Below are 57671 nucleotides of genomic sequence, written 5' to 3'. Positions count from 1 at the left end.
GCATCTGGGCAAAGTCATCCGCGATGATTATGCGATGAACCATCTGGATGAAGTCAATCAGACAGTAGGACTGGTCAATATCTTTGAAACCAATCCAGTAACGATTTACCGCCAGCATGCAAATCGCCTGAAGAATCAAGGACTGTAATTAGATCCGGACAAAATCAAACCCGATCAACGCTAATACAGCAGAAACAAATCATCACGATTTTTTTAAGAATGTCATGACTATCAAAAAACGTTCTGCAGTATTTGCAGGAATCATCGTGTTAGGCGCAGCGGTACTGGTTGCCGCTGCTTTTTTTGCCTTATCAGCCTCTCAACACAACGAGAATTCCGGCGATGCGCTATCCGGCAAGGATCCTTTTGCTTTCGTACGATCAATGGAGGGCACAGTACCAGACGGACAGATCAGACAAGCCGATGGCGATACATTGATTGTAGATAATGCCTTGCGTCGCTTATTTGACTATTACCTGGCCGCTGTAGGTGAAAAATCTCTCGATGCGATTCGCACGGAGATAGAAAAAGAACTGGATGCGAAACTGAGTCAACATGCCGCGACTCAGGCAAAAAATTTATTGGGCCGCTATCTCGATTACAAACGGGAATTAGCCGACATAGAAAAAAAACCTCCGTCAACCAGCCCTACGCCAGGAACGAACTCTGCAACTAGCGCCATCAAAGCGCGGCTGGCGATCATGCAGCAAACCCGTCAGCGCTATTTTAGCGAGAAGGAAAATCAGGCTTTTTTTGCGTTCGATGATGCTTACGATACCGACGCGATTGCACGTATGGACATTAGCGACGACCAGCGTTTGAGCGATGCACAAAAAAAGCAAAAATTGCAAACTCTTGATGCTGCCATGCCAGCCAGTTTACGTGCCGAAAAAGAAGCGCCATATCAGGTAATCCGCTTAGAGGAAAACGTCGCAAAGATGCGCGCACAAGGTGCCAGCGACGACGAGGTTTACCGCATGCGCGCCGCAGCCACGACACCGGAGGCGGCTGCCCGGCTGGCAGAACTGGACAGGGAAGATGCACAATGGAAAACCCGTATTGCCAACTATCTGAATGAACGCAGCAAGATCTTAAGCGACGCTGCGAATAAACCTGCAACAGAACAAATCGCAGCGCTCCAGCAAATCAGAAACCAAATGTTTGATAGCAATGAACAAAAGCGTCTAGCCGCTTACGAGTGAATATTGGTATCATCGTATGGCATGGTGCCAGCGTAATCCGTGTGACAGGGATGCTGGTCCATACAAAAAATGGAGTATCCGTCTTTTACTCAATCCAGTCGCTTTGGAGGACGCATGCAAGACCAGCGGCCTCATTATAAGTGCCGCACCTTTCGGTACAGAGCATATGGTTTCGCCAAACTGATCACGCGCTGAGCTTGCTGCCGCGCCAGACAAGCGCCCAAGCCGATGAGAATGCGGCACCACTTTCAAGGCACCGTCTCCCTCCCCGCAATCGTCAATATGCAGCCGCACTGCCACCAATTGCTCCAGCACGGCTATAGGTGGCTGGACAAAATAACGGCCCTCCTTCTCGGACCATCCTGTCAATTCTGGATGATCAACTTTTTCTGCAACGGGAATACTCAGATCCTGATGTAATGGCACCAACCAATTCTGGTCCAGAGATTTTTCAAAGTAGGTACATTGAACAGCAACCGGGTCAAGCGGCAGTAACGGCGCAAGCTGTTCATGTTGTGCCATACGTTTTGCCAGGTCCGCACACCATGGCATTTCAAGTAGTTGGCGAGTTCCAGCACCTTGATAACGCAGGCGGGCTACTTGATGTTCAATGTCATCAATCGCACCTGCAGCAAACAAAACTTCAGACAAGCAGTATCCCTGATCAAGCAATGATTTTGATAACATAAAAAAGGAAAATTTGAGCTGGCATGACCAACAGAACGAACTGATTGTTCATGGAAATTGGAAGCTTATTAAGAGAGGGAAGGAGGGGAAATGGATAACTACAGACTCTTAGACGTCTGCTTTATTCGCTCAACGCTGTCTCTGGCTCAGGCGTCTGCTCAAGCGCTTCCATCAAGGCACGATCAACGACCTTATCCAGCATCAGAATTTGAGCGCGCTGCTCACGGAAGGTTTGCTCCAGCTCCTGAGCAGACACTGAGAATGATTTTTCTTTTTGGTTGGTAGTGAAGATGAACAAACTGCGCATAGGACTAACCCATGCGAGTCTTACCCTGTTGGTGTTGCCATCTTTTTTGGTCAGCTGTAACCAGACACCTCTTTCGAGATTGGCGACCACCTCAGCATAATCATCTTCACCCGGCTCGGTATTAGGAATGCCATCGATCTCTGCTACCTCGGCAGCATTTGCCTCTGCTTGAGCTTGGGCCTCAGCTTGGGCACGTTTTTCGAGCCGGCGTTCAGCTGCCAATTGCGCTGCTTCTACCGCGATTTCAATCTGACGTTCTGGTGACAATTCCAGAGGTGCCCTGACAATCGAGGCATGACACTCGGCTAATTCGGCAAAAAATTGTGCCCGGTCTGCATCGTCCCATTTGATCAGGCTCAACCATTTATTCAATCGGGCCAAAATTGCCGGTAACCGGTTCAACAATTCCTGACGCTGAGGCAAGGTGATTTTTGGCTGGCAACTCCAGATCAAATCATCCATCGTCTTGATCGCATCAGCGACTGCATGCGGCTTTTGTTCTTGGACGCTATAGGCAAGCGTCAGTACTTTGGTCCAGCGATTTTCAAGGAAGGTTTCGACAAAAGCGACCACTTCGCCCGTGCCAACACGCATGGCAACCTCGTTAGTCGCAGCGATGTTCGCTTGCTTGATCCGTTCTTTTTGGAGCGCACGCTGAATCGGCTCTTGCAATGCCTTAGTACTGGCCTCTTCTTCTTTTGCGACAAAACTTTCGAGATCTGACACAACCTCGTCAAACAGCGTCATCTGCTGATCGAATTCGTTTTGCACACGACTGACATTACGTTGCATCGTCTGGAACAAAGGATCTTCCTGACCTTTGCTCTGATCTACCGCGACGCTGTATTGCGTCAGCAAGTCAATCAGGCGACGCGCCGGATGAGCTTCCTGGAAAAAGAACTCCTTATCCATCAAGGCCGCTTTTAATACCGGGATTTGCAGCACACCGATCAGTTCCTTGATCTGCGTCGGAATAGTCTGATTATGAAAAACGGTATCAAATATTTTTGACAGTAAATCGAGTGTCGTTTTCTCTACACTGCTATTCGCCAACTCCGGCATCTGCTCGCGCATTTGCGATAAGCGCATTACATCCTGCGCGCCTGCGACAAACTGACGCAACGCCATGCCTTTTTGCAAATCAGCTAAATAATGGAACAGGCGGGTATCGGTTACCTGAGAAGGAGCATCGGCATACTCTGGCTGGTGGAATTGAGAATGACTAAAGCGACCATATTGCTCATTACCGTCTTGCGGATCAGATGCGTCATTGGCAGCACGTCCAGATGGTGATCCGTTGGGATTCTTTCGGGAGAAAATGTCTTTCAGCTTTTGTTTGACGTCAGTTTTCTCGACGGGATTGCTCTCGTTATTTTGCGTCTTTTTAATACGATACGATTCATGCAGATCCGGCAATACACCCTGACGCACCAGAAACTCATTCAGCGATTGCAGGATCGGCGACAGATCAAATAAAATTTCTGCGCGCAACAACGGCAAAATCAGCGGATGAGCTTCAGCATCGGGATTGAATTCACACCAGGCAGCATGCAGGGAGCGTAAAAAAATCTCGGGCCGGAAAGGATTCTGTGCAGTGCTCAGGCTATCGACTTCCAGCACACTGGCAAGACGCATATTCAGCGCTGCCAGTTGCTCGGCGCTCGCCAGTTCCAGGCTGCGGCTAGCACGACCCATTGCCAGCTTATTGTCCATTTCTTCATATGACACCAAGGTCAGGGCAACATCTGCGGTCTGGGCACTCGGCGTCTTTGGCTTGCTCGATAACTGAAGTGCTTGTAATTCTTTACGAAACGCCGCTTCTATACCAGCGGAGCTCAGATAATAGAAAGCATACCCATTATTTTTCAGTAACTGAGCGGAGTTGAAACTCAGATTAGCTTCACGCGCATCACTGACCTGTTCGGAAGCCGCAAAAAATGCATTCGACAAACGCGCAGAAAACGCGTCTAGCTGCGCTACTACCAGATGAGTCGCCTGCGGAATCAGCGCACGTAACATCTCCGCACGCGCTAGGGGTGCTTTCTGAGCTGGGCGGTGATCGGGCGACTGGGCAGACATGATGGTTTTAGGTCAATTGGCTTGGTTTGGCTTAACTTAAGGTAACGCTTATTGCTAATGCTTTCTGCGATGTTGATGACAAGACAATAAGAAGCGAATAGTGCTTAAAATAAAGTTTACCGAGTTTAATGCTTTATTAAAATGTAACCAACAAAAATGCGCAAAAGAAACCAACTTGTTTGCACTATAGGCGATTAATTTCCATGTGGAAATGTTTGAAACGCAATTTACGTCACTTTTTTGCACAAATTTTGTTACCAGATGCGACAAAAAAGGCAGTTCTCGTCAGCTCACATTTTAAATCAGCTCATCAGCTCAATAGTAAGGACGGGATTAAGCACATGAGTAAGTAAAAATTAAATACAAAACAGCATCACCAGATACTTCCGGCTCTTAGCAACAGAAGCTTAGTAACGAGAGCTTAACAACAAAAATATTGCCAAAATCCCTGGCAAAAAATAGTAATCCTCATTTATCGGCAAGCTTTGCACTAAAATGCAGGGTTAATCTTAATTTGCATCTGCTATTTATATGCCAAAAAAATCGTCAGGCACCGGTCAGCCAGAATCATTTGAAGCCGCCATGTCAGAACTCTCTGAACTGGTCGCGCAAATGGAAGCTGGCGAATTGCCGCTAGAAGCTTCTGTAAGTGCTTACCAACGTGGTTCGGAGCTGATTAAATACTGCGCCAGCCAGCTGGACAAAGTCGAGCAGCAAGTCAAAGTCTTAGAAGCCGGTATGCTGAAACCTTTTTCCGCTGACAGCAACGACGAGGCCAACTCATGAGCCATGCGGATCTGAATCAGGATTTTCGCCATTGGATGACATCCACCCAGCAGCAATGTGAAGAGGCATTAGCATTCTTCCTGCCAGCCGGCGATGTCATTCCGGCCAAACTGCATGAGGCAATGCGGTATGCGGCGCTGGACGGTGGCAAACGCGTGCGACCACTGCTGGTATTTGCCGCAGGCCGCTTGTTCGATGCCCCTGCTGAGGTATTGGCAAGAGCGGCATGCGCGTTAGAGATGATTCACGCTTACTCGCTAGTACATGACGACATGCCCTGCATGGATGATGATGCCCTGCGCCGCGGCAAACCTACAGTCCATGTTAAATACGACGAAGCAACCGCCCTGCTGGTAGGCGATGCATTGCAAGCCCAGGCATTTCTAGTACTCTCGGAAGGCGAAGGCGATCCTGCAGCACGTTTAGCAATGCTACGTTTGTTAGCACAGGCAGCAGGATCAACCGGCATGTGCGGCGGTCAGGCAATCGATCTGGCCAGCGTCGGCTTAGCGCTGACGATAGAGCAATTAGAGCAGATGCATCGTTTAAAAACCGGCGCCTTATTGCGTGCCTCGGTCTTGCTCGGTGCGATGAGTGGCAAAACTTTGGATGACGATGAGATCGCGGCACTGGATGCGTATGCGAGTGCCATCGGCCTGGCGTTTCAGGTCGTGGATGATGTGCTCGATGCCACCGCAGACTCGGCAACACTCGGCAAAACCGCAGGCAAAGATGCAGCAGACAACAAACCGACGTATGTATCACTGCTTGGCTTAAGCGCCTCACAGGAACTCGCACAAAAATTATGCAAAGACGCCCACGCAGCGTTATTGCCCTTTGGAGAAAAAGCTCACATGCTGCGCAGCCTCGCAGATCTGATTGTGCAGCGGAAAGCGTAATATGAATTTACTCGATACCATCAATTCCCCGGACGACTTACGCAAACTCTCGCGCTCCCAGCTGAAGCCGCTGGCAGATGAGCTACGACATTTTGTGATTGATTCCGTTTCCAAAACCGGCGGTCACTTGTCATCCAATCTGGGTACCGTAGAACTGACGATTGCTCTGCACTATGTATTCCAGACGCCGGAAGATCGCCTGGTCTGGGACGTCGGCCATCAGACTTATCCACATAAAATCTTGACCGGTCGCCGCGATCGCATGCACACCTTGCGTCAGCTCGACGGTATTTCCGGCTTCCCGCGTCGTGTGGAAAGTGAATACGACACCTTTGGCACGGCCCATTCGTCGACATCGATTTCGGCAGCGCTCGGCATGGCACTCGCAGCAAAAACCAAGGGCGAAGACCGTCATTCGGTAGCGATTATCGGCGATGGTTCGATGACGGCTGGCATGGCGTTTGAGGCTCTCAACAATGCCGGTGTGTACGACGATATTAATTTGCTAGTCATCCTGAACGACAACGACATGTCGATCTCACCGCCGGTCGGTGCGCTGAACCGTTATCTAGCGCGGTTGATGTCAGGTAAATTCTATGCAGCAGCGCGCAACGTGGGTAAATCTGTCCTGCCACCGCCGATGCTGGAGCTAGCAAAACGCTTTGAAGAACATGCAAAAGGCATGATCGTTCCGGCGACGATGTTTGAGGAATTCGGTTTCAATTACATCGGCCCTATCGACGGCCACGACCTCGATTCACTCGTACCAACGTTGCAAAATCTGAAGAACCTCAAAGGTCCGCAATTTCTGCATGTGGTGACCAAAAAAGGCCAGGGTTATAAACTTGCCGAAGCCGATCCGATTCTGTATCACGGCCCGGGCAAGTTCAATCCGGCCGAGGGCATCAAGCCGTCAACCGCTCCGGCCAAACAAACGTATACCCAGGTATTCGGCAACTGGTTATGCGATATGGCCGCCGCCGATCCGCGGCTGGTTGGCATTACACCGGCGATGCGTGAAGGCTCGGGCATGGTTGAGTTCGAACAAAAATTTCCCTCCCGCTATTACGATGTCGGCATCGCCGAACAGCACTCGGTAACGTTCGCCGGTGGTATGGCGTGTGAGGGTTTGAAGCCCGTCGTCGCGATCTATTCGACCTTCTTGCAACGAGCTTATGATCAATTAATCCATGACGTCGCATTACAAAATCTCGACGTCACCTTTGCGCTGGACCGCGCCGGGCTGGTTGGTGCCGACGGGGCGACTCACGCAGGCAATTATGATCTGGCCTATTTGCGGTGTATTCCGAATATGGTGGTCATGGCCGCCTCCGATGAAAACGAATGCCGCCAGATGCTGTCAACTGGCTTCCATTATCCCGGTCCGGCAGCGATCCGCTACCCGCGCGGCGCAGGCGTTGGCGCAGCGATGTCGTCGGAATTGACGACCCTGCCGATCGGCAAAGCGGAGTTACGTCGCCAGGGACAGCGCATCGCGATTCTGGCATTCGGTTCCATGGTTCAGCCTAGCCTGAAAGCAGCGGACAAGCTCGACGCTACGGTCGTCAATATGCGCTTCGTCAAACCATTGGATACAGAGATGCTGGCAAGCATCGCGGCAAGTCATGAGTTCATCGTGACAGTCGAAGAAGGTACCGTGATGGGCGGCGCTGGCTCAGCAGTAGCAGAGGCGATGGCCGAGGCAGGCATCAACAAACCGCTGTTAATTCTTGGCTTGCCTGATCAGTTTGTCGATCACGGTGATCCGGTAATTCTGCTCGCGCAATGTGGCCTGGATGCTCCCGGCATTGAAGCGTCCATCCGCAAAAAATTTGCCCCCGACACACCAAAACTTGTCGTGAACAATTAAAGAGGAAATCCAGCTCGCCAGCAACTTCAGTTCACGCAGACATGCCGCCACACAGGCGCTGTGAAATCTGAAGTTTGAACCGGACATCCACAAAAAAGCCACGCTGCGCTGTTGCAGACGTGGCTTTTTATTTTGATCAGATGCCGTGCCAGCAGTGTATGGACTTAACGGACACTGTAGTGGATTGTCCATATACTCCTCATAAGTATATTGACACACACCTTGAAAACAAAGCGGATCAAGCCAGATTTCAATAAAATAATGGGGAGTATCTTATTAAACGATATTTCAACATTCGTTTAAACATTCATTTAAACAGACATTACCGCATACATCCCGACACCTGTCTCAGCCGCTGACGCAGTAATCCGGCATCTACAATATGCCTTCACGCACGCTCCGCCTACACAGCGATCAGCGCTGCCTTTCCTTTTCCCAGAGGACATCACTCCCACCGGCATAGCGATTCAGGACACGCGACAAAACGAATAAGAGATCTGATAAGCGATTCATGTATTGACGCGGATGCTCATTGATTTGCTCCGCCTTACCGACGCTCACAATCGCACGCTCCGCACGACGGCAAACGGTGCGGCAAACATGCGCAATCGCCGCTGCACGCGAACCACCCGGCAAAATAAAATCCCGCAGCGGCTCCAGATCCGCGTTGTAATGCGCCAGCAAGGCATCCAGACGTTCGACCTGGGCTTCGGTGATCATGGTGTAACCCGGAATGCAGAGCTCACCACCCATATCGAACAAATCATGCTGAATCGATACCAGCGCATGGTGCATTTTTTCTGGCAAATCTTCACATAGCAATACACCAATCTGTGAATTCAGTTCATCCACATCACCCATCGCATGCACACGCAAAGCATCTTTATCAATACGGCTGCCGTCACCTAAGCCGGTAGTACCTGCATCACCGGTGCGGGTGGCAATTTTTGAAAGTCGGTTACCCATGATTACCTATAGCAAGAAGTTTATTCGTTGTTTGATGTCCGCAGGATACGGCATTTTTTTGAGGAACGCATCATAATGGACGACTGAATCCTTTCGGGACCATCGCTATGAACCAGTCCGCCAAACTCGCATCGATTAAAAAACCGCTGCCTGATGCATTATTGCAAGCGCTCAAGGTTCTGCTTGAGGATCGCTGCACTACCTCGCTGGCTGTGCGTGAGCATCATGGACGAGACGAATCTTCCTACGATCCGATGCCGCCCGACGTCGTGGTATATGCCCAGACGACAGACGAAGTCGCAGCAATTGCCCGGCTCTGCCATTATTATCAGATCCCGATGATTCCGTATGGTGCCGGCTCATCACTGGAAGGACATGTCCTCGCCTTGCGCGGCGGCGTCACGATTGATCTGTCGCAAATGAACCGGATGGTTGCCGTCCATGCCGGAGATTTAACCGCAACGGTTCAGGCCGGTGTGACCCGCAAACAACTCAACACCGAGATCAAAGACACCGGTTTATTTTTTCCTATCGACCCTGGTGCCGATGCATCAATCGGCGGAATGGCAGCGACACGCGCCTCCGGTACGAACGCCGTGCGCTATGGCACCATGCGAGAAAACGTGCTGGCGCTGACAGTCGTCACCGCCGATGGCCGCATCATTCAAACCGGCTCACGCGCTAAAAAATCCTCCGCAGGCTACGATCTGACCAGACTGTTCGTCGGTAGCGAGGGAACCTTAGGCATCATCACCGAAGTCACCGTCAGGCTCTACCCTTTGCCGGAGGCGATTTCAGCAGCGGTATGCAGCTTTACCAGCGCTGCCGATGCGGTCAACACCGTGATCCAGACAATACAGATGGGAGTGCCGGTAGCGCGCGTCGAGTTTCTTGATGAAAACGGTGTGCGTGCCATCAATGCATACGACAAACTCAGTTTGCCGGAAAAACCTTTACTGCTTTTTGAATTTCATGGCAGCCAGCACAGCGTGCAGGAACAGGCTGAACTCGTACAAGAGATCGCGGCGAATCACGGTGCAGGTGGCTTTGAATGGGCCACGCATCCGGAAGATCGTTCGCGTCTTTGGGCTGCGCGGCATAATGCCTATTTCGCGCTGCTGCAGCTGCGTCCGGGCGCACGTGCCATCTCGACCGATTGTTGCGTACCGATTTCGCGCCTTGCAGAATGCATACTCGACACCCAGACCGATTGCGAACGCCACGACATCATTTACTCGATTATCGGTCACGTCGGAGATGGTAATTTTCACGTCCTGATGATGATTGACCCACATGATTCGGCCGATGTCGCCAAAGCGGAAGGCATCAACAGCCGCATGGTGACACGCGCTCTTGCCATGGACGGCACATGTACAGGTGAGCACGGCGTGGGCATGCATAAAATGGCATTTCTGATTGAAGAGCATGGTCAGGATGCGATCGACATGATGCGCGCCTTAAAGCAGGCTTTTGATCCGTACAACATCATGAATCCCGGCAAAATCATCCAATGGGACGCAGATATGTCATGCCCGGCAAAAACGCAATGATGAACTCAGATATCAGGCCGAATATGCGTATACCTGTCGTTATAAAGACCAGCGCAAACGGCACCACTAATTTAACCAAAAAACACTAAAACACTAACGACCTACGGACACCAATAATGGCAACACGCTTACCGCCAGTACACGCCTTATCCGCCTTTGAAGCCGCTGCCCGCCACGCCTCATTCGCGGTAGCAGCAGAAGAGCTTTGCATCACTCCCTCTGCCTTATCTCATCGCATCCGTCTGCTGGAAGAACACTTATGTGAGCGTGTGTTTGTCCGAGAAGGTCGCAGCGTCACACTGACCGAATTCGGCCGCCGCTATCTTGATGTGGTACGTACGGCTTTACGAACCTTGTCAGATTTTCCGTTGCCACACAAAGCAATGCAAAAACAGTTGCGCGTCAAAGTCACCTTGCCGCCAACTTTTGCGCGCTATATGTTTATGCCGCGTCTGGCGAGTTTTACTGCATTGCATCCAGACATAGAAATTGAAATTTTTTTGTTCGTCCCGTTATACGATCTGAGCCTGTCAGAAAGCGATGTCGAGATTCGTTTTGGTGCAGGAGAATATCCTAATCTGGTGACAGAAAAATTATTTGTAGAGCCGTCTTTTGCCGTCGCCAGTCCGGCATATTTAAACACGATTCCGGCGATTCAACATCCAGCAGACCTGCAGCATGCCAAGCTATTACGCTCAGCACTAGAACCCTGGCAACCCTGGTTTGAAGTCGCCGGACTGGAATGGCCAGAACCGACCACTGGCTTACGTGTCGACGACCTAGGCTTGCTATTGGAAGCGGTCAAGCACGGCCACGGCATCGGCCTGACGCGCCAGCATTTCGCTCAGGAAATGATAGAACGAGGCGACGTCGTGCGCCTATTCGATACACAACTCGCCACCCCGCCTCATGCCTATTATCTGGTGCACGAAGCTCAGGCGATTATCCGACCTGAAGTCCAGTTATTTATTAACTGGATGCGTCAGACATATCAATCCCCGATGTAGACATGCATGTCGACTGAGGGATTTTTTTCTAGCCATCCGTTGATCGATATTGGCCGGCAATACAAGTATCCCTGCAAACTGGCACAGCCACTCTCGATCAGGAAATCTGCCTGCTGCTGCGTCTCTACGCCCTCCGCAACCACACGCAATCCTAGGTGGCTGGCCATCGATAAAATCGACTGCACAATCGCCGTATCATTCGGATCGCCGGGTGTGTCGTCGACAAAACTTTTATCGATTTTCAGTTCATAGATCGGTAGCTTTTTCAGATAGGCGAGACTCGAATATCCCGTGCCAAAATCATCAATCGAGAACCGCACACCCAATGCCGCCAGAGCATGCATGCGCTCTACGGTTTCTTGCAGATTATGGATCAATAATCCCTCAGTGACTTCCAGCACCAGACGTGCTGCCGGGGCGCCGGTTTCGTTCAATACGGCGATGACTTTATCCACAAAATCGGCTTGTCTGAATTGTTTTGGACTGACATTAATCGATAAGGTCAGCAGCCACCCGGCCTGTTCCAGATGCAGCAATGCCAGGCAACCCTGCAATAACGCCCAGTCACCCAACTGGACAATCATGCCGGATTCTTCTGCAATCGGAATAAACAGAGCCGGAGAAACCGGACCACGTTCGGGATGAACCCAGCGCATCAGTAATTCGGCACCTTCGGGCTTTCCTTCATGATTGACCTGAGCCTGCATCACCATATGCAGTTGCCCCTCATGCAGTGCCTTTGCCAGGTCTCTGGTGAGAATCAGACGCTGCTCGACTTCAGACTGCATGGTCGCCTCAAAGAAGGCAATTTGATTCCGTCCTGCAGCCTTAGCGCGATTCATTGCGGTATCGGCTTCACGCAATAAGTCATCCGTATTTTGTTCTGCCTTTGGTAACAAAGTGACGCCGATACTACAGCCTGAGTTGTATACCTGTCCGTCAATGTCGAAGGGATCCGCGATCGCGGCTCTGATTTTTTCAGCCACCGCCAATGCACTTAATGCGCCCGCACTGATATCACTGGCGATATTCGAAATGACGACCACAAACTCATCGCCGCCAATCCGCGCTACTGTATCAACTTCTCGTAATAAGGACTTTAATCGTTGAGTGACGTGTACCAGCAAAGAATCACCGACGGCATGGCCGCGGGCATCATTGATGTATTTAAAATGATCGAGATCAATAAACAAGACGGCACTGACCAGTCCCGTACGTCGTGCAGTGGCAAGCAAGATATCGAGCCTGTCCATCAGCAGGCGCCGGTTTGGCAAGCCCGTCAGCACGTCAAAATAAGCCAGCTGATATAACTGCTGCTCGGCTTTTTTTCGTTCCGTAATATCACGCTCTACGGCAACCCAATGGCTTGCAGAACCTTTATCGTCTTCCAGTGGAACAACATCCATTTCAACCCAGAATTCTTCGCCAAACTTGGTATATTTGATCAACTCGGCATGCACTGATGCACCGGACTTAAATGCCTCTGCAATTCTGCTCAGCTCCGCCGTCTGTGTGTTCGGCCCGTGCAAGATGCTGGTGGTTTGGCCCAGCACTTCACTTAGGGTATAACCGGTTTTGCGTTCGAACGCATCGTTCACAAAAACAATCTGATGCTCTGCGCCGGATCCCACATCCATAATCAAGACGATGTCATTAAGACGCGCAAGTGCGACCGCGTTTAAGCGCAGCGCCGTATTTGCTGCACGCAAATTCGATTGCTCGACCTTCAGCGAAGTAGCGATTGCCAGTTGCTCCTTCAGTGAGCGCTCAAGACGTTGCAGCAAAACACCGCAAGAAATCGTAATCACCGAACTGATAAAAGTAAAATTCAGTGTGATAACAATCCACTGAATAAATGGCTGGTCATCGTATTTTTCAATATGCAAATTCGCGTTAAAAAAATAACCAATACACAGCATGGATATTGCATTCCAGAACAAGGCGATGACCGCAGGACGAAAACCCACCAATAACGCCGCCATCACAGGAAATGCCATCAAATAGATCTGACTGACCGAGCCGACCGTAAGTAAAAACCAGACGCCTAACAGGTACAGCAGTATCAGTAAATTCCAGGCACGGAAAAGAAATGGCAATTGTGGCTTGAGCCACAACATCCCGACCCAGGCAAGGGCAAACAGATCAATCGCAACGATGGAAAGTAAGCCTTGTTTTAAGGCAAGCAGAATACTGGGAATCGCCGTGACAGCGCCCAAGGCAAATGCGACAAATAGAACGGCGGATAAAACTTGCGCACGCCATTGCTGCATGTCAGTCACGCCTGACTGACCGATCAGGAAGTGATTGCGTATCCATTGCAAGAGAATCGCCAAACTATCCCTCCATCAATCAGGTGAGAGGTGTTTCTGCGCAAAAAAAAAGTGATCCGATCAAGCGTCTGTCGCCAATATGATGACGCTTACTGCGACAAAGAAATTACGACTTACTGGAAAGCATCACTTGGCCGGTACCAACAAAAATATGATCAATATAGTATGCAATAACATTAACAGCGACATTTGGGAAATGCCAGCACTATCTGTCGGATACCGTCTTGCGTTGCCGTGTTTCAGAGACAGCGGAGCTACAAAGAAAAAACAGGGGTAAGCGTTTCCATGAAATACCGATTAATCGATTACAGGATTTTTAGGAATTCTCGCGATTGAATCCGCAAGCAGGATGAGCCTTTCCAAGGCATTTCATGCCAGAAGGCGCGTCCCGCTTACGGTTTCGTATCAATATTCACTCTATGAAGCCTGTTTTTCGCCTGAGCCTTTATGGTTCTGTGCTGAGAGCATTGTTTCTCTATAAAGCCTGTGCATCGCCAAAGCGACAGCAATCCGAATCCACGCATCTCATTGCTTATTTACATAAGTCTAAGCAATTTCCAGCACGCTCCAACGATTCTTCGTTATTTCTAATCAATTCCTAATCAACACTCTTGCCTGCGGATGCACACCACAAGGTGAACCATTGTTCGCGCGTCAGATGAATGCTGGTCGCCTGCGCTGCCTCTTTGATTGCGGCAATACGTCCTGAGCCAGTGAGTACCACGGGCCTGGAAGGATGCTGCAATATCCAGGCAATCGCGACCGTTGACGGCGATACGTGCAACTGCTCTGCAACAGATTGCAAAGCCTGACGTACGCGTACACCGCGCTCACTCTCATCACCAAATAAGCGACCGCCCGCCAGTGCAGACCAGATCATCGGTGCAATGCCCAGACGCTGACACTGGTCGAGTGTGCCGTCATGCAAAGGCGGCAAATGCATCAGGGATAGTTCCACTTGATTCGTCACAAGCGGGAAACGGGATGCCAATAATTCAAACTGCGCCGGGGTAAAATTCGATACGCCAAAATGTCTGACCTTGCCGCTCTTTTGCAAATAATGGAAAGCTTCTGCCATTTCATCTGCATGCATTAATGGATCGGGGCGATGTATCAGCAACAAATCCAGTGTATCAATCTGCATCTGGCGCAAAGAATTTTCCGCAGAAGAAATGATATGTGTACGACTGGTATCGTAGTGCTGTATACGGTGTGCAGGCCGCTGATCTGACACCAGTTTGATACCGCATTTGCTGACGATTTCTATTTTATTGCGCAGATGCGGGGCGATCGCCAGCGCTTCGCCAAACAGCCGCTCGCACTGGTAATTGCCATAGATATCCGCATGGTCCGTCGTGGTGATACCCAACTCCAGTGCCTGCTCAATCAGCGTCACGCGCTGCTGCGGCGTCATATTCCAGTCAGCCAGACGCCATAAGCCCAGTGCAATGCGGGAGAACTGGGAACCTCCGAGAGAAATATTAATCCGTTGCATGTCGTTATCGATCAAAATGTGAATAAAATCCAGGCGCCGTACTACACATATGACTCATATCACGTGTAGGCGCATGTCATCCGGGTCGCCTGGACTACCCTGCGATCTGGCTATACCGTCAGACCGTCTTCCGCAAACATCTTCTTCAGACCACGTAATGCCTGCCGTATTCGCGCCTCATTTTCAATCAGGGCAAAGCGTACGTACTCATCACCATATTCTCCAAAACCGATGCCAGGAGAAACACAGAGACGTGCTTTTTCTAATACCTGCTTTGCAAATTCCAGTGAACCAAGCTGACGATACTGTTCAGGGATATGCGCCCAGATATACATCGAGGCTTTTGGTGTATCGACCATCCAGCCCAGCTCATGCAAGCCCTTCACCAGCACATCACGACGGCGCTGATACTTGTCGCGAATCTCGTTCACGCAGGTCTGATCGCCCTCCAGAGCAGCAATCGCGGCGACCTGTACCGGCGTAAAACTACCATAGTCATGATAGCTCTTAATACGTGCCAGAGCAGCGACCAGTTCTTTGTTCCCGACCATAAAACCAATACGCCAGCCAGCCATGTTATAGCTCTTAGACAGCGTAAAAAATTCAACTGCGACATCACGCGCACCCGGTACCTGCATGATGGATGGCGCTTTCCAGCCATCAAACACGATGTCTGCATAAGCGAGATCGTGGACCACTAAAATACTGTGTTCTTTCGCCAGTTTCACCACACGTTCAAAGAATTCCAGCTCGACACATTGCGCCGTCGGATTCGATGGAAAACCGAAGATCATCATTTTCGGCTTAGGGTAACTTTCACGTATCGCTCGTTCCAGTTCCGCAAAAAAATCGACACCCGGACTCATGCGGATGGAACGGATATCCGCGCCGGCAATGACAGCACCATAAATATGAATCGGGTAGCTGGGATTCGGGACGAGTACCGTATCGCCTTTATCCAGCGTCGCCAGCATGAGATGCGCGAGCCCTTCTTTAGAACCTATCGTGACGATTGCTTCTGAATCAGGATTCAAATCGACGTCATAGCGCGCCTTGTACCAGTGCGCAATCGCACGACGTAAGCGCGGTATGCCTTTGGATGCCGAATAGCCATGCGTATCAGGCCGCTGCGCCACTTCAACCAGTTTGGCAACAATGTGCGCTGGCGTAGCACCATCGGGGTTACCCATCGACATATCGATAATATCCTCGCCACGGCGACGTGCAGCCATCTTGAGTTCGGCAGTGATATTAAAGACGTAAGGGGGAAGACGATTGATACGGGAAAAGGAATAAGCTTGGGAATAACCCCGTCCCGGCGGAGTAACTGTATTTGTCATGATCTCAATTGTACGTAAGCGCCCGGATCCGTCCGAGCGACGTTGAAGCGATTGCTTCGCTGATAATCATAACTAGCGAGATCGATTCCTGCAATGATTTTATGCAGGGTACAAAGCGCCCAAGATACGCTGTGCTTTGGCTCCGGTCACGTCAGGCAAATTCCCTGGCAAACCCAGCATAAACTGCTGCGCCAGCCAGGCAAATGCAAGCGCCTCAACATGATGCGGTGAAACACCCAAATCCTCCGTTGTAGCAAGTGCAGCCGACGACTGGCGAAGGTGTAGTTGCGCCGCGATACGTTGCATTAAATACCGGTTATACGCACCGCCACCGCAGATATAAACGCTGCTGACATCCGGCGCATACGTCAGGATCGCATCGGCTAAGGTCTGCGCAGTGAACTCGCATAAAGTCGCTTGTACATCGACCGCCGGCACCTCAGGGAACGCATGTAATTTTGCATTCATCCATTCCATGCGGAACAGATCACGGCCAGTGCTTTTCGGTGGCATCTGACGTAAAAAATCCTCATCACACAAGGCAGCAAACAAGGCCTCATGTACCTGTCCCTGGCTAGCCCAGTCACCATGGGCGTCGTAGGTTTTTGCCTGATGCTGTGCAATCCAGGCGTCCATCAGAACATTACCCGGGCCGGTATCAAAACCTGTGGTTGAACCATCCGCATGCAGGATACTGATATTGCTAATACCACCGATATTGGCAACCACACGACAATGACCGGAGAGCCCAAAAATAGCCCGGTGAAACGCCGGTACCAGCGGTGCACCCTGCCCTCCTGCGGCAATATCACGGCTACGAAAATCTGCAATCACATCAACCCCGCTCAACTCGGCAAGTAAGGCAGGATTATTCGTCTGCCACGTGTAGCCTAATTCTGGACGATGCCGTATGGTCTGACCGTGCACACCGATTGCACGTACAGCCACCGATTTAGTTACTGATTCAGTTGCTAATTCAGTTGCTAATTCAGTTGCTGCATCAGCTACAAGAGTGAACGTCATCGGATCGCCTGAGAGTTGCTGCTGCAAGTCAGCAACACAGGCCGCGTAGCGTTCTACCAAAGCATTGGCAACCATTGCCTCGCGATGAATTTCGTTTTCACCGGATTGCTGCAAGGCCATCACCTCAGCTCGCAGCGTATCGGAAAACGGCACATAAGAACTTGCCAGCAAGCGCATCGCAGAGTGTTCTCCCGTCGCTGGCAAAATGACCGCAACGCCATCCACACCATCCAGGCTGGTGCCCGACATCAGGCCGATATATAGATTGTTGACTGCGCTGTCTAATTTATTCATTGCTGGCATCTGAAATAGGATTTACGCAACATTGTCCCGGTGCGGCGTAACGACGAAGACCGCAACTTTAGGACGGCGAGGAGCTGGGTGGCTTCGCGTAATTCCGTGAAAAAGAAAAAGGCCGAACATGCAGTTCGGCCCTGTATTGTAATCGCACTGTCACCGCAGACACACTATCTGGATGCGAGCTTCACGGTTTCCGCCATGCGTTCAGGACGTAATAAAGCGAAACGATGGGACATCTCATCGGCCACCGTTTTAAACCGTGGCAAATCCGCACCAGCCAGCGGCGGAGCGCTCGGTACGCTGATCGACATGGGATCACGTGCCTCATTATTGACGCGGAACTCATAGTGTAAATGTGGCCCGGTTGACCAGCCTGTCGTACCGACATAACCGATCACTTCGCCCTGCGCTACCTTGCTGCCTTTGTGAATGCCCGGTGCAAAGCGGCTCATGTGTGCATAGGCTGTGCTGTAATTATTCCAGTGTTTAATCACAACCAGATTACCGTAGCCGCCGCTTGGCCCTGCCGTATCGACAACACCATCACCGGAAGCACGAATAGGCGTGCCCGTTACTGCGGCAAAGTCCACACCTTTATGCGCTTTCCATTGACCGGAAATCGGATGTACGCGCATCGAAAATCCCGATGAGACGCGAGTGAATTCCAATGGCGATTTGAGGAAGGCTTTTTTCAGCGACTTGCCATCAAAGCTATAGTAGCCGCCACTGTTAGGGGACTCGTCAAACCAGACGGATTGAAATATTTTACCGGCATTGCTGAACTCACCGGCCAAGACGCGGCCAGTTTTAACGAACTCGCCGTTTTGCCAGAAAGTCTCATACACCACATTAAAATGATCGCCGCGTTGGAGGTAGCGAAAATCAACATTCGTTTCAAACATGCTGACGATCTGGGTCGCAATATTGTCCGGAATCTGCGCATCATCCGTCGCAGCGAACAAAGAAGAACGGATGTCGCCGGAACGCATCTCCACGCGCTTTTCCAGTTTCGCATTCGTGTCGGACGCGATCAATTTGCCGTTCGCATCGCGGGTAACCGTGATACTGCGCGCTGGTTTGTCATTGTTATCCAGCAAAGTCGCCTGCAGCCACTCCAGTTCGCCCTCGTCGTTCGTCTGGGCTCGTACAGATTTACCGGCGCGCAATTGCATCAGGCTACGGGCCGTCGTATCGGATTTCATGAAATCACTGGCTTCGCTGTCATCAACACCGAGACGCAATAACAAGGCACTCAAGGTATCGCCGCGCAAGACTTTTTCTTCGCGGATGAAATGCTGCTCGTGCTCTTCCAGAGCGGCGATCTGCTCATCGAGCTGAGGCAAAGCGAGTTGTTGGGTAATCTTCTTGACCGGCAGATCAGAAGCGTCAGGTGCCATCGGTGCCACACCGACTGCACCAAAAGCGCACACGGCAAAAAACAATCCGCACACCGAAACGATACGTGAGGTGCGCGTGGTGCCGAACAACAGCCTGCTGCCAGAAGTTAAATGATGGAAATTATCTGATAGACGCATGCAATAAGTTAAAATTAACTGTTTTTACCGACAAAATTCTGATGAATAGCGTTTTGTCGAAGTGATTAATCAGTAAATAATTGCTGCTCATTTAGATCTTCACTTAGTTGTTCATTGAGTGTGAACCAGCGTGTGAACCATCTTTAGCGAAACACAATTATTTATTTGCTATTTTTTAGCTATTTCTGTCTGTACTACTGAATTCTGATGCACTGAAAAGGTCGCGTGATTATATAGCAAAACCCTGGCAATACCTTAGCGAAACCTTTTAAAACGAAACGCCGATTATGGGCTTGCGGTACTCATTCGACTAGCAGTGTTACAAAAAATCGATGTATAAAAAATCAACATGACTTCTACACAAACTAACGCCAACAATCTCAAATCTACTCCGGTCACTCTGCCTTTATCCGATGCGGTACAACATGCGCTGGCCGTGACTAAACGCGGGGTCGATGAACTCCTGATCGAGTCCGAATTCGCCCAGAAACTCGCTCGCAGTGAACAATCTGGCAAGCCTTTGCGCATCAAGCTCGGTCTCGATCCGACTGCACCAGATTTGCACCTTGGCCACACGGTTGTATTGAACAAGATGCGTCAGTTGCAAGATCTGGGCCATAACGTGATTTTTTTGATCGGTGACTTTACCTCCATGATCGGCGATCCATCAGGGCGTAATGCAACTCGTCCGCCGCTGACGCGCGAACAGATCGAAGAAAACGCACAAACCTATTTCAAACAAGCGAGTCTGGTACTCGATCCGGCAAAAACCGAGATTCGCTACAACTCAGAATGGTGCGATCCGCTTGGTGCACGCGGCATGATTCAGTTGTCATCAAAATACACCGTAGCACGCATGATGGAACGCGATGATTTCACCAAGCGTTTTAAAGCAGGCACGCCGATCTCTATTCATGAATTCTTGTATCCTCTAATGCAAGGCTACGATTCCGTTGCGCTGCATTCGGATCTGGAGCTGGGTGGAACGGATCAAAAATTCAACCTCCTGGTTGGCCGCGAATTACAAAAAGATTACGGGCAAGAGCCGCAATGTATCTTGACCATGCCTTTGTTGGAAGGTCTGGACGGTGTCGAAAAAATGTCCAAATCCAAGAACAACTACATCGCGATTACTGAACCGGCCAACACCATGTTCGCCAAAATCATGAGCATCTCCGATACCATGATGTGGCGTTATTACGAGTTGCTATCGTTCTGCTCTCTGGAACAAATTGCCTCCTATAAAAAAGCCGTCGCAGAAGGTCAGAATCCGCGCGATATCAAGGTCGCCATTGCACAAGAAATCGTGACACGCTTCCATTCCCGGCAAGCGGCAGAAGATGCACTGGCCGATTTCGTCAATCGCTCCAAAGGCGGGATTCCCGACGACGTGCCAGAGATCAGCCTGAGTGGCGCACCTATCGCTATCGCGCAGTTACTGAAGCAAGCGAATCTCTGCCCTTCTACCTCTGATGCGATGCGGATGATCGATCAGGGTGGCGTGCGTCTGGATGGTGCCGTTATCAGTGATAAGGCAGTGAAAATTGAAGCAGGCACCTTTGTATTGCAAGTCGGCAAGCGTAAATTCGCCAAAATCACCCTGTCTGCATGATCGCCTTATTGCAGCGAGTCACAGAAGCTAAAGTCGTCGTCGATGGCCATACCATTGGCGCGATTGATGCGGGTCTGCTGGTACTGTTGTGCGCGGAACGCGGCGACAGCGAGAGTCAAGCCGATGCCTTGCTCAAAAAACTGCTCGCATACCGGGTCTTCTCCGACGATGCAGGCAAGATGAATCGCAGCCTGACGGATACCAGGGGCGGCTTGTTACTGGTACCGCAATTCACTCTGGCGGCCGACACGAACTCCGGCACCCGTCCTTCATTCACACCAGCCGCACCACCCGATGAAGCGAAACGCCTTTTCGATTATGTGGTGCAGCAGGCAGCGTCAAAACATGAGCATGTTGCGACCGGTCAGTTTGGCGCCGATATGAAAGTCTCGCTGACCAACGATGGTCCAGTCACGTTCTGGCTCACCAGTAAGCCCACCCTGTAAAAGTCTATGACCGAAATTCTCTTAATCCGCCATGGCGAAACCGCTTGGAACGCCGTGCGCCGCCTGCAAGGCCATCTCGATATTCCACTGAATGCCGAAGGCACACGTCAGGCTAAAGCACTGGCTTGGGCATTGCAAAATGAAAAGCTCGATGCCATCGTCTCCAGCGATTTACAACGAGCCGTTCAGACCGCCGGTGAGATCGCCAGACTACAAGGACTGAGTACACGCATTGATGCTGGTTTGCGTGAGCGCTGCTTCGGCGGATTTGAAGGTGTTCTGTATAGCGAGATTCCACACCAGTTCCCGGAAGCGTATGCGACCTGGCAATCGCGCGATCCGGATGCAGCGTTTCCGCCAGGCGAGAATCAGGGTGAAACCATACGCCAGTTTCATGAGCGTGCCATCACGCACATTCTGCATTACGGCAAACAATTTGAAGGCAAAAAAATCGCCCTCGTTGCGCACGGTGGTGTACTCGAATGCGCCTATCGCGCCGCCAAGAATCTGCCATTGAACGCCCCCCGCGACGTCACCATCTACAACGCCAGCATCAATCGTTTTCGTTACGACAGCACGTTAGCAAACGGGCTAGAATTATTGTCCTGGGGCGACATCGCGCATCTGGACGCGGATGCGATCGATGAAATTAATCAGAGTATGTCCAAATAATTGGAAAAGTATTTTTTAATTCGTTTTTTAAGTTCGTTTTTTAAATTCGTTTTTAATCATTTTAAAAATGAATACCGCAGCATTCATGCGGCTTGCGAGGCAAAAACACGCCAGAGAGCGCATGAGCACTGCGGAATGGTGTTGAAATTAAAAAACATCGCAATCAGCGTGTAACCTCATGCATGTAATACCCCCTTGGAATTCACGTTATTACCGCCATCTAGCAGTTTGACGACCACCATATTGCGCGAAGACCGTACCAATCAGCCGTCCCTCCGGACATCAGCGCATCTACATGTAAGCATTCGCGAAGGCAATTCATGGGCTTAGATCTTCTCAATTTAAAACAGGCTTCCAGCGATTTTGAGCAATCCATGGAACGTCTGATCGAGCGAAATGTAGCGCCGCTGGTGGATCGTTCGATACAGCAAGTCAGCACCGAACTCTCACAAGTGATCCAGCAAGCCGGTGCGCAAATTGATCGCAATATTGGAGTGCTGTCAGACGAAATTCATAATCAGCGCAGCATGACCAAGGATGACATCAAAGCCTTGATTGATTACTCGACCGAACAGATAGGCGCAGCGCTTGATCAGCGGATTCTGGCGATCAAGCATGAGACCTCAACACTGATCAATGAAAAAATCGACATGCTGAAATGCGAACTCGAAGATGCTGCCGTGACGAGTCGCAAAACCATGTACGTGAATGTCGCGATCTCTATCAGCGCAGCGATTGCCATGGCGATCATTGGCCTGATCTATAAAAAAATCTCGCTTGGCGAGCTCAATTTACTCAATGTGTTCCGGGTCACGTTATTGTCATGCGCCACCTTCACTTTTGTGCTGTCGGCAATGAAGGGATGGCAGCGCTGGCGCGGCATGAAGCAAAGTAAAAAAGGCGTTGCAACGATCGCCATTTCCTATTTTGGCGTATTGCGGCCAAACGGCGCGGTTGGATTATTTTTGTTAAGTCTAGCTTTATTGGCCGGATGGCTGGCGATGTATCATTTTGTGACTTGAGCTGAGCGACGGACACTTAAGATAAGCTGAAAGATGATGCAGACGTTTCCGATGCAGAACTTCTAAAAACCCTTAAATCGATATTTTATGGAGCAGCTCACTTATAATGCTACTCAGTTAATCCACACCCTTCGCTTCATCATTGCCAAAAGACAAAAGACGCCGGATCCCTGCCTGCGCAGGGATGACAACTTTAAGTTTGAGGCTTAACTGAGCGGCATTACCGCTTACTCTTGTTTTTCTCTGTGACTCTGTGGTGAGAGGTCTTGGTTTTTACGTCAGTTCTAGAGAGATGATTTTTTAATTTGGCAGTTTTTAGAGACTCCCGATAAGAAATCCGCAATGCTCATGCGGCTTACCGCACGTTTTCGCCCGGCAAGCCGCATTTTACCTAGGCGTGACATCACGAAATCTCTCACTACCGGTTAAGTTATTTCAATTAAGTTGCTTCAAAAACTTCCTGCAATCCTTTCAGTCAGCACAAAATCTAATGCCACGTCATGCAACTCCGCAGCAAATGTCGCCTGCGCCAGCGCATAGGCGACGCCCAGCGTTTTTGGGCGCGGCAGAAGCGCCAGAGTTCTGTCATAAAATCCGCCGCCATATCCAAGCCGGTAATTCGCAGAATTAAATCCTACGCAAGGAATCAACAAGGCATCAGGCTGGCTCAGTTTCCCTCGTTGTGCCGGTACCGGAATCCCGTAATCGTCCTGCACCATGAGGTCTCCGGGTGCCCAACTCAGGAACTGTAAGGGCTTGTCTTTGCCAAGCACCAGTGGCAAGGCAAGCTGTACTTGCATCTGGTGTAAGCGGGCATAACAATCGCGCAGATCAGGTTCGGCCTGAATAGGCCAGAATACGCCGAGACTGCTGATCTGGTGCCGCTGACACCAAGCAATCACTTGCTGCCCCAATTGATGATCCCATTGCGCCCGCTCTTCGGCACTGCTGGCGCGACGCGCATCAAGCAATTGCTTGCGCAAGATACTGCGACTGATTGGAGTACCGGATTTTCCGCTGTTTTGCGGACTCAGGCTTGCTTGCTGGAAGGGCTGTGTCATACTGTCAAAAACATCATGATGGAAGCGGTAGAAAATGTGGTCTATGAAGAAAATTGCCGGTCGCAGCACACAGTCCGGACAAGAATTTGCACGAAGATACGTCCTGCCAGTCAGCCTTTGCATGGTAGCAGTTTTATCCTTGCAGACTAATGCGCTAGCGGCAAAAAGCAACAAGAGTTTTGTGAATGACGATGATCGCTTTATGGCGTTGCGCGATGCGGCCATGCATGATGATGCGACCCAGGCAGAGCTCCATGCAGCAGCACTGAAAAATTTTGACATCCCCTCTTATGTCGACTATTACCGTCTCAAGACCCGGCTCCGCACTGCCTCTGCCAGCGAATTTCAGACTTTTTTAACGCAGTATGAAGGCAGCGCCATCGCCGACCGCCTGCGCAATGACTGGCTGCTAATCCTCGGTCAACGTGGCGAATGGGATACGTTTGACGTCCAATATCCGCAATTCCTTGTCGCTGACGACACACAGCTCAAATGCTATGCCTTGCTGTCCAAAGCCGTCAAACAGCAAAAAGTCGCCGATGCGGCACGCGCGCTGGTCACCGCACCACGCGATTACGGTGCCGGTTGCTATTCGCTGGTGACCTATCTGTCGGAACATGGCCAGTTCAATGAAGCTGACCTGTGGGCACAAATGCGTATCGCTGCCGAGAACGGTGCATTACCGCTGGCGCAAAGGCTGGCGAAGCTGTTAGATATCGCCGAGAAACAAGTCGTAGCAGCCATCGACAAGCCGACCACTTTACTCAAAAAATCACCAGAAGCTGGTAAAGCCTCGCATGAGCTTTACCTGATCGCGCTCGGTCGTCTGGCCAAGACGGATCCCGATGAGGCAGCAGATACCTTATCGCGCTACAGTGGCAAATTCAGCGATACTGAAAAAGCACAAGGATGGGCGCATATTGCACTGCAAGCCTCGCTCAAATTACAGCCTGAAGCGCTTGGTTACTGGCAACGTGCCGACGGCGCAAATCTATCTCTGGAAGGCTATCAGTGGCGGGTCAGAACAGCCTTGCGCGAAGGTGAGTGGAAGCTGGTAAAAAGTGCGATTGCCGCCATGCCTGCAAGCTTAAAAAATGAACCGACCTGGGTCTATTGGTATGCACGGGCACTGAAGAATGAAGGTAAGAACGACGAAGCGCAGACGATGTTTGCCAGCATCGCTGATCAGTTGCACTTTTATGGTCAGCTGGCGCTGGAAGAACGTGGTCAGAAAATCGGCGTTCCTTTGACCGTTAAACCTGTCACCGCCGATGAACTGGCACCCATGGAGAAGAACCCCGGATTGCAACGGGCATTGCGGTTTTATGCCATGAATTTGCGCTTCGAAGGCACCCGCGAATGGAATTGGGAGCTGCGCAAAATGAATGAGCGTCAGCATATTGCGGCGGCAGAATTAGCACGCCAGAACAATCTACTCGACCGTATGGTGAATACCTCAGACCGCACCAAGGCGGAGATGGATTTTAGCCAGCGCTATCCAACGCCGTTTAATGACAGTATGTATAAAACGACGCAGGCGCTGGGACTCGACATGGCGTGGGTCTATGGTCTGATCCGGCAAGAGTCACGCTTTATCATGACAGCGAAATCGCATGTCGGCGCCTCTGGCCTGATGCAGATCATGCCGGCAACTGCGCGTTATGTTGCGAAGAAAATCGGCCTCGGCAATTTCGTACCGGACCAGGTTAATGATATCGACACCAATATCGCGCTCGGCACCAATTATCTGAATATGGTATTGACAGATCTGGGTGGCTCGCAGGCCCTTGCATCTGCCGCTTACAACGCAGGCCCAGGGCGACCACGCGCCTGGCGCGCATCACTGACGCGTCCGGTCGAGGGAGCCATTTTCGCAGAAACGATTCCGTTTGCCGAAACCCGCGGCTACGTCAAAAATGTCCTGTCTAACGCAACCTATTACGCGGCATTATTTGAAAAAAAACCCCAATCGCTGAAAGCTCGTCTGGGTACAGTAATTCCCAAAGGAATGTCAGCGACGGATTCCGATTTACCTTAAGGTCTTTATGCAAGATACTGAATTAGAAACTACGCTCGCCGCCATCTTTTCTGGCGATAAAAAACCCTCACTGCAATTGGTGATCGGGAATAAAAATTACTCCTCATGGTCCATGCGCCCATGGGTCGTACTGAAAGCATTTGGCATTCCGTTTGAAGAAATCCGTATTCTGCTCGATAAGCCAAATACGACCTCGCAAATTTCTGAATACTCACTGGCAGGACGTGTTCCGGTTTTACTCGCAAACGAAATTACTGTCTGGGATTCTTTAGCGATTTGTGAATTTTTAGCAGAACAATTTCCATTACAAAATCTATGGCCCGAAGACGTTGCGGCCAGAGCGATTGCACGCAGCATCTGCGCTGAAATGCATTCTGGTTTTGCAGCCTTGCGTTTTGATATGCCGATGAATATCCGGGCAGAACTGCACGGTAAAGGCCGCACGATAGGCTCCCAGGCAGACATCGGACGTATTAGCGAAATTTGGGAAGACTGCCTGTCCGGTTATGGTGCGCATCAGTTTTTGTTTGGCGATTTTTCGATTGCTGACGCGTATTTTGCGCCAGTTGTGATGCGCTTTCGCACCTATGGGGTGTCGCTGGCACCGGCGTTGCAAGCCTATGTCGAGCGCGTAACCGCGCATCCGGCAGTGGCTGAATGGATACGCGATGCCGAAGCCGAAACCGACGAAATGCCCGGCCATGATGCGCGCCCGGCGGTCTGACTATTAGCGCCATACAAACCTAAGAATGAAAATCTATATTGTGGGCGGTGCGGTACGGGATCGTTTGCTCGGTCTGCCGGTACAGGATCGTGATTATGTTGTCGTCGGCGCCAGTCCGGAAAGCATGCTTGCACTGGGCTACACGCCAGTGGGTAAAGATTTTCCGGTATTTCTGCACCCTAAAACACATGAAGAATATGCGCTGGCCCGGACTGAGCGCAAGACTGCGGCGGGTTACAAGGGATTTGTATTCCATACCGATGCCGGAGTGAGCTTGGAACAGGATCTGATCCGTCGTGACCTGAGTATTAACGCGATGGCACAGGATGAGGATGGCAGTATCGTCGATCCGTTTGGCGGACAGCGTGATTTACAGGCTAAAGTGTTTCGCCATGTCTCAGCGGCTTTCACCGAAGATCCGGTCCGTATCCTGCGTGTTGCACGTTTTGCCGCACGTTTTTCGGTTGAGCCGCATGCCTTCACCGTGGCAGACGAAACCAATCAATTGATGCAAGAGATGGTGCATGCCGGAGAAGTCGATGCTCTGGTGCCAGAACGGGTCTGGCAGGAGCTGGCGCGCGGGTTGATGGAAGCACGTCCGTCCCGCATGTTTGAGGTCTTGCGTGATTGCGGTGCACTGGCGCGTCTGCTACCGGAGTTAAACGTTTTGTGGGGCGTGCCTCAACCGCCTAAACATCATCCGGAAATCGATACCGGCGTACACGTCATGATGGTCGTCGATTACGCAGCACAGCAAGGCTACTCGCTGGCAGTGCGCTTTGCCGCGCTGATGCATGATCTGGGAAAAGGCGCGACCCCGGCTGCGGCTTGGCCTAGCCATCATGGGCACGAGCAACTCGGTGTCGATCTGGTCGATGCGCTCTGTCAGCGCTTAAAAATACCGAATGACTGCCGCGATCTTGCCATCATGACCGCACGCGATCACGGCAACATTGGCCGTGCGCTGGAATTACGGCCAGATACCGTCGTGGCGCTGCTGGAACGCAGCGATGCATTCCGCAAGCCGCAACGGTTTTTAGAATTATTACAGGCTGCGCAATCCGATTGCTTTGGTCGTGCGAATTTACCGGACGTAAAATTTCCGCAGGCAGACTATCTGGCTCAGGCGCTGCAAGCAGCCCAGCAAGTACAGGCAGGCGAAATTGCACAACGTTTCCCCGGACAGCCACAACAGATAGGTGCGGCCGTCCATCAGGCTCGCGTAGAGGCGGTCCGTAGTTTTAAGCGGCACTACGAACTTGCCCATCAATAATCAATAAGCGCTAAGCCCTTTGATACCTCAACGCGCGTCAGAACGACGTCTCCTTGCTGCAGGCGGATCATCCCGGGTCTGCTGGCGTCACAATGACTACAATGCCACTTGGAATGTCAACAGTCTCAGGAGGTTTTCTGGAATAATCGATGATGTTCGTCTACAATGAAGCGATAAATTGTGCACCGCACAATTTGCTTTACCGGAAGGATCGCCATGAACGTTTCAGACATATTCCCCAACGGCAAAGATGGCGAGCCATCCGAACCTAAACCTGCCCAGAAACATACCGTGTTCGTCAAGGAATTATCTGAAAAAGACCGGCGGCGGATTTTGCGTCACTTTCTGGCGCTCAAAGAAAGTGATCGCCTGCTACGCTTTGGCACCTACCTGCCCGATGAAATGGTGACCAAGTACGTCGAAGGCATCGACTTCTCGCGTGACAAGGTATTCGGCGTCATGAGTGCACACTTCCGTCTGGTCGGTGTGGGTCATCTGGCGTTCGCGCCGAAGCAAGCCGAAGACGAAGTCACGGATAAAGACAAAGTAGCAGAGTTCGGTGTGTCGGTCTCAGAATCCGCACGTGGTAAAGGTGTCGGTTTCAAGCTATTTGAGCGCGGTGCGATTCACTGCCGCAATGCGGATGTCGACACGCTGTACATGCACTGCCTCTCCTCGAATCAGACCATGATCCATATCGCAAAAAAAGCCGGGATGGAAATTCATCGTGAATATGGCGAAGCGGATGCTTATCTCAAACTATTACCCGCCGACGCCGTCAGCGTTTTAAAAGAGGCCATGCAAGAGCAAGTCGCCGCTCTGGATTACACGATCAAAGCCAACACCCGCGCTGCGGTCAAATGGCTGGGTAATTTGTCCGGCACGAAAAGCGAGTAGCAATACGTCGGTATTGCGAGGTTTTAAGATTTTCGAATACCGACGACGCGATGCGCTCGCGTATGTTTTTTTTAGCCTCTACCAAGAGGAACCGTCTAAAAACCTTCCCATTGACAAACCACATAAACGAACTTGCGCAAAATCTAAGACCTCTCACCACAGAAACACGGAGACTCAGAAAAAAGCAGGCGCAAATGACTCCATGAAATATCGATTAAAGGGTTGTTAGCAGTTACCAATATCGAATCCGCAGGCTGGATGCGGCTTCACGAGTCATTTCGTGCCAGAAGGCGCGCCCCCGTTGCGGATTCAATTCAGATTTTCATCTGTATTTGAGATGATAGGAGTAATGCGCTGGACCAAGTGGTGTTGGCGTAACCGAAACGCATATGACGAAGCATGCGCAAGGAGAAACATCAACAATGACTGGCAAATGACTGGCAATTTGCCGTCAGAGTTCAAAAGCAGCTCTGCTGCTTTTGAATGAACGAGCTCGACTCAGTGCTGGAATCTCAACACAATACTCCGGTCAGCTTGGTTCACGGGCATTCGCAATACCAGGTTTCAACTGAAGCAAAAAAACTGATAATTCATCAAGCTGAGAATATTGTGTTATCATTTCGCCAACAACACAAAAAGACACGTATCTCCAACCCATCAGGGACACATTTTCATCATGAACCAGACGTCAGCCCCCACAGGAATACCCAACAACGATAGCCGTCAGTTCATTCTTGAAATGCTGGGCTTTTCTGATGCAGAAAAAACGATGCTGGCATCCACCTTCCGGCTCACGGGGCGCAGAAGTTTTTGCTATGCAGAGCCGACGAGTGAAGAAGATCGTACCGATATTTATCTGGTCAACACCGACAATGCAGAGGCAATGCAGGAGCTGGAAAAACGCGCACCGAATATCCATGCGCCTGCCGTACTCATCGGTCGCGATCCGGCGGTTGCTGTCGATTGGCCGCTGATACAAAAACCGATACACTGGATGCGCCTGTTTGGTCAGCTGGATGAACTGATGAACGCCGCATTGCAAGAGCGCGGCCGCCGCCAGCAAGGCAGCGAGCAGCATTGGGATGGTCATACCTATCGCCGCACCATCGATAAAAAGCAATTACCCGAAGCCTTATATATTCCGAAAAAAGCCGCCGAATCCGTGCTGGTCGTTGATGACAGCGCGACGGTACGTGCATTTATGCGCATCAAATTAGCCCCGTTCCACTTCGACGTCGACTACGCTGAAAACGGTGAGCAAGCGATTGCGATGACTGAGGTAAAGAAATACACCTGCGTATTTTTAGATATTCTGATGCCGGGGATCGACGGCTATAAAGTCTGCAAACATATCAAGTCGAATGCCGGCACCAAAAATACAGCCGTGGTCATGTTGAGCAGTAAATCCTCTGCCTTCGATAAGTTCCGCGGTAGCTGGGCCGGTTGCGATGCCTATGTTGGCAAACCGGTCGATGAAAACGAATTACTCTCAACGATTGCCAAGTTCTTGCCAAGTGCACGCGAAGCATCGGTGAAGCAAACCTCGGCAGTGTAAGCAGTAGGGACGATATAAGACGATATAGGAGATATAGGAGATATAGGAGATATAAATAGTCCCCTGACGACAAAGTCAGCCGCCAGCGCCATCATGAAATCGATTAGCAATCCAGCAGAAGCTTCTGGCAATGCATGAACTGATCTTCGCAACCGCGGCCGCAACACCAGATGTCGGCCCGCTGGAAGAAACATTGAAGTGAGGTGAACTCACTTACCTGACCACCATTCGCAAAAGTGGTAGCACCATCAGAATTGCATGGAAGGCAGCGCAACCTGAGCACTACACCATGTATTTTCACTGCCAGACCAATCTGGCCAGCACCTTCCGCACTCACTCTCCCTTGCACACTGTTTCCGGATGACTTTCATTTTGAGGAAAATCGCTGCATTGTGTATTGCAAGCGCGCTGACCTATCACATCAAAAAACAGAAGTAGCCGAGCGCCCAGCGTTGGCCCAAACTCTGGTACGCATCACCAGACGTCTTACCAGAATCGCAGCAGCCAGCGTGGCTAGCAGATGCTTTAAAGTGTGACCGCTGACAAGGCGCAAGGCCTGCGCTAACTCATGATCATGTATCTCAGCGACCTTCGCCAGCACATACATCACAAGCGCGGCGGCAAAGGCGATACGGTCAGCGCGATCCGCGCCATGCAAGGCCTGCCACAACGGGATCAGCACCAAGGACAAACCCTGCAATAAAAGGTATAGACGCAAATCACCGGCACCCTGCCTATCGGTGACATACCACCAGGCAACGCTGATTAGCGCAAACATAACGAAAGCGATGAGCTCACGTTGCTGCCGTACAGCCGCAATTGGGGTCATTACGACCGTCTCTGCCCTTACCGCAGCCAGCAATCCCGCACACGCCAGAGCGATCGGTAACCTGTCCCATAACAAGCGTGCGTTATCCGGTGCAAGGTGATAAAAGCCTGAACCAAAAGCCGTCAAGAACAGACTAACCAGAAACAGCCGGTAAGCGTACCAGCCAGCCTTGATCGCAGGATGAGTACGTACCGGCCACAAACGCCACATGCCCCATAAGGCAGCCAGCGCAAATCCCAGATTCGATAACACATCTGCCGCATGCGGCAAGCCGCACCACGACGATTGATCAGCAAATTCATGATAGTGAGGCAATTGCGCAATCGGTCCATGCATCAACAATGCCGCACTGATCACACCAACGAGCCACGCAGGAAGAGTCAAAATGGAGGGATGCTGCTGAGTCGCAAAAGAGTTCAAAATAAGGTCTCCGGTAATTAAAACAATCAAGCCGGAATTTGCCTTATATAGATTAAAAGTGATACCTTGATAAACAAAGTTGACTTATTTTACAAACGAAGGATCCAATTTCAATACCAAATGACAGAAACCTTGCAATTAATTGCTACCCTCAAACGTCAGTTACGGCAGCAGGGAAAAACCTATAAAGACGTCGCCAGCCTGCTGAACTTATCCGAGCCAGCCGTCAAACGTTTGTTCATGTCGACACGCTTCCCTCTGGATCGCATTGTCCAAATCGCGAATATGCTGGGTTTTACTCTCGCTGAATTAGCGCAAGAAGCAGCCAGCAACGGATCACGCCTAGATACCCTGACAGACGCACAAGAAAAAGAGCTAGTCTCTGATCCTCAATTATTACTGGTGGCTGTCTGCGCACTAAATCAATGGAGCTTAAGCGACATCCTGAACCGCTATCAGTTCACTGAAATCGAATGTGTCGCCCTATTATTACGACTGGACAAACTGCAATTGATTCACCTGCTGCCAGGCAACCGGATACGACTAAATGTCAGCCGCGATTTTGACTGGCGACCCAATGGCTGGATACGACAATACTTTCAACAGCAAGGCTTAAGCGATTTCCTGGATAGCAGTTTCTCAGGGCATCAGGAATCCTGCCAGTTCGCCCACGCAATGCTGACGGATGCAGCAATGCAAAGAATGCAGCTAGAGTTACTGCAAATACGCAAAAAATTCGCAGAACTGCATCAGGAAAGTCTATCGTCGCCGCTGCCTAAACGACGCGGCAGCGCGCTACTGCTCGCGATGCGCGAGTGGGAACCGCTTGAATTTGCCAGGTTGAGGCGTCAGAGGCCAACGATTAACCAGAACTAGAGGGAAGCGCGTTTATCGTTTTTTAGAAGAAATCCGGACATATCAGGCGTAAGACATGATGTCGTAATAACGCAGACTAATAATGAATCAATGCGTAGATAAGCGATATAAAAACACCAACCAGGAAATGAGAAGCAGACATCGCAATCACCGCCAGAGTGAGGGCAACGTTACTATTTGTTGTGACTGCAAATTGTCACTGTTTTTCGTCGTTGCTTAGTGTTGTTTGTTTCCCCGATTTATTTTTAGTTAAATGCCCAAACACACCTGATCCGAGGCTAAAATCTCTACACACTGTCTGTCATTTCAGCTATATTGTTAACTAGAAAACAACGCCAAGCCACTAAAAAGTCATTACCTCACTGGTATTTTGTCATCAACATGGTTGTTAATGAAGCGCAATAAAAGTTCATCATCTGCGATGAGAAACGCAACTTCACAATAAAATCAGCTCTACCTTCATCTCAGCGTTACCGAATTAAGTTTAAGTAAATTAAGTGTGTTCTAAAACGATTTAACAATCGCCTGCCATCAAAATTATTTGAAAGGGTACATTTTTTAGAGACTTTTAATATCATTCAACGAACTTGACGAAAGTTGCAAAATGAAAAAATCAGGGACCTTAACAATTAAAATGCGGCTGACATTCAGCTACGCTATTTTGGCATGTGCAGTTGTGTTGGTATCGGCAATGGGACTTTTTGCACTATCGAAATCGCAGTCCCATTTTGAAAATCAAGTCAAGAACGTTGAGCAAATCCAAACGCTGATCAACGATATATTAGATGCCGCCAATGCGCGTGCAGTAGCCGCCCGCAATCTGGCGTTGATTACCGATCCGCAAGAGGTCATTGTTGAAAACAAAGCTGTTGTCGCCTCATTTGCAAAACTCAATAATTCACTGAAAGATTTAAAAAGTGCGGTACAAACTAATAAAGCATCTACCGATGCATTACGTACTAATTTTGCTGAAATTGAAAATATTGAGGCTAAATACGCAATCGTAGCAACAGAAATCGTGAAGCTTGCAATAGCTGGGGATCGCGAAAATGCCACCATCAAAATCAGTAAAGATTGTCGTCCACTACTAGTCGCCCTGATTGCTGCCATTGAAAAAGCGAAAGCTGAAATTAATTCCATCAGTCAAAACAGCGTTGTTGTTTCGGAACAGGAATCAAACAAATTACTGATAGAAATTCTTGCAATTAGTGTGCTGGCCGTCGGACTGGCGATATTCATGGGCGTGATCATTACCAAGAAAATTACCCAGCCATTAGGAGAAGCGGTAAAAATTGCCGAAACCGTCGCCTCAGGTAATTTAACGACACGCATCGAGGTCAATAGCAACGATGAAACGGGTAAATTAATTCAGGCGCTGAAAGAAATGCAGGACAGCTTAATTGATGTGATCTCGAATGTCAGGCAGAGTTCTGATCGCGTCGCCAGTGCATCAAGGGAAATTGCGGTGGGTAATATGGATTTGTCCAGCCGCACTGAAAGTCAGGCAAGCTCGCTGGAAGAAACTGCCGCATCAATGGAGGAGCTTGGCACTACCGTTAACCAAAATGCCGACAACGCCATTCGTGCGAACAAGTTAGCGGATAACGCGAGTGCCATTGCGATAAGAGGTGGCGAGGTTGTATCGAAAGTGGTTGAAACTATGAAAGATATCAATGATTCGTCTAGAAAAATCTCAGATATTCTCAGCGTCATTGACGGCATCGCGTTTCAAACGAATATCCTGGCGTTGAATGCCGCAGTGGAGGCTGCTCGTGCAGGTGAGCAAGGACGAGGTTTCGCCGTGGTGGCAAGTGAAGTCAGAAATTTGGCGCAACGCAGTGCAAGCGCGGCAAAAGACATTAAGTCATTGATCAGCGATAGTGTGCAAAGAGTAGAGCTAGGAACATCCTTGGTCGATCAGGCGGGTGAAACAATGCAAGAAATTGTTGAGGGCATCCGTAGCGTGTCCGATCTGATGAAAGAAATCAGCACGGCCAGCGTAGAACAGAGCAATGGTGTTAATCAGGTTGGTCAGGCTGTCGTACAAATGGATGAAACCACCCAACAAAATGCTGCACTCGTAGAGGAAATGGCAGCGGCCTCTGGAACACTAGAAACGCAATCAAATGAACTGGTCAATGCAGTATCAGTTTTTGTGATTAATGCGGGACCTAATACAGCGCCAGTTAGTCGCCACAATGCCAAGGCATTTGCTGCACCAGCACTGCTGAAGTTGAGCAGTTAATTTTATCGATTAAGTTTTACTGATTAAGTTTTACTGAGCATCACTTGATGCTGCCAGTCTGCTGTTGAATAAGTAGAATTTTGAAGCGGTGAAAATAAAAGCGCCATTGAGCGCTTTTATTTTTTACCATATTTTTTCCACAATTTGTCTTTCCGGTTTTACTTGCGATATCACTGTCTTATTGGAACAGTTCTCCGTCACACTATTTGATCAGTTTTTACTTACGTTTTTTTCCATGCAGTTTGACTGGACCATCTCAAGATCTAAAGATACGCTAATCAAGCAATGCATAATTCAAGCATTCAGCACAGGTAATGCCGTCGTATCCTTAATCTGCTGCAAAGCAAAGCTCGACTTCACGTCGAGTACCGCCGGGTGACGCAGCAGGGTTTCCATCATGAAGCGGGAGAAATGATCCATATTCTCGACATGTACCCGCAGCAGATAATCCATTTCCCCCGTCATCGCATAACACGCAACAATTTCTGGCCATTGCTCTACCGACGCCGCGAAATCATTACGCGGGGAACGTGATGCGCCTTTTCCCGGGGCGTCGTTATGCTTCTCCAGACGCACATTTACGTACGCCAACAAGCCCAGACCGATCTTGGCCGGCTCCAGCAGAGCGACATATTTGCGGATTACCCCGCTGTCCTCCAGCCGCTTGATGCGTCGCAGACACGGTGACGGCGACAGATTGACTCGCTCAGCAACCTCCTGATTGGTTAAGCGTCCGTCAGCCTGCAAAATCGCCAAGATCTTGCGATCAATCTTATCCAAAGGAATCGTTGTCATAGTCTGCCAATAATTTAATTATCACAGCAATATTATTGCGTAATTTTTGCAATTATTGGGTTATTTTGCAATTTAATGGCGTGAATCAAGAACTATACTGAGAGCTTGATCTATGTCAAAAACTTTGACTTTGATGGCCGCCATCCGGCGCACTGGCACAAATTTGCTACTGTCGCGCAGATGCTATGACGATTACTTCAGGAGACAAGCATGACCTTCCAAACTTGGGAAAACCCTATGGGTACCGATGGCTTTGAGTTTATCGAGTACGCAGCACCCGATCCAAAAGCACTAGGTGAATTATTCGTCACCATGGGTTTTACCGCGATTGCCAAACACCGCACCAAGGATGTGACTCTGTACCGTCAAGGCGGCGTGAACTTCATTATCAATGCCGAACCTGATTCTTTTGCGCAAAAATTTGCCCGCAAACATGGCCAGTCAGTTTGCGCATTCGCTTTCCGCGTCAAGGATGCCAATGCCGCCTACAAGCGCGCACTGGATCTGGGTGCCTGGGGCTTCGATAATAAAACCGGCCCTATGGAACTCAATATTCCTGCCATCAAAGGTATCGGCGATTCCCTGATTTATTTCGTTGACCGCTGGCATGGCAAAGATGGCGCAGATGCAGGTGCCATCGGTAATATCAGCATCTATGACGCTGACTTCGTGGCATTGCCTGGCGTGGATTCCAATCCTGTCGGCAAGGGCCTGACGTATATCGACCACCTGACCCACAATGTGCATCGTGGTCGCATGAAAGAATGGGCAGATTTCTATGAAACTCTGTTCAGCTTCCGCGAAATCCGTTACTTCGATATCGCCGGCAAGCACACAGGCCTGAAGTCAAAAGCCATGACTTCACCTTGCGGCAAAATCCGTATTCCTATCAACGAATCTTCGGATGATAAATCCCAGATCGCTGAATACCTGGATCTCTACCACGGCGAAGGCGTACAGCATATCGCGATGGGCACCGACAATATCTATGACACCGTGGGCGGCATGAAAGCCAATGGCGTGGTATTCCAGGACACCATCGACACATACTACGACCTGGTAGATCGCCGCCTGCCTGGTCACGGTGAAAACCTGGAAGCATTGCGCAAGCTGCGCATTCTGGTGGATGGCAAGAGCACAGAAACATCACGTGAATTGCTGTTGCAGATTTTCACGACCACAGTCATCGGCCCTATCTTCTTTGAAATCATCCAGCGCAAGGGCGATCAAGGTTTTGGCGAAGGTAATTTCCGCGCATTGTTTGAGTCCATAGAACTGGATCAGATCCGTCGTGGCGTTCTCAAAGACGAAAAAGCACCTGCATAATTCAGCAGCTCGTTAAGAGAATACAAGGTCAACCAGATCGACACTCAGTGCGTCGTCTGTTGGCCTTTTTTTGTTTGAGGAAAGAGACAACTTCATGACTACTGCAACAGCATCTAATGCTGCATCTAATACCGCACACAATGCCACTTCTACGACTATTTCGAATGAAGACTTTCTCGCTACCGTCGCCGAAAAATCGGATGGTGCCGCGTTGCGCGGTGATTACAAGCTGGCTGATGCACAATATGTAGTGCAACAGAATTGGGATCGTTATACCGAAGCAGAACACGAACTCTGGCGCAAACTTTATCAGCGACAAGAGGCCTTATTACCAGGGCGCGCCTGCAATGAATTCATTGAGGCATTGCATAAGATGGATGCGGCTGGCGGCATACCGGATTTTGAGCAGACCTCCGCAGCACTATTTAAAGCGACTGGCTGGCGTATCGTCGCCGTTCCTGGTTTGATCCCTGAATTTACCTTCTTTGAGCATCTGGCGAATCGCCGTTTTCCGGTCACAGTATGGTTGCGTACGCCGGAAGAATTCAACTACATCGTCGAGCCTGATGTATTCCATGATTACTTCGGCCACGTGCCGATGCTGTTCAATCCGGTGTTTGCCGACTATATGCAGCTGTATGGCAAAGGCGGTTTAAAAGCCATGGGTCTGGGCGGTCTCGATTATCTGGCACGGTTGTATTGGTATACCGTGGAGTTCGGGCTGATCAATACACCGGAAGGCCTGCGCATCTACGGCGCGGGTATTTTGTCGTCCGGTGGTGAAGTAGAATATTGTTTGAAATCCGGCACCACATCACGCCATATTCATCTCGACATACAGCGTTGCCTGCGCACTTTGTACAAAATCGATTCGTATCAGGAAAGCTATTTTGTGATCAACAGCTTCCAGGAATTATTCGACGGTACCGCACCAGACTTCGCACCGTATTACGAAAAATTAAAACAACTTGAGGCACTACCGGCAGATACCCTGCTCGCAGGTGAGATCGAGTTACTGGCTTAGTCAGTTGATGCATATCAGTATCCATTGATACGCAAACCCTGTCATAAAAAACCAAGGGCGCACTGCCTGAACAGTGCGCCCTTATTACTAGTCGAGACTAGTTGAGACTAATTGAGTCAGACTGAATGCAGGCTCAGGGACCACTACTTCGGAAACATATATTCCACTGCCGTCTTGGACATTCCCTTGTCGCTATGCCCCACCCCAGCGACTGTCAGCAGCTCCCATTTCAATGGCGCATTTAGTGTCATAGCCACTTCTTTTGCCGTCTTCATAAAATTCTGCCCGCGTTCAAACCGGTTTTTACCTTCTGCACGGGCCTGAGGCGAATTAGGAACGTGTCCACCTGATTCCTGCAAATCATCTTCACCCAGCATCACAACCAGACGACGTGAAAAAACCGTGGCGAGCTGCGTTTCGCTGACGACGTCCTTATCCAGACTCATCGGAAAGCGCGCCTGACTCCACGTGGGATAAACCGGCATCGTGTAACTGCCCGCATTAGCAGAAAACGCCACCTCGACTCTTGGCGATGGCATGAAGATCATGAAACGATGGACGAACTGTGCACCTGCCGAATGACCATACAAATAGTAGGTAGGCGCGCTCAGTGATTCACGTTGACGCAGGTCGTCAAACAAATGCTCGATGACCCAGAAACTCCATTGCGTGTGATTGGCGTTTGTCACATTCCCGAACTGATAGGCGGCACTGGGAAAATATCGCTCGGCAAACTCGGGGACGACTAACAGAAACTGATATTTCTCTGCATATGCTTTCCAGGCATTTCGGTAATCTTCGCCGTTGCGTTTGGTACCGTGCATCACAAACAGGACTTTAGTCTGCGCATTGAGCGTCGCCGGTTTGTAGTACCAGACCGTGACCGGTTTATCCGGGGCGCTGAGCGTATCGGTAAAACTGAAACTATTGCTGCCCGCAGCTAAGGTCGTAGTTGATGGGGCTTCTACAGGAGCGGCTAACGGGACGGCCGAGGGATCGGCTGCAACACAAACAGACGACAAAGAAAAAAGTAAGGCCGTCAAGCCGGTGAACTGAGTAAGCATGTGAGTGAGCGTATTACTAATTAAGCGTCGCATTGTTCGCCGATTCCTTCTTCAAATAATCCATTGTCTGGCAGGACTGATGTGGCTTAACTAGTCATTCAGCCAGCCGATCTGCAACAGGTAAGTCAGTTAATACACGCTAGGCACGCCAGGTGGCCTGGTTTTAAATCGCTTATGCGCCCAAAAATATTCTGCCGGTGCCTTCAGAATTTCCGCCTCGATGTAGTCGTTCATCATGCGTGTCGCGGCGATGATGTCATCGCCAGGATAATCAAGCCAGGGCTCACGGAAACTGACTTTCCACCCCTGATAATCAGGCAGCATCGTCGCAATGACTGGGATCACTTTGGCATGTGTAGTAGCGGCGATTCTGGCGACCGCCGTCAAGGTAGCTGCGGGCACACCGAAGAAGGGAATAAACTCCGCATCTTTAGGCCCAAAATCCATATCCGGCAGCATGAAAAATGGCAAGCCCTCGCGCATCGCACGGATGATGGGTTTGACACCTTCGGCACGAGAAAACAACTTCACCGGACGAAAACGTGAACGGCCTTTACGTAAAGCCTGATCAAAAACTTGATTGCGTTGCTCGGTATAAATCGAGCACAGGGACGACTCCAGCATCACCGCGACACCAGCAACATCCAGGCTGACAAAATGTGGGCACAGCAAAATCGTCGGCCCATCCTGAATACTCGCCAGCGGCACGGCTGGGTCAACCTGAATCAATTTCTTTAAACGTTTTTCTGAAGCCCACCACAAGATGCCGCGCTCCAGCACGCTGCGGGTATAGGCCTGAAAATGCTGTCGTGCGAGTTTGACGCGCTCCGCTTCACTGAGATGCGGCAAACACAGTCGTAAGTTCGTCAGCGTGATATGACGGCGCGATTTGATCACACGAAACAACAGGCTGCCAACAGCATCGCCAAAGCGTCCCAGCACTGGCAACGGCAACCAGTGCATTACCCACATAAATCCCAGAACAAATCTCATGTGCGCTCCTTTGCCGTATCGGTGGAAACGACCGAAGTCACCGGTGCGGCGACACCCTGCGGGATTTTGTAGCGGTTATAACTCCAGAAATACTGCGCGGGCTTACGGGCAATCAGTTTTTCCATCGCCGCATTGATCGCCTCCGCTTGTTGCGTGGCGTCTTCGCCCAACACTTCATCAAACGCGACAAAGCGCACCACATAGCCGCGACCATGGGGCAAACGTTCAGCATACGTCAATATCAACGGAGCACCCGTCATCGTATGCAATTTGGCCGAGAGCGTCATGGTATAGGCAGGCTTGCCAAAAAATCTGGCCCAGACCCCTTCACCCTCTTGCGGCACCTGATCGGGTAGCAAGCCTATTGCTTCGCCCTTTTTCAAGGCTTTTGCCATGGTTCGGACACCCGAGAGATTGGCTGGTGCAAGGATAAGATTGTCACGGGCTCTGGCACCTTCGATTAGGGGCTTCAAGGCAGCTTTACGCGGGGGCCTGTACAGTGCGGTTAACCGGGTTCTGGCGGCAATCGCCTGCGCAATGATTTCAAAACAACCGAGATGTGGCGTCAGCAAAATCACGCCTTTTCTGGCATCAAGCGCAGCCTGAACCAATTCCCAGTTTTCAACCGTCGCGGTACGCAATACACGCTCTGGGTCAGCGCACCAGATGAACGGCAACTCCATGATATTTCTACCCGCCTCGCGTACTGCGGAGGACGTATCAGCAGCAAAACCGGCACGGCTGATGTTTTCTTGCAAACGACGACGATAGGAGCCGGACGCCATATAGACCAGCCAGCCCAGACTTGCACCGATAGCATGCAAGACAGGCAATGAAAAAATAGACAGGAAGCGAAATAAAGCAACGAGCATGATGCATCTCAAGTCGGAGAGAAAAAATTAGAGGCGGAATTTCCAGCGATTAGACACGACCTCAAGAAGAAGCGTAAAATATCACACAATGTGTAAAGCCTATTGCAAAATTAAGCTGGCCAGACGCGCCGATGAAGACAGCACACACGGTACGGCGAGTCGGTGTAACAACGCTAGATTCAATTTGCAATAGGCTTTATGTAAGAACCGCCGAGTTAACAGACAACTTGCGAGGCGGTATACAAGTTCCGCTAAAGCGTCGCAGGTTCTCTTTCCGACTGCGGCATGTTTAATACGGTCATTTTTTACAAGGAGCCTGCGATGGCTAATGATTTTCTCTTCACCTCTGAATCGGTCTCTGAAGGACATCCCGACAAAGTCGCCGATCAAATTTCCGATGCAATTCTCGACGCGATCTTTGAACAAGATCCGCTCTCGCGCGTCGCTGCTGAAACACTGACTAATACTGGCCTGGTCGTATTGGCTGGCGAAATCACTACCAACGCCAACGTCGATTACATCCAAGTCGCACGCGATACCATCAAGCGCATCGGCTACGACAATACCGAGTACGGTATTGACTACAAAGGCTGTGCCGTTCTCGTGGCCTACGACAAACAATCCAACGATATCGCACAAGGCGTCGATCATGCTTCCGACGACCATCTGAATACCGGTGCGGGTGACCAGGGTCTGATGTTTGGTTATGCCTGCGATGAAACGCCGGAACTCATGCCAGCGCCGATCTACTATGCTCACCGTCTGGTAGAGCGTCAGGCCCAATTGCGCAAGGATGGCCGTCTGCCTTTCTTACGTCCAGATGCCAAGAGCCAGGTCACGATGCGTTATGTCGATGGCAAGCCGCACAGTATCGATACCGTCGTATTGTCCACACAGCATAGTCCAGATCAAAGCGATGGCAGCAAGATGAAGCCGTCCTTTATCGAAGCGGTGATCGAAGAAATCATCAAACCGGTCTTGCCAAAAGACTGGCTCAAAGACACCAAATACCTGATCAACCCGACCGGTCGCTTTGTGATTGGCGGTCCGCAAGGCGATTGCGGCCTGACAGGTCGTAAAATTATTGTCGATACCTACGGCGGCGCATGCCCGCATGGTGGTGGTGCATTCTCCGGCAAAGACCCTACAAAAGTCGATCGCTCTGCCGCCTACGCAGCACGCTATGTCGCTAAAAATATCGTCGCTGCCGGTCTGGCCAAACAATGCCAGATTCAGGTCGCTTATGCGATTGGCGTTGCACGCCCGATGAATGTCACGGTGTATACCGAAGGCACAGGCGTGATTCCGGATGAGCAAATCGCCGCTCTGGTAAATGAGTATTTTGATCTGCGTCCAAAAGGCATCATCCAGATGCTGGATCTGCTGCGTCCGATTTATTCCAAGACGGCAGCGTATGGTCACTTCGGTCGTGAAGAGCCGGAATTCACCTGGGAACGCACGGACAAAGCCGTGTTGTTACGCAAGGCCGCCGGACTCTGATCATCTTGTTTGTATCGTTTTGACCGTTGTAGTACGTGCTTGAATATGGATTGAAGTATGCAATGCCGGGCCCCGTTGTTGTCTCAAGTAATACCCAGGGAAGCGCAGATTGATTCGATAAGCGCAACATCACATTTTTTTACGAAACACGTCACAAAACACGTAACGAAGCAGCAAGATCACCGCTGCTGGACGAAAAAATGTGATACCCCCGGCTCATCGTCTGGCCTTGCATGCGTTGGTCTGGTAGTCCTGATGTCTGCTGTATCCATGTGGTCGCCGCATGCTCTGGCGACCACAACGCCCCCAATCACCATACCGTCCAAAATCAGTAAACCCGTCACCGACTGGTGCACACCGCTGGTGGCGCGCTTGCCCAAAATTTCTGATAGCGATTGCCGCAATAGTAAAGTCCAGCCAGCAGGAGCGAATTCTGCCAATGGCTTTCCAATTCTGGTGCGTGACATCGCCGCGGATCCACGTCGCAAGCAAGCATTAAAAGTATTGCTGCTAGGCGGCATTCATGGAGACGAACAAACCGCGTCGGCAATCGTGTTCAAGTGGATGGAAGTGATGCATAAACCGGCAGCGCAAGAATTTCAGTGGAAAGTTGCGCCCGTCGTCAATCCTGATGGCTTGCTGGCGGTCAAACCGATGCGCGTCAATGCGCGTGGCGTCGATCTGAACCGCAATTTTCCTACACCTAACTGGCAACAGGATGCGCCACGCTACTGGGCAAAAACAACACGCAGCGATCCGCGTCGCTTCCCCGGCAAGGCCCCCATTTCAGAGCCTGAGAGCCGCTGGGTCTACGACACGATAGAAAAATTTAAACCCGATGTCATCATCTCGGTACACGCACCGTTTGGCGTACTCGACTTCGACGGCCCGGTTACCCCTCCGCGCCGCTTTGGCCGCCTGATCTACAACCGGGTCGGCGTCTATCCAGGCTCACTCGGTAACTACAGCGGTCTGCACAAAGACATCCCGGTTGTCACCATCGAATTACCGAACGCCACCGTGATGCCAGCGGATGCCGAAGTGCAACGCATCTGGCTAGATATGTTGGGCTGGATCAAGCGTAACGTTCCTGCGCAAGCCAAACTCGCGCAACGATAACTCGTCGAAAGCATATACTCCCCCAGATTTTTATAAAATAAGGCTTATTCCGCACTGTTTATCTAGTGAATTAAAAAATACTAGTATAGAGTATATTAAAATTTGACTACACTGGCTCTGCCCACATGCGTAGCAGATTGTGATAATTGCCCGTCAATTGCAGCACCGCCTGAGTATCTGCACCGCTTGCCGTCAGTTGTTGAATACTGCTATCCAGACTGAATAACAAAGCCCGCTGCGCGTCGTCCCGGATCATACTTTGCACCCAGAAAAACGATGCCAGCCTGACGCCGGACGTCACCGGCGTCACCTGATGTACGCTGGTCGACGGATAAAGCACGATATGTCCGGCGGGGAGCTTGACGCTGTGCGTGCCATAGGTATCAACGATCTGCAACTCACCGCCTTCGTACTCATCAGGATCCGATAAAAATAACGTCGCTGAGATATCCGTACGAATTTTTTTCCCGGTGCCGGGCAACAGCCGTACCGCATTGTCGATGTGATGACCAAAATGCTGACCACCACCATAAAGATTAAACATCGGCGGATACACGACCGCTGGCAGTGCAGCGCTGATAAATTGCGGATGCCGTTCCAGCGTCGCCAGAATCAGATCACCGAGAGCGAGTGCTTCCGGGCGCTGTTCTGACAATTGCAAATTATGCTTGACCTGACCACCCTGATAACCGGCACTCGTCAGCCCGTCAACCCATTGCGCCTGATTGAGCTGATCACGAGCAAAATTGATTTGATCAAGACTAAGTACGTCGGGAATAGCGAGCAGCATGATGGTGAAAAATGGATGAGATAAATGAAGTCCAATGAACGATCATATTGACTGACCGGCCGATCGAAGCAAGTAATCGAACTAGACGATATAAATAACAACGCCCCATTTGCTGATCGGCCAGATCAGTCAGACCAACAAATGGAAGCGCTTAAGTCAGATTAGAAACGATACGCCACCGTGACCAGTGCGCTACGTCCTTTTACCGGCGTGGCGCGTCCACCGGATGCTGCCTCAAAATATTTTTCATCCGTCAGATTTTGCAGATTGAGGCGGATGTCGTAGTCTTTTTGTTTGTACGCAATGGTCGCATCATAGCGTTTGTAAGCATCAACATAAGCGGTCTCAAAATTATTCAGATAGCGCTTCGATGCATACAAAATACCGCCACCAATTTCCCAGTTTTGTATCGGGCTGTAGGTCGTCCAGATAGTGACATTATCACGTGGCGTATTCGGCAATGTTTTACCGACTGCAGAGATGCCGTTGCTCAATTCTTTCAGTGCATTGATCTTGCCATCTAGTAGCGTATAACCCGCCATCACTTGCCAGTCTGGTGTGATACGGCCGACTACACCGACCTCAAAACCCTGTACCTGAGTGTCACCCGATAATGTCACTACGGAAGTCAGTGGATCCGTCGTACGGGCGTTAGTTTTTTGCACCTTGAAAATCGCACCGTTCAGGCTCAGATTGCCGTCTAACAAATCAAGTTTGGCACCCGCCTCGATCGACTTATTTTTCTCAGGATCGAGATTCACATTCGACGCTGACAATACCAGAGTCTCTGTCGATGGATTAAACGACGTGCCATACGACACATAGTACGATTGTGACTCTGAGGGCTGCCAGATGACGCCAGCACGCGTGCTTAACATCTTATCGGTATGAGATAAATCGGTTCTGACTTTCGTACTGTAGTTGTAAGCGCTCTGCGACGCGCTATAACGGTCCCAACGCACACCGCCAACTATTTTCCATTCTTTATTCAGATCGATCTGATCGTTCAGATAGACAGCAACCGTATCCGCATCTGAATTCGTTTGTGTACTCAGGGTGCGTACCGCCGTGGCGGGCTTGGCAGCATACGTGGTACTTGCCAGATTTAAAGAACCAAGGCCGGTCCATGCATAAGCGGTGTTCGCATACTTATCTTTGGCCAATGACAAGCCAGTAGTAAAGGTATGCTGAACCCCTGCGAGCTGCATTTTAGCGATCAGATCCGTCTGATTATCAAGACTGCTGTCATCCACAACGCGGTCGCGCGTGCTGTAATTCGCCGTAATCTGACTCAATGCCGCGCCCGCTGCTGGTGTGCCGATAATGCTTAGCGGAGTCGGCGATGCGGTAGTTTTGTATTTGCCGTATTGCGTACGATTTTGCAGGGTCGTATCTTTATCGAATTTATGTTTAATGCTGGCACTGACGATGTCAGCATCCTGATCATATTTATCATCCGTAAAACCATAGAAACGATTCGCAGGTGCATCAACTGGCTTGCCATTGACCACAGGGAAACCATAGTCAGGAATATCTTTATTCCGCTGGATAAAAGCTGTAATTAAAATCTCGGTCGGGGTACCGATTCCGAAACGTACTGACGGCGCCACACCGAAGCGTTTATTCTCGATGACATCGCGTGTTGACTTACTGTCCTGCGCAAAAGCGTCAATCCGGAAAGCCGATGTCTCAGACAAAGGACGATTGATATCGACCGTACTGCGGTAATAACTATCAGTCCCCACAGTACCTGTGACTTCGCCACTGGCTTTCAGATTCGGTTTGCGGCTGGCCTGATTAATCACGCCGCCGGTAGAGCCACGGCCAAACAACATCGATGACGGCCCTTTCAGAACCTCGACCGCTTCAAGATTAAACGTATCACGAGTGTACTGACCGCGATCACGAAAACCGTCGAGATACACATCCGTACGTGCCGAGTAGCCGCGCAGATTAATGTTGTCACCAATCTGACCACCCTCGCCTGCAGAGATCGTAATACCCGGTACATTACGCAATGCCTCAGTCATCGTGGTCGCCGCCTGCGCATTCAAGACCGCACGATTCACTACATTCACCGTTTGTGCAATATCACGCAGATCGGTCGCGACCTTGCCAGCGACGGCCGTTTTTTCCGGCGCATAACGATTTTTATCCGCATTGTCTTGGACTTTAATTTCAGGCAATGTGCTATCGGTAGTAGATACGGGAGCAGTTTGTGCCAAAGCACCAGGCGCGGCGACAGCGGCCAGCAAAGCGGCAGCCAATGGGGTAAGACGACGTTTCATTACTTTCCTTTTATTGTCAGCGATCCGGTTCCTGCAGAGGAATAGAGAAACCTGGATTCTTAGCGAGTGTAAAAATTGATTAAAAAATCAAATAAATAAGGCTGGCTGACAGAGGGGGAGAGTGTCGTGGCTGGCTGAAAAATAGTGCGGCGATACAGAGGAAGCAATTATAGATGAGAATGATTATCAATAACAAGATATTTTATTCTTAGATGTCTTGCTATACAACTGCTTACAGAACTGTACGATCATTACGCGTCACATAAGTTAGGAGCGCTTAATGCGCCGCCGAAGACATTAAATTGTTGTAGTATTTGAAATGATAAAGTGCTTTTATTAATTTTTTACGCTAACGTTCTCTCACTATGCCTCCTCACTTCCGTATACGCAGACGCACTAGTTATCCTTGGTTTTTTATTAGCTTCGCAATTATCGCTAATAGCTTAGCCTATTTGCTTCTAAGTCCTGCAAAACCATTTGAATTATTCATACTCATAACAGGTGCTATTGCTGGTTTCATACATTTTCTATATAAGCAACATCACCAAGAAACACAGCTCTTTGTAAGCCTTTTTAATAAGTTCAACGAGCGATACGACGCTCTCAATGAAAAATTAAACGCAATCGTGTCTAGAGACAAAAGCACCCTCCTTTCATCGGACCACACCAAAACATTATTTGATTACTTCAATCTTTGTGCAGAAGAACATCTTTACTTTGAGTCAGGCTATATTGATAAGGAAGTATGGGAAGCTTGGTTAAAAGGAATGCATTATTTCTATAAAGATGAACATATTAGAAATCTCTGGGCGAAAGAAATTTCTGAAGGTTCTTACTACCGATTTAAGTTAAAACTAATTGAAGAAGTGTCCAATCAGACGCGCAGCAACATCGATTAATTTGATTTTTTGAGCCAAGTAGGTGCGATTAAAGAAGCGCTATCGCACACATGTTATGGCTTCAATCACCGCAATTGAAATTCCGGCCGATGGCCAAAAATCGTCGTGCATTCCTTCCTGAAAAACTAAGCGAAATTACTCCGGGTCGTGCCACCATCATTTATCGTATAAGAACCAATCCGTTACGCCAAGGCGCTACAGCGATCTCCAATCCACGCTAAATTTTGTCTTTTGCTGAAACTCAAAACTTAGTTTCGATCCTGAGCACAATTCACGATGCATGATCGGCAACGTCCGCATTAGAATCATGCTGCGGTCTCACGATCTGGTTCAACTGTGGAGTAACCCTGATTCAACCGGACTTTTACCAGGTACCGATGCTGCGTTAGCACTGAACTTAATCATGCTAAAACAGGTCAACCTCCAGTCCGGATAAAGACCGGAGAGCACGGACGCAACTCATAAAAATCTGCGCAAGGCATTGCGCTCGACAATAAGGAAGAGAATGAAACGCCAAACCAATATCACTCTGCTCGCTACCCTGCTCTTAATGGGCATCATCGGCAATGCGGCTGCGCAAAGTACGCCAGCGGACCCGCATCAATGGCTGGAAGATGTGACCGGCGACAAAGCGCTGGACTGGGTCAAATCACGCAATCAGATTACCCGCAGCAAGCTCGACGGCGATCCTGCATTTTTAAAATTGCGTAGCGAATTACAGGTCATACTCGACTCCAAAGACCGGATTCCCGGCATCCGTAAGATGGGCAATTATTATTACAATTTCTGGATGGATGCGGAACATCCGCGCGGCCTGTGGCGCAAGACGACGCTAGAGGAATATCGTAAAGCGCAACCTAAATGGGAACCGGTACTCGATATTGATGCGCTGGCAAAAGCGGAGAATGAAAACTGGGTTTTTAAAAACAGTATCTGTCGCGATCCAGCCTACGACCGCTGCCTGATCGAGTTGTCACGTGGCGGTGCAGATGCAGTGGTCATGCGCGAATTTGATCTGACTACCTTGAGCTTCATCAAAGATGGATTCAGCCTGCCGGAAGCCAAGATGAGTCTAGACTGGCGCGATAAAGATACGCTGTTTGTTGCAACCGATTTTGGTACTGGCACACTGACCGATTCTGGCTATGCACGTGTCGTCAAAGAATGGAAGCGCGGCACCCCGCTGACTACGGCCAAAGTATTGCTCGAAGGTGAAAAAACCGACATGGCGATCTCGGCGCAGAGCAGTGATCACGGTGGTATTCATCACGAACTGGTGAATCGTCAAATTACGTTCTACTCATCTGAACAATTTTTAAAAGAAGGTGACAAGCTGACGAAGCTTGATGTACCTAGCCATTCCAGCGTCAGTTTTTTTGGCAAACAATTCGTTGTCACGCCGCGTGAAGCATGGACCACGGGTGGCAAGACGTATGCGGCCGGCAGCATGTTAGCCATGGATTTTGATGCGTATAAAAAGGGGGAACGCAATTTCACCGTCCTATTTGAACCTAGCGACAGCACCTCGTTAACCGGCGCGGCATACACAAAAAATTATGTGCTGGTGCAATCATTAAATACAGTCAAAAGTAATCTGAGCGAATGGAAACTGGAGAACGGTAAATGGGTGTCACGTCAGGTCGTCCTGCCGACCATGGGCGAAGTCGGCGTCAGTGCACTGGATGCCGATAACTCAGATGATTATCTGCTGCGTTATTCCGACTATCTGACACCGAGCGTCTACATCCTAGCTCATGCGGGCAACGATCAGCGCGAACCATTAAAATCCGCACCGAGCTTCTTTGATGCCTCTCCTTATGAAACAACACAACAGTTTGCGACGTCTAAAGACGGTACCAAAATCCCTTACTTTCTGGTCAAGCGTAAAGACGTGAAATACGATGGCAACAATCCAACGCTGCTATATGGTTATGGCGGATTTGAAATCTCGCTGACGCCGTCTTATTCTGGCGGTATCGGTAAGTCATGGCTGGAAAAAGGAGGCGTATATGTGGTCGCCAATATCCGTGGCGGTGGCGAGTTCGGTCCGCGCTGGCATCAGGCTGCATTGAAAGAAAATCGTCAGCGTGCCTATGATGACTTTGCCGCAGTTGCTGCCGATCTGATTGCTAGCAAAATCACCAGCCCGCAACATCTGGGCGCCATGGGTGGCAGCAATGGCGGCCTGCTGGCTGGCGTGGCGCTGACGCAGCATCCGGAATTGTTTAACGCGGTCGTCAGCCAGGTTCCTCTGCTGGATATGCAGCGCTATAACAAATTGCTGGCAGGCGCATCCTGGATGGGCGAATACGGCAATCCGGATATCGCAGCAGAATGGGATTACATCTCGCGCTACTCCCCGTATCAAAACGTGAAAGCAGGTGTCATCTACCCGAACGTACTGTTCATCACCTCTACCCGTGACGACCGCGTCCATCCGGGCCATGCGCGCAAGATGGCGGCGAAGATGTTAAGTCAGGGTCATAAAAATGTCTGGTACTACGAGAACATTGAAGGCGGCCATGGCGGTGCGGCGAACAACGCACAACGTGCCGATATGTCCGCAATCACTTATTCATTTTTGTGGAATATGCTGAAACGGGATAATGCGGATGTCGTGATTAAGCATTAGCGCTAGCGATTATTATGGTTTTTAAAGAGGTTCGAAATTATTAATACAAAATATTAATACAAAAAAAACGCTGATTCTTAAATCAGCGTTTTTTTCATATCGTTTATCAAATTTTATCAATAGATCTTAGTTTGAGCGGCGACTACGATATCCAAAAAGCATCAGCATTCCCAGTGCAAACAACATCAGTTGTGAAGGCTCAGGAACGTCAGATACGTTGATTGATAAATTATCCAAATTGAGTATATGATTCGCTTGCGTTGGCAGAATTGAAAAACCAAAAATAGGTTCTGCAGTGGATAAAGATAGTAAACCAGAAAAAAACGATATTCCCGCATTTGGGTTCACTAATGTCTGAGCCGCAATCACCTTACCGTCAGCATTATATACAGTCATAACGGCATCCCAGAATGAATTACTCTCAATGCTGAGACCAAATACTGGTACGGAAAAAGTACCGATTGGGTTCGTAGAACTTATAAAATGATTATTTGGGTTTCCATCATAAAACCCTGCTCTTAATAGCGAACCTTGAGAGAAATTAATACCTACTGATGAGTATTGGTTCGACAAAGAAGTAATAAAGTCGGTAGATGTCGGCAAATCATCTGCAGTACCTAAAATGCCATCCGGTCCCGGCAATGTTTCAAATGTTAACGTAATTGTGGTTGCATTGACTTGTGCCGACGAGAATAGCAGAGAGAAAAAAAATAAAGTAATCAGACGAGTAAGTTGACGCATTCATATTCCTTGTTGGCGTTGAGGTAGTTGCTTGATTTTTTTACAAACAACATACGGAGACAAACCCATTGCTAAAAAATAATGAGTTTTTAACATCTTACAATATTAGCAAGATGCAATGTTAAAAAAATATTATCCAATCCTACTTAAATTAAATATCCTACAATCTGCGAGCGATTGACTAGATTTGTCTAGATGAATGTAAAGTCAGATACATATCATCGCAATCTACCCGACCAACCTGATTAAAAATCAAATGCTGTATCATCACTGGCTCTGATCACGGCGGATCCTGAGGATCGTGTGCAATGCCACGCGATCACAACACCGCCAATCTACCTGACACCAAGTCATAAGACGCCAACATGAGTTTGTACCAACTGCTTGCCCAATTTATCCGCGACCGCAAACGTCACTATGTTGCCGCCGCCGCGATGCTGTTCTCCGTTGCAGTTTTAACCGTGCTGATTCCCCGCAAGGTCGGAGCGGTTATTGATGCGATGGTGGCGCACAATCTGGATGCGCGCGGCCTGGCAATACAGTTAAGTGAGTTAGTGCTGATGGGGGTGGCGATTTATTTTTTGCGGGTTGGCTGGCGCATACAATTATTCACCGCCTCTTTTCAACTCGGGGTGCAGTTGCGTACCCGTCTGTATCAGCGTCTGAGCCTGCAAGGCGCTCCTTTTTTTCAGCAGCAACGTACCGGCGATCTGATGGCGCTGGGCACCAATGATGCGGACGCGATTGAACTGGCATCGGGCGAGGCGATGCTGGCGGGTTTTGACGGCAGCATGACCTTTGCTCTGGTCATCGGCATGATGCTGCTCGGTGTGGACTGGCGGCTGGCGCTCGTCGCTTTATTACCTTTTCCGTTTATGGCATGGGCATTTAAAACGATTACCCATCATGTGCATGATGCCTCGCGTGATTCGCTGGATCGCTTCAGCAAACTGAACGATCAGGTGCAAGAGACACTGGCAGGTGTGCGGACCTTGCGTGCGCTAGGTCTGGAGCAGCGTAGCGCCGCGCAATTTGCGGAACTGGCAGAACGCGCTGCCGATGCCAGCTTGAGTGCACAACGCTGGGAAGCTGCGTATGAACCGGCAGTCGGCATTGCCTTGACCTCGGCAGGTGCATTGACGCTATGCATGGGTGGCTATCTGGTATGGCATAACGAAATGACGATTGGCACCCTGACCAGCTTCACAATGTATCTTGGGCAACTGATCTGGCCGATGTTTGCTGCGGGCTGGGTGTTGTCGCTGCTGGAGCGAGGCAAAGCCGCGTGGAATCGTCTGCAACCGGTATTGGCACAGGAACTTAGTATTCAGGATCATGGTCAGATAAGCGCATTACCGCATGGCAGCTTAGGATTTAATGCAATCAGCTTCTCGTATCCGGGGCAGCAGGCCGTCGCCCTGGATCAGGTGTCATTTACCTTAGATGAAGGAAAAACTCTGGGCATCGTCGGACATACCGGATCAGGCAAATCTACCATCATCCGCCTTCTGCTGCGTCAATATGATACGACGCAGGGAAGTCTGCAATGGGGTGAGAAACGGATCGCGGACTATCGCTTACACAGCCTGCGCTCGGCAATCAATTGGGTCGCGCAAGAACCGTTTTTATTCTCCGCCTCCATTGCCAGCAATATCGCACTTGGTAACCCTGAAGCGACACGTGAGCAGATTATGCACGCCGCTACGTTGGCTGCGGTGCACGATGATATTCAACGCTTTCCGCAGGGCTACGATACGCCGGTCGGCGAGCGCGGCGTGACCTTGTCTGGCGGTCAGCGCCAGCGGGTCGCGATCGCCCGCGCCTTGCTGACGGACAGCCCTTTATTACTACTTGATGATGCCTTGTCCGCGGTCGATACCGATACGGAGACACGTATCCTGCAGCACCTGTACGAGCTGCGCCAGCAGCGCAAAGAGCGCAGCGCCATCATCGTGAGTCACAGGCTTAGCGCCGTGGCCGACGCCGATCATATTATCGTGTTGCGTGAAGGCCGTATTATCGAACAGGGTACTCACAACGAGTTATTGGCGTATGCCGGATGGTATGCCTCGCAATGGCGCTATCAGCAACTGGAGGCGAGTCTTGATGCAGCCTGAGTTGACACAGAAACTCCCCATGACAGAAAGTAAGTCAGAAAAAAAACTCGCGGTGCATCTGCTGATGCAAGCGGCACAACCGGAACGCCGCCATGTGGCATTAGGCATTTTTTATTTATTCATCGCCGCAGGACTGGAAGCGCTGGGACCGCTATTGGGTAAAGCGTTTATTGATCGCTATCTGCTGCCTCGTCAAATGGATGTAGCGATTGTCGTCGGTTTGTTAGTGACCTACCTTGCGACCGGCTGGTGGGCAACCTGGCTACGCTATCTGCAACTGTCGCGACTAGCCGGTGTGGCGATGCGCTCAGTGCGTCGTTTGCGCGAGCAAGTGTACGGTCACGTATTACGCTTGCCGATGGCGTTCTTTGATAAAGCAATTACCGGACAACTCGTGAGCCGTGTCACTAACGATACGGAGTCGGTAAAAAATCTGTACGTCCAAGTATTGTTCGTCATGCTGGACTCTTCGATTGTCGTGATCGGCGCACTGGCAGCGATGGCATGGCTAGACTGGCGGCTGATGCTGATCGTGCTGATGCTGATCCCGGCGGTCGTGATTATCGTCTGGTTTTATCAGCGCTGGAGTGCGCCGGCGGTCAGTCGTGCCCGTCAATTACGCAGTGAAATCAACGCGCAGGTTGCCGAGAGTATCAACGGGATGAGCGCACTACAGGCAAGCAATGCCGAGCTGCGTTTCGGCGCCCGTTTTGATGCGACGAATCAGCAGCACTACCATGCGCGACTCGATGAATTGCGCGCCAATGCCTGGCTGCTGCGTCCGGCACTGGATTTGCTGAATTCATTATTGCTGGTCGTTGTGATTTTTTGCTTTAGCCAGCGTGATTTTTCGGGTGTGGAAATCGGTATTCTGTATGCGTTTGTCAGCTATATCGCACGCGTAGTCGATCCGCTGATCCAGATTACTTTGCAATTCGGACAGATACAACAGGCCGTTGTTTCCGCTGCGCGGGTGAATACCTTGCTGCGTGAGCCGACGAGTCAAGCGGTCGTCAGCGACGCACAGATAGGCAGCGGTGATCTGCACCTGCAACATCTGCGCTTTGGTTACGATCCTGCACATCCGGTCTTGCACGGTATTAATCTACATATCCCGGCAGGAAGTTTTTTTGGCATTGTCGGTCACACCGGTAGCGGCAAATCTACCTTGTTAAGTTTGCTGCTGCGCTTCTATATCGCGCAGTCAGGCCGTATTACGATTGATGATCAGGACATTACCAGCTTTAGTGATGTGCACTTCCGCGCCAGCGTCGGGCTGGTTCCGCAAGAGCCGTTTTTGCTTGCCGCAAATGCGAAAGAAAACATCGCGATGGGACGTGATATCAGTGATGCCGACATCATTGCCGCTGCCAAGGCGGCACGGGCACATGACTTTATTCTGCAACTCGAACAAGGCTATGAAACACCTCTGGGTGAAGGCGGTGCACGCCTGTCCACCGGACAAAAACAACTGATCGCGATTGCCCGTGCGCTGGCAGGAAAGCCGCGTATCTTGTTTCTCGATGAAGCCACCTCACATATCGATAGCGAGACTGAGCAAGTCGTACAAACAGCATTGACCGAATTGCGCGGCAGCGTCACGATCGTTGCGATTGCCCACCGGCTCTCGACCATCCGCGATGCAGATCAGATCGTGGTACTGAATCATGGGAACATCGCTGAGCAAGGTACGCATCAGCAACTGATGGCGCTGGAACTCGGGATTTATCAAAAACTATATTTGCTGCAAACCTTAGAAGAGTAAGAACGACATGAGTGCTTTGATGAAAATGATCGTTGGCAGTATCGCCATCCTGACCGCCTGTTTTCTTGGTGCTCTGATTTATATATTTTTCGGCATCTTGCCCAATCTGCCTTCGCTCGATGCGGTCACTGATTATCAACCCAAAATTCCACTCCGTATTTATACCGCCGACAATGCGCTGATCGGTGAATTTGGCGATGAGCATCGTGATTTTATCGCGATCAAAGATGTGCCGTTAGTGATGAAAAACGCTTTACTAGCCATCGAAGACAAACGTTTTTATGAACATAGCGGTATTGATTTTCGCAGTGCCTTACGCGCCGTGCTGGCAGATTTACGCGGCGGTTTTCATCAGGGTGGCTCGACGATCACGATGCAAATTACGCGCAATATTTTGCTGACACAAGAAAAAACGGTCATGCGCAAGTTCAAGGAAATTGTACTGGCCTACCGGATTGAAGCAGCTTTGTCAAAAGACCAGATCCTTGAGCTGTACATCAATCAAATTTATCTTGGACAGAGAACGCACGGCTTCGCCAGCGCAGCGAATACCTATTTCGGCAAATCGCTAAAAGACATTTCTATCGCAGAGGCCGCGATGCTGGCAGGTTTGCCGCAAAATCCGACCCGCCATAATCCCGCAGTCAATCCGCAACGCGCTAAGCAACGTCAACTGCTGGTCTTAAAAGCGATGCAAGACGATGGCTATATTACGCAGGCGCAGTTTGATCAGGCTAGCAAAGAAGAACTGCATATCAGCAGCCATCAACAGTTTGATGCGCATGCAGACTATGTCGCAGAAATCGTCCGTCAGCAAATCGTTGCCGAATATAAGGACACCGCCTACACCAGCGGTCTCAAGGTTTACACCACGATTTATAAAGCCGAACAGGATGCCGCTTACGAGTCCCTGCGACGCAATGTATTGGCCTACGATCAGCGCCACGGCTATCGTGGCCCGGAGGCATTTATCGAATTACCATCCGATGAAGATGAGCGGGACGACGCGATTGATGCATTGATGTTAAAGCATCCGGGCAATGATAAATTGCTCTCCGCTGTGGTCATCGAAGCCAGCCCTAAATTAGTCAAAGCAGAAATGGCTTCGGGCGACACCATTACCCTCAGCGGTGAGACCTTACGCTTTGCCGATAAAGCATTGCAAGCGAATGCGAACCGTGATTTAAAAATCCGTCCCGGTGCGCTGATACGTGTCATGCAGGATGCAAAAAAGCGCTGGACTATCACGCAATTGCCTGAGGTCGATGCGGCCTTTGTCGCGCTGAATGCGCAAGACGGATCTTACCGCGCCATGGTCGGCGGCTTTGATTTCAATCGCAAGCAATTCAATCATGTGACCAGTGCATGGCGTCAGCCTGGCTCCTCGATCAAGCCATTCATTTATTCTGCCGCCTTAGAAAAAGGCTATTCACCGGCGACCATTGCGAACGACGTGCAATTATCGGAAACCAGTACCGAAGAACTCAAATGGGATCCACGTAATGACGACGGTAAATATGATGGTCCGATCACGCTACGCACGGCGCTGGCACAATCAAAGAATGTCGTGTCAGTGCGATTACTGAAAGCCATAGGCGCAGGATATGCACGTGACTTTTTGCCTCGCTTTGGCTTTGACATCAACAAGCAACCACAGAATCTGACGATGGCATTGGGCACCGGCTCAGTCACACCGATACAGCTTGCGGCAGCCTACGGCGTATTCGCTAATGGTGGCTATCAGATCAAACCCTGGCTGATCCAGAAAGTCACGGATGCACGGGGCAAGATCCTGACCGATAACAAAGCCCCTGTGATCGCACAGGAAGAATCTCGCGTGCTCGATAGCCGTAATGCGTTCGTGATTGACAGCATGCTCAGAGAAGTCGTCAGAACCGGCACGGGGGCGGCGGCTACACAACGCCTTGGCCGCCGTGATCTGGCAGGCAAAACTGGTACAACTAGTGATGCGGTCGATGGCTGGTTTGCCGGTTATGCCGGTGATGTCGTCGCCGTAGCCTGGATGGGTTATGACGACCCTAAGTCACTGGGCGGCAGAGAGTTCGGCGCGACTTTATCCTTACCGATCTGGATCGATTACATGCGCCAGGCATTGTCCGGCAAGTCTGAAATCCCACGGGCCGTACCTGACAATGTCAGCAATGCAGAAGGTGACTGGACATATAACGAGTTTCTGAATGGAGCCGGTATCAAAACGCTGGACATCGATCTGCCAGTAACACCACCGTAATAAAATACTCTCATAAGCAAATTTCAGTACAAAAAAAGCCCGCTACAGGAGCGGGCAAAAATCCTACCTTTGGAGAGTATTTCAGGATTGGTGCCAGTATATTTCTGAGATATTACGGCGATATGACAGCGATGAATGGTGAGATCATTGCCCGTCATTTCACATGTTCCGCCTGAAATACACTGCCCCCCCTTCAGACATGTCAGGCATCGCCGTGCAGTCTGTAGCAACAATGCAAAGCGATACAAATGTAGATGTTTCATCTACCATGAGATATTTTTCATGCAGCGACAAGATGCATCAAATTACAGGAGACGTGATGGACATTGAAGTCTTATTCCCTACGCTGGTCGGTATCTCACAAGCGGATGACGCGACCATCAATGCGATCAGCGCAGAAGTCTTGCAGCAAAGAGCGCTCATGGAAAGTCTACTTAGCCAGTCCTGGG

At 50.1% G+C, this 57671-nt stretch carries 46 protein-coding genes (2 of these 46 only partly in view); 29 read left to right on the top strand and 17 right to left on the bottom strand.

Annotation, left to right across the window (positions count from 1 at the left end):
* On the top strand, positions 1–148 hold the 3' end of the coding sequence (locus ACO0K3_RS12405) for a lipase family alpha/beta hydrolase (protein ID WP_422985009.1). It extends 785 nt beyond the left edge of the window; only the last 148 of its 933 coding nucleotides appear in the window; its start codon lies beyond the left edge, outside the window; the stop codon is at positions 146–148.
* A gap of 76 nt (positions 149–224) precedes the next feature.
* A complete protein-coding gene (locus ACO0K3_RS12400; RefSeq protein ID WP_422985007.1) occupies positions 225–1202 on the top strand; it encodes a lipase secretion chaperone in 978 nt (325 codons plus the stop codon).
* Between the two features lie 9 nt (positions 1203–1211).
* Here ACO0K3_RS12400 and ACO0K3_RS12395 read toward each other — a convergent pair whose 3' ends face one another.
* Together ACO0K3_RS12395 and ACO0K3_RS12390 are read right to left on the bottom strand one after the other, a co-directional pair.
* Positions 1212–1889, bottom strand: a complete 678-nt coding sequence (locus tag ACO0K3_RS12395) for a phytanoyl-CoA dioxygenase family protein (RefSeq protein WP_422985005.1) — start codon at positions 1887–1889, stop codon at positions 1212–1214.
* Positions 1890–2010: 121 nt separating this feature from the next.
* A complete protein-coding gene (locus ACO0K3_RS12390; protein ID WP_422985003.1) occupies positions 2011–4275 on the bottom strand; it encodes a DUF1631 family protein in 2265 nt (754 codons plus the stop codon).
* Between the two features lie 531 nt (positions 4276–4806).
* Between ACO0K3_RS12390 and ACO0K3_RS12385 the strand changes: the two genes are divergently transcribed.
* From ACO0K3_RS12385 to dxs, 3 genes are read left to right on the top strand one after another with little or no spacing between them, the layout of a single operon-like run.
* A complete protein-coding gene (locus ACO0K3_RS12385) occupies positions 4807–5061 on the top strand; it encodes an exodeoxyribonuclease VII small subunit (protein ID WP_422985001.1) in 255 nt (84 codons plus the stop codon).
* On the top strand, positions 5058–5960 hold the full coding sequence (locus ACO0K3_RS12380; protein ID WP_422984999.1) for a polyprenyl synthetase family protein: 903 nt from the start codon (positions 5058–5060) through the stop codon (positions 5958–5960). The genes ACO0K3_RS12385 and ACO0K3_RS12380 overlap by 4 nt, the downstream gene beginning before the upstream one ends.
* A gap of 1 nt (position 5961) precedes the next feature.
* Positions 5962–7830: a 1-deoxy-D-xylulose-5-phosphate synthase gene (gene dxs / locus ACO0K3_RS12375; protein ID WP_422984997.1), complete on the top strand. Its 1869-nt coding sequence runs from the start codon at positions 5962–5964 to the stop codon at positions 7828–7830.
* Positions 7831–8244: 414 nt separating this feature from the next.
* Here dxs and ACO0K3_RS12370 read toward each other — a convergent pair whose 3' ends face one another.
* Complete coding sequence (locus ACO0K3_RS12370; RefSeq protein WP_422960274.1) at positions 8245–8796, bottom strand: cob(I)yrinic acid a,c-diamide adenosyltransferase; 552 nt, start codon at positions 8794–8796, stop codon at positions 8245–8247.
* Between the two features lie 107 nt (positions 8797–8903).
* Here ACO0K3_RS12370 and ACO0K3_RS12365 point away from each other — a divergent pair, with 107 nt between their 5' ends.
* Positions 8904–10346 (top strand): FAD-binding oxidoreductase, encoded by a 1443-nt coding sequence (locus ACO0K3_RS12365; protein ID WP_422984995.1) that lies wholly within the window; start codon positions 8904–8906, stop codon positions 10344–10346.
* A gap of 116 nt (positions 10347–10462) precedes the next feature.
* Positions 10463–11353, top strand: a complete 891-nt coding sequence (locus ACO0K3_RS12360) for a LysR substrate-binding domain-containing protein (protein WP_422984993.1) — start codon at positions 10463–10465, stop codon at positions 11351–11353.
* On the opposite strand, the gene ACO0K3_RS12355 is transcribed toward ACO0K3_RS12360, so the two are convergent.
* The 5 genes from ACO0K3_RS12355 to ACO0K3_RS12335 all read right to left on the bottom strand — a co-directional run bounded on the left by ACO0K3_RS12355 (position 11338) and on the right by ACO0K3_RS12335 (position 19376).
* On the bottom strand, positions 11338–13686 hold the full coding sequence (locus tag ACO0K3_RS12355; protein ID WP_422984991.1) for a putative bifunctional diguanylate cyclase/phosphodiesterase: 2349 nt from the start codon (positions 13684–13686) through the stop codon (positions 11338–11340). The genes ACO0K3_RS12360 and ACO0K3_RS12355 overlap by 16 nt on opposite strands.
* Positions 13687–14281: 595 nt before the next feature.
* The gene (locus ACO0K3_RS12350; protein WP_422984989.1) at positions 14282–15178 is read right to left on the bottom strand and encodes an aldo/keto reductase; all 897 of its coding nucleotides are present in this window, start codon (positions 15176–15178) and stop codon (positions 14282–14284) included.
* 110 nt (positions 15179–15288) lie between these two features.
* The gene (gene alaC / locus ACO0K3_RS12345) at positions 15289–16518 is read right to left on the bottom strand and encodes an alanine transaminase (RefSeq protein ID WP_422984987.1); all 1230 of its coding nucleotides are present in this window, start codon (positions 16516–16518) and stop codon (positions 15289–15291) included.
* 99 nt (positions 16519–16617) lie between these two features.
* A complete protein-coding gene (locus ACO0K3_RS12340; protein WP_422984985.1) occupies positions 16618–17835 on the bottom strand; it encodes an anhydro-N-acetylmuramic acid kinase in 1218 nt (405 codons plus the stop codon).
* 173 nt (positions 17836–18008) lie between these two features.
* Positions 18009–19376 (bottom strand): peptidoglycan DD-metalloendopeptidase family protein, encoded by a 1368-nt coding sequence (locus ACO0K3_RS12335; protein ID WP_422984983.1) that lies wholly within the window; start codon positions 19374–19376, stop codon positions 18009–18011.
* A gap of 349 nt (positions 19377–19725) precedes the next feature.
* Here ACO0K3_RS12335 and tyrS point away from each other — a divergent pair, with 349 nt between their 5' ends.
* From tyrS to ACO0K3_RS12315, 4 genes are all read left to right on the top strand, one after another.
* Positions 19726–20988: a tyrosine--tRNA ligase gene (gene tyrS, locus ACO0K3_RS12330; protein ID WP_422984981.1), complete on the top strand. Its 1263-nt coding sequence runs from the start codon at positions 19726–19728 to the stop codon at positions 20986–20988.
* The gene (gene dtd, locus ACO0K3_RS12325; RefSeq protein WP_422984979.1) at positions 20985–21434 is read left to right on the top strand and encodes a D-aminoacyl-tRNA deacylase; all 450 of its coding nucleotides are present in this window, start codon (positions 20985–20987) and stop codon (positions 21432–21434) included. Before tyrS ends, dtd begins: the two co-directional genes overlap by 4 nt.
* Positions 21435–21440: 6 nt before the next feature.
* Entirely contained in the window at positions 21441–22106 is a 666-nt protein-coding gene (locus ACO0K3_RS12320) for a histidine phosphatase family protein (RefSeq protein WP_422960263.1), read from the top strand.
* A gap of 320 nt (positions 22107–22426) precedes the next feature.
* Entirely contained in the window at positions 22427–23128 is a 702-nt protein-coding gene (locus tag ACO0K3_RS12315) for a hypothetical protein (RefSeq protein WP_422984977.1), read from the top strand.
* Between the two features lie 449 nt (positions 23129–23577).
* Here ACO0K3_RS12315 and ACO0K3_RS12310 read toward each other — a convergent pair whose 3' ends face one another.
* Positions 23578–24189, bottom strand: coding sequence for a 5-formyltetrahydrofolate cyclo-ligase (locus tag ACO0K3_RS12310; protein WP_422984975.1), 612 nt, complete (start codon positions 24187–24189; stop codon positions 23578–23580).
* Positions 24190–24232: 43 nt separating this feature from the next.
* Between ACO0K3_RS12310 and ACO0K3_RS12305 the strand changes: the two genes are divergently transcribed.
* The 5 genes from ACO0K3_RS12305 to ACO0K3_RS12285 all read left to right on the top strand — a co-directional run bounded on the left by ACO0K3_RS12305 (position 24233) and on the right by ACO0K3_RS12285 (position 30676).
* Positions 24233–26227, top strand: coding sequence for a transglycosylase SLT domain-containing protein (locus ACO0K3_RS12305; protein ID WP_422984973.1), 1995 nt, complete (start codon positions 24233–24235; stop codon positions 26225–26227).
* 7 nt (positions 26228–26234) lie between these two features.
* Positions 26235–26951, top strand: coding sequence for a glutathione S-transferase family protein (locus ACO0K3_RS12300; protein WP_422960259.1), 717 nt, complete (start codon positions 26235–26237; stop codon positions 26949–26951).
* Positions 26952–26976: 25 nt separating this feature from the next.
* Positions 26977–28224 (top strand): multifunctional CCA addition/repair protein, encoded by a 1248-nt coding sequence (locus ACO0K3_RS12295; RefSeq protein ID WP_422984971.1) that lies wholly within the window; start codon positions 26977–26979, stop codon positions 28222–28224.
* Between the two features lie 216 nt (positions 28225–28440).
* Complete coding sequence (locus ACO0K3_RS12290) at positions 28441–29121, top strand: GNAT family N-acetyltransferase (protein WP_422984969.1); 681 nt, start codon at positions 28441–28443, stop codon at positions 29119–29121.
* A 676-nt stretch (positions 29122–29797) separates the two neighbouring features.
* Positions 29798–30676, top strand: coding sequence for a response regulator (locus tag ACO0K3_RS12285; RefSeq protein WP_422984967.1), 879 nt, complete (start codon positions 29798–29800; stop codon positions 30674–30676).
* Between the two features lie 421 nt (positions 30677–31097).
* On the opposite strand, the gene ACO0K3_RS12280 is transcribed toward ACO0K3_RS12285, so the two are convergent.
* The gene (locus ACO0K3_RS12280) at positions 31098–31925 is read right to left on the bottom strand and encodes a hypothetical protein (RefSeq protein ID WP_422984965.1); all 828 of its coding nucleotides are present in this window, start codon (positions 31923–31925) and stop codon (positions 31098–31100) included.
* Between the two features lie 120 nt (positions 31926–32045).
* Here ACO0K3_RS12280 and ACO0K3_RS12275 point away from each other — a divergent pair, with 120 nt between their 5' ends.
* Together ACO0K3_RS12275 and ACO0K3_RS12270 are read left to right on the top strand one after the other, a co-directional pair.
* Positions 32046–32801, top strand: coding sequence for a helix-turn-helix domain-containing protein (locus ACO0K3_RS12275; protein WP_422984963.1), 756 nt, complete (start codon positions 32046–32048; stop codon positions 32799–32801).
* Between the two features lie 634 nt (positions 32802–33435).
* On the top strand, positions 33436–35046 hold the full coding sequence (locus ACO0K3_RS12270) for a methyl-accepting chemotaxis protein (RefSeq protein ID WP_422984961.1): 1611 nt from the start codon (positions 33436–33438) through the stop codon (positions 35044–35046).
* A gap of 294 nt (positions 35047–35340) precedes the next feature.
* Here ACO0K3_RS12270 and ACO0K3_RS12265 read toward each other — a convergent pair whose 3' ends face one another.
* On the bottom strand, positions 35341–35841 hold the full coding sequence (locus ACO0K3_RS12265) for an Lrp/AsnC family transcriptional regulator (protein WP_422984959.1): 501 nt from the start codon (positions 35839–35841) through the stop codon (positions 35341–35343).
* Between the two features lie 210 nt (positions 35842–36051).
* Here ACO0K3_RS12265 and hppD point away from each other — a divergent pair, with 210 nt between their 5' ends.
* Both hppD and phhA read left to right on the top strand, forming a co-directional pair.
* Positions 36052–37167, top strand: coding sequence for a 4-hydroxyphenylpyruvate dioxygenase (gene hppD / locus ACO0K3_RS12260; RefSeq protein ID WP_422984957.1), 1116 nt, complete (start codon positions 36052–36054; stop codon positions 37165–37167).
* A 94-nt stretch (positions 37168–37261) separates the two neighbouring features.
* Positions 37262–38191 carry a phenylalanine 4-monooxygenase gene (gene phhA / locus ACO0K3_RS12255; protein ID WP_422984955.1) on the top strand — a complete coding sequence of 310 codons (930 nt, stop codon included), beginning with the start codon at positions 37262–37264 and terminating at the stop codon, positions 38189–38191.
* 143 nt (positions 38192–38334) lie between these two features.
* Here the strand turns inward: phhA and ACO0K3_RS12250 are convergent, their stop codons facing one another.
* The 3 genes from ACO0K3_RS12250 to ACO0K3_RS12240 form a co-directional block, all read right to left on the bottom strand.
* Positions 38335–39288 (bottom strand): hypothetical protein, encoded by a 954-nt coding sequence (locus tag ACO0K3_RS12250; RefSeq protein ID WP_422984953.1) that lies wholly within the window; start codon positions 39286–39288, stop codon positions 38335–38337.
* A gap of 96 nt (positions 39289–39384) precedes the next feature.
* Positions 39385–40248, bottom strand: coding sequence for a lipid A biosynthesis acyltransferase (locus tag ACO0K3_RS12245; protein ID WP_422984951.1), 864 nt, complete (start codon positions 40246–40248; stop codon positions 39385–39387).
* Entirely contained in the window at positions 40245–41120 is an 876-nt protein-coding gene (locus tag ACO0K3_RS12240) for a lysophospholipid acyltransferase family protein (RefSeq protein WP_422984949.1), read from the bottom strand. Before ACO0K3_RS12240 ends, ACO0K3_RS12245 begins: the two co-directional genes overlap by 4 nt.
* 321 nt (positions 41121–41441) lie before the next feature.
* On the opposite strand from ACO0K3_RS12240, the gene metK reads away from it, so the two are divergent.
* Together metK and ACO0K3_RS12230 are read left to right on the top strand one after the other, a co-directional pair.
* Positions 41442–42620, top strand: a complete 1179-nt coding sequence (metK, locus tag ACO0K3_RS12235) for a methionine adenosyltransferase (protein ID WP_422960248.1) — start codon at positions 41442–41444, stop codon at positions 42618–42620.
* Between the two features lie 255 nt (positions 42621–42875).
* Complete coding sequence (locus tag ACO0K3_RS12230) at positions 42876–43739, top strand: M14 family zinc carboxypeptidase (RefSeq protein ID WP_422984947.1); 864 nt, start codon at positions 42876–42878, stop codon at positions 43737–43739.
* A gap of 106 nt (positions 43740–43845) precedes the next feature.
* Here the strand turns inward: ACO0K3_RS12230 and ACO0K3_RS12225 are convergent, their stop codons facing one another.
* Together ACO0K3_RS12225 and ACO0K3_RS12220 are read right to left on the bottom strand one after the other, a co-directional pair.
* Positions 43846–44529: a Fe2+-dependent dioxygenase gene (locus tag ACO0K3_RS12225; RefSeq protein ID WP_422984945.1), complete on the bottom strand. Its 684-nt coding sequence runs from the start codon at positions 44527–44529 to the stop codon at positions 43846–43848.
* A 161-nt stretch (positions 44530–44690) separates the two neighbouring features.
* Positions 44691–46817 carry a TonB-dependent receptor gene (locus tag ACO0K3_RS12220; RefSeq protein ID WP_422984943.1) on the bottom strand — a complete coding sequence of 709 codons (2127 nt, stop codon included), beginning with the start codon at positions 46815–46817 and terminating at the stop codon, positions 44691–44693.
* A gap of 365 nt (positions 46818–47182) precedes the next feature.
* On the opposite strand from ACO0K3_RS12220, the gene ACO0K3_RS12215 reads away from it, so the two are divergent.
* From ACO0K3_RS12215 to ACO0K3_RS12205, 3 genes are all read left to right on the top strand, one after another.
* A complete protein-coding gene (locus ACO0K3_RS12215) occupies positions 47183–47716 on the top strand; it encodes a hypothetical protein (RefSeq protein WP_422984941.1) in 534 nt (177 codons plus the stop codon).
* A 50-nt stretch (positions 47717–47766) separates the two neighbouring features.
* Complete coding sequence (locus tag ACO0K3_RS12210) at positions 47767–47937, top strand: hypothetical protein (protein WP_422984939.1); 171 nt, start codon at positions 47767–47769, stop codon at positions 47935–47937.
* A 284-nt stretch (positions 47938–48221) separates the two neighbouring features.
* The gene (locus ACO0K3_RS12205) at positions 48222–50348 is read left to right on the top strand and encodes a prolyl oligopeptidase family serine peptidase (RefSeq protein ID WP_422984937.1); all 2127 of its coding nucleotides are present in this window, start codon (positions 48222–48224) and stop codon (positions 50346–50348) included.
* Between the two features lie 126 nt (positions 50349–50474).
* Here ACO0K3_RS12205 and ACO0K3_RS12200 read toward each other — a convergent pair whose 3' ends face one another.
* The gene (locus tag ACO0K3_RS12200; RefSeq protein ID WP_422984935.1) at positions 50475–51089 is read right to left on the bottom strand and encodes a PEP-CTERM sorting domain-containing protein; all 615 of its coding nucleotides are present in this window, start codon (positions 51087–51089) and stop codon (positions 50475–50477) included.
* A 365-nt stretch (positions 51090–51454) separates the two neighbouring features.
* Between ACO0K3_RS12200 and ACO0K3_RS12195 the strand changes: the two genes are divergently transcribed.
* The 4 genes from ACO0K3_RS12195 to ACO0K3_RS12180 form a co-directional block, all read left to right on the top strand.
* Positions 51455–53206: an ABC transporter transmembrane domain-containing protein gene (locus tag ACO0K3_RS12195; protein WP_422984933.1), complete on the top strand. Its 1752-nt coding sequence runs from the start codon at positions 51455–51457 to the stop codon at positions 53204–53206.
* Positions 53207–53225: 19 nt separating this feature from the next.
* On the top strand, positions 53226–54971 hold the full coding sequence (locus ACO0K3_RS12190) for an ABC transporter ATP-binding protein (protein WP_422984931.1): 1746 nt from the start codon (positions 53226–53228) through the stop codon (positions 54969–54971).
* Positions 54972–54990: 19 nt separating this feature from the next.
* Positions 54991–57222, top strand: a complete 2232-nt coding sequence (locus ACO0K3_RS12185) for a penicillin-binding protein 1A (protein ID WP_422984929.1) — start codon at positions 54991–54993, stop codon at positions 57220–57222.
* Between the two features lie 295 nt (positions 57223–57517).
* Positions 57518–57671, top strand: partial view of a putative 2OG-Fe(II) oxygenase gene (locus ACO0K3_RS12180; RefSeq protein ID WP_422984927.1) — the 5' end (the start) only. Its footprint extends 446 nt past the window's final position; 154 of the gene's 600 nt are visible here — the first part of the coding sequence; its start codon is at positions 57518–57520; its stop codon lies beyond the right edge, outside the window.

Origin of the sequence: Undibacterium sp. Rencai35W (genome assembly GCF_049340185.1) — a bacterium.
Lineage (GTDB): Bacteria > Pseudomonadota > Gammaproteobacteria > Burkholderiales > Burkholderiaceae_D > Undibacterium.
The sequence above is the reverse complement of the archived record's forward strand: the minus strand, read 5'-3'. Positions and strand labels throughout refer to the sequence as shown.

Coding starts and splice junctions, on each gene's coding strand:
- ACO0K3_RS12240 (WP_422984949.1), bottom strand. CDS start 41,120: ATGCTCGTTGCTTTATTTCGCTTCCTGTCTATTTTTTCATTGCCTGTC.
- ACO0K3_RS12270 (WP_422984961.1), top strand. CDS start 33,436: ATGCGGCTGACATTCAGCTACGCTATTTTGGCATGTGCAGTTGTGTTG.
- ACO0K3_RS12335 (WP_422984983.1), bottom strand. CDS start 19,376: ATGCGTCTATCAGATAATTTCCATCATTTAACTTCTGGCAGCAGGCTG.
- ACO0K3_RS12285 (WP_422984967.1), top strand. CDS start 29,798: ATGAACCAGACGTCAGCCCCCACAGGAATACCCAACAACGATAGCCGT.
- ACO0K3_RS12185 (WP_422984929.1), top strand. CDS start 54,991: ATGAAAATGATCGTTGGCAGTATCGCCATCCTGACCGCCTGTTTTCTT.
- ACO0K3_RS12340 (WP_422984985.1), bottom strand. CDS start 17,835: ATGAATAAATTAGACAGCGCAGTCAACAATCTATATATCGGCCTGATG.
- ACO0K3_RS12225 (WP_422984945.1), bottom strand. CDS start 44,529: ATGCTGCTCGCTATTCCCGACGTACTTAGTCTTGATCAAATCAATTTT.
- phhA (WP_422984955.1), top strand. CDS start 37,262: ATGACTACTGCAACAGCATCTAATGCTGCATCTAATACCGCACACAAT.
- ACO0K3_RS12370 (WP_422960274.1), bottom strand. CDS start 8,796: ATGGGTAACCGACTTTCAAAAATTGCCACCCGCACCGGTGATGCAGGT.
- hppD (WP_422984957.1), top strand. CDS start 36,052: ATGACCTTCCAAACTTGGGAAAACCCTATGGGTACCGATGGCTTTGAG.
- ACO0K3_RS12200 (WP_422984935.1), bottom strand. CDS start 51,089: ATGCGTCAACTTACTCGTCTGATTACTTTATTTTTTTTCTCTCTGCTA.
- ACO0K3_RS12220 (WP_422984943.1), bottom strand. CDS start 46,817: ATGAAACGTCGTCTTACCCCATTGGCTGCCGCTTTGCTGGCCGCTGTC.
- ACO0K3_RS12305 (WP_422984973.1), top strand. CDS start 24,233: ATGAAGAAAATTGCCGGTCGCAGCACACAGTCCGGACAAGAATTTGCA.
- ACO0K3_RS12250 (WP_422984953.1), bottom strand. CDS start 39,288: ATGCGACGCTTAATTAGTAATACGCTCACTCACATGCTTACTCAGTTC.
- dtd (WP_422984979.1), top strand. CDS start 20,985: ATGATCGCCTTATTGCAGCGAGTCACAGAAGCTAAAGTCGTCGTCGAT.
- ACO0K3_RS12390 (WP_422985003.1), bottom strand. CDS start 4,275: ATGTCTGCCCAGTCGCCCGATCACCGCCCAGCTCAGAAAGCACCCCTA.
- ACO0K3_RS12320 (WP_422960263.1), top strand. CDS start 21,441: ATGACCGAAATTCTCTTAATCCGCCATGGCGAAACCGCTTGGAACGCC.
- ACO0K3_RS12400 (WP_422985007.1), top strand. CDS start 225: ATGACTATCAAAAAACGTTCTGCAGTATTTGCAGGAATCATCGTGTTA.
- ACO0K3_RS12245 (WP_422984951.1), bottom strand. CDS start 40,248: ATGAGATTTGTTCTGGGATTTATGTGGGTAATGCACTGGTTGCCGTTG.
- ACO0K3_RS12365 (WP_422984995.1), top strand. CDS start 8,904: ATGAACCAGTCCGCCAAACTCGCATCGATTAAAAAACCGCTGCCTGAT.
- ACO0K3_RS12195 (WP_422984933.1), top strand. CDS start 51,455: ATGAGTTTGTACCAACTGCTTGCCCAATTTATCCGCGACCGCAAACGT.
- ACO0K3_RS12265 (WP_422984959.1), bottom strand. CDS start 35,841: ATGACAACGATTCCTTTGGATAAGATTGATCGCAAGATCTTGGCGATT.
- ACO0K3_RS12205 (WP_422984937.1), top strand. CDS start 48,222: ATGAAACGCCAAACCAATATCACTCTGCTCGCTACCCTGCTCTTAATG.
- ACO0K3_RS12290 (WP_422984969.1), top strand. CDS start 28,441: ATGAACGTTTCAGACATATTCCCCAACGGCAAAGATGGCGAGCCATCC.
- ACO0K3_RS12300 (WP_422960259.1), top strand. CDS start 26,235: ATGCAAGATACTGAATTAGAAACTACGCTCGCCGCCATCTTTTCTGGC.
- ACO0K3_RS12380 (WP_422984999.1), top strand. CDS start 5,058: ATGAGCCATGCGGATCTGAATCAGGATTTTCGCCATTGGATGACATCC.
- ACO0K3_RS12210 (WP_422984939.1), top strand. CDS start 47,767: ATGTTATGGCTTCAATCACCGCAATTGAAATTCCGGCCGATGGCCAAA.
- ACO0K3_RS12385 (WP_422985001.1), top strand. CDS start 4,807: ATGCCAAAAAAATCGTCAGGCACCGGTCAGCCAGAATCATTTGAAGCC.
- ACO0K3_RS12360 (WP_422984993.1), top strand. CDS start 10,463: ATGGCAACACGCTTACCGCCAGTACACGCCTTATCCGCCTTTGAAGCC.
- ACO0K3_RS12190 (WP_422984931.1), top strand. CDS start 53,226: ATGACAGAAAGTAAGTCAGAAAAAAAACTCGCGGTGCATCTGCTGATG.
- ACO0K3_RS12295 (WP_422984971.1), top strand. CDS start 26,977: ATGAAAATCTATATTGTGGGCGGTGCGGTACGGGATCGTTTGCTCGGT.
- tyrS (WP_422984981.1), top strand. CDS start 19,726: ATGACTTCTACACAAACTAACGCCAACAATCTCAAATCTACTCCGGTC.
- ACO0K3_RS12395 (WP_422985005.1), bottom strand. CDS start 1,889: ATGTTATCAAAATCATTGCTTGATCAGGGATACTGCTTGTCTGAAGTT.
- ACO0K3_RS12275 (WP_422984963.1), top strand. CDS start 32,046: ATGACAGAAACCTTGCAATTAATTGCTACCCTCAAACGTCAGTTACGG.
- ACO0K3_RS12350 (WP_422984989.1), bottom strand. CDS start 15,178: ATGCAACGGATTAATATTTCTCTCGGAGGTTCCCAGTTCTCCCGCATT.
- alaC (WP_422984987.1), bottom strand. CDS start 16,518: ATGACAAATACAGTTACTCCGCCGGGACGGGGTTATTCCCAAGCTTAT.
- dxs (WP_422984997.1), top strand. CDS start 5,962: ATGAATTTACTCGATACCATCAATTCCCCGGACGACTTACGCAAACTC.
- ACO0K3_RS12215 (WP_422984941.1), top strand. CDS start 47,183: ATGCCTCCTCACTTCCGTATACGCAGACGCACTAGTTATCCTTGGTTT.
- ACO0K3_RS12230 (WP_422984947.1), top strand. CDS start 42,876: ATGTCTGCTGTATCCATGTGGTCGCCGCATGCTCTGGCGACCACAACG.
- ACO0K3_RS12310 (WP_422984975.1), bottom strand. CDS start 24,189: ATGACACAGCCCTTCCAGCAAGCAAGCCTGAGTCCGCAAAACAGCGGA.
- ACO0K3_RS12315 (WP_422984977.1), top strand. CDS start 22,427: ATGGGCTTAGATCTTCTCAATTTAAAACAGGCTTCCAGCGATTTTGAG.
- metK (WP_422960248.1), top strand. CDS start 41,442: ATGGCTAATGATTTTCTCTTCACCTCTGAATCGGTCTCTGAAGGACAT.